Below are 57,671 nucleotides of genomic sequence, written 5' to 3' on the forward strand. Positions count from 1 at the left end.
CAGCTTCTCGCATATAAGGATAAGAAGCGTGTAGCAGTACAATAGGGGCATTGCGATATTGGGGTGATTCTAGGAGCGATCGCAAATACAAAGGATTCGCCAATCGTAAATCTAGATCGCGATCGCCATAACCAGTATGCAATTGCACTGGTAGGCGATATTTAGCCGCAATTAATAACGCTTGTTCTAAGAGAAAATCAATCAGCGGTTTGTTTACAAGCCGCAGAGGTTGTTTTTGTAGCTGTTGTTTGATGCGATAAAAGTTAGTAGCAGCGACATCCATAGCAACAGCTTGAATATCTAAACCAGTGCGGTAACAAACAATGCTTTTAAAAGCTACAACTTCATTGGGTGGCGGGTCAAGTTGGCTGTTAAATGTTTGGAGAAAAGTATCAAAATCTTCTATTTGAGGAATTAGCTGTTCTGCCAATACTTCCAAACGCAAAATCCTTTGCACTGAAATAAATCTTTCATGCCATGATATGGGCAAAATATTTTCTGGCTGCAATCCATCATCTAAATAAATTGCTTGCAAGTTGGCAGCCCTAAAATATAGTTGTGTTAAATTTTCTAGTCCTAAGCTTTCGCGACGTGCCAAAATTGCTGCTTCCTGGGCTTCACATTCTAATAAAGCAGCAATCTCTCGCAGGCTGCGCCGATAAAAGAAAGTTTGACGGGCATGATAATTGATAATCTCCGAATCATAACTTTCGGTAAAAGCAGCAGCATAAGGATAACGGGCAGCTACTTCAGGCCGTAACAGGTTGTGCGCGTGTTGGTCAATTAGGGGAATGTCAGTAAGATTCATAGCAGGGAACAGGCAATAGGCAATAGATTTAGTCTTTGGTGTCGCGCTTTTACGATCGCTTTATGTTCTAAACTATCGTTCAACTGCTATACATTAAGTTTCCTTTACTCAGAACCAGAGTACACCCCTCAGCAGTGATGAATACTAAGTATAATTTACTTATTCACAACTCAATACGGTTCAGTTAAGGTTAAAACTTTTGGTCAAATTCAATTTTTTTAACCAACCGCCAAGGACGCCTTCTCTACGAGAGGCTTCCGCCAACGCGCAGCGTCTCGTTAGAGAAGGACGCCAAGATAAGAAAGAAATGCTTAACTGAACTGTATTGATTTATAACTCAGCATTGCCTCAACGCCCCGCTATATTTAATTACGAATTACGAATTACGAATTAGTAATTATTTAGTTAGTTTCAGCAGTTTGATACGCTTGTAGGAGTCTGGCATGATCGAGAGTAAACCCTACTTGCATGGCTATCTGGGCAAATAAATCAATCTCAGGCTGTTGCCAGTCGCGGGGTGCAGAACACTGATGTCCAATCAATAAGCCAAATAACTGCTGATCTTTAATAATGGGTGCGACTAAGTTTGCTTTCACACCAAAGGATTCCAACAAGTTAATGTGGCAGTCAGTCAAGCCTGCCTGATAAATGTCCTTTATTGCTACAACCTGACCAGATTGGTACTTTTCCACATAGGTTTGAGTGAAACAGGGGTCATGGATTTTAGACCGCAAAACTTTGGGATAACCCGGAACCACTGATTCGGCAATTATAATTCCGAACCAATTGGCATAAAAGCTATAAATCAACACTCGGTCAATACTAAGTGCTTTACGAACTTCTTCTACAGTGGTTTTGAGAATATCCTCTTCTTTGAGCGATTGGCGAATGCTGCGGGTAATATTTATCAGTAAGTGACTTCGCATACTTTCAGCGTTGATTCGTTGCAGCAGCCTAGCATGGTCAAGAGCAAATCCTACTTGGATGGCTATTTGAGCAAATAAATCAATCTCAGACTGTTGCCAATTACGGGGTCTGGAACACTGATGTGCAATTAATAAGCCGAATAGCTGTTGATCTTTAATAATGGGTGCAACCAAGTTTGCTTTAACACCAAAGGATTCTAGCAGGCTAATCTCAGAACTATCTAAACCAATTTCGTAAATGTTGTTGATAGCCAAAACGCGACCAGATTGATAGTCTTCTACATAGGCTTGGCCAAAAGATAGGTCTTGGATTTCAGCTCGTAAAATTTTTGGGTAGGTGAGAACAACTGATTCGGCAATTACGGTTCCAGACCAATTAGCATTGAAGCTATAAACCAGCACTCGGTCAGCGCTAAGCAGTTTACGAACTTCTTCTACTGTGGTTTTGAGGACATCTTCTTCGTTGAGTGATTGGCGAATGCTGCGGATAATATCTGCCAATAGCTGACTTTGCACAGCTTCAGCTTCGATGCGTTGCAGTAGTCTAGCATGGTCAAGAGCAAATCCTACTTGCATGGCTATTTGAGAAAATAAATCAATCTCAGACTGTTGCCAATTACGGGGTCTGGAACACTGATGTGCAATTAATAAGCCGAATAGCTGTTGATCTTTAATAATAGGGGCGACTAAATTTGCTTTCACAGCAAAGGATTCCAGCAGGTTGATGTGACAATCAGTTAAACCAGCTTGGTAAATGTCGTTTGTGGCTTGAACGCGCCCAGACTGATACTTTTGTACATAACCTTTACTAAAACATGGGTCTTCAATTTCAGACCGCAAAACTTTTGGATAACCTGGAACCACTGATTCGGCAATTATAATTCCAGACCAATCTGCATTAAAGCTATAGACTAGCACGCGATCGCTACCGACTATTTTACGAACCTCTTCTACGGTGGTTTTGAGGACATCTTCTTCGTTAAGCGATTGGCGAATTCTGCGGGTAATTTCTATAAATAGTTGAGCTTTATTGGCTTTGGTATCTACCTGTTCTAGAACTGTGGCATAGTCAAGGGCAAACCCCACTTGCATAGCTATTTGAGCGAACAAATCAATTTCTGATTGCTGCCAAAAGCGAATTCTAGAACACTGATGTGCAATTAATAAAGCGAATAACTGTTTATCTTTAAAAATAGGTGCTACTAAACTAGATTTGACAGCAAATTGCTTCAATAACTCAATATCAGCATCTGTCAGATCGGATTTCTGGATATTATCAATGGTGCGGATAGTACCATTCTGGTATTTTTCTATGTAGCTTGTCTCGAACCCAGGATCGGAGACTGTAACCCCCAATATTTTTGGTAAACCTGGTGCTACTGATTCTGCAATAAAGCTGCCATTAGAGTTGGAATTGAAGGAAAAAATGGTTACGCGATCGAGGCTTAAAGCTCTACGAATTTCTTCTGAGGTAGTTTTAAGAACATCTTCCTCATTGAATGATTCTCGAACCCAGCGGGTAATTTTGAGCGATAGTTGGGAGTAATCAGTTTCGGCTTCTTTCTCCTGTTGCAAAATTGAAAGCAATTGTGTGAATAAGCTGATATTTCTTTCTAACATCACTAATTCATCATTGCTAGCGATGTAAACTTGAGTAAACTCGCTATCTGGACGCAATTTATTTTTGATGCTGTTAGTAGTTTCAGCAACGTTTTTGATTCTAGTAATAGTTCGATTAACTACAAAAGTTGCGATCGCACCTGCTAAAACTGCTGTTACTCCCGCACCAGTTAACAAAAGTGATAGTTGTTTTTCTAAAGCTAGTTCAGTTTCTTTTGAACTTTTCCCACTCTCTTGTCTGACTTGGGGGATTTTTTTGGTAATAACATCAATGCCGTAGTAGTAAGTAGCTGTTCCAATTGCAACTACAGGTAGGACACTGATGCTGAGTGCCCAAATTATTGCTTTAGTCTTTAAACTCCATTTTTGTTGCCACAGGTTTTGTTGACGATTTTGTCTTGCTTGGTTTTGAGAAAAAGACTTACTCATAAATGAAACCTGGATGCGTTGCAATTTAACAGGTCAAGTAAATAACTTCTTATTATCATTACCTAAAAAATAGTGTGAAAACCACTACAAGTTTAGTATTTATCTAATAAAAGTTTGACTTCTGCTTGCAATTCCCAATCTTTCATCGCTTCCCACTCAGCTTGACGCACTGCTAAAAAGGCTTTTGATAATTGTGGATTTAAAGCGCTTAAAAGCATGTTATCTTGCTTTAAAGATTCTAAAGCTTCCGCTAAGTTTTGTGGTAAAAGGTCAATACCATTGGCTTGACGTTCTTCAATTGGCAAATGTCCGGGGTCTTGTGTAACCGGATTCCCTGGTTTGAGGCTTCGTTGCACGCCGTCGAGTCCGGCTGCAATCACAGCACCTAAAGCGAGGTAAGGATTGGCTGATGCATCAACGGTTTTTAACTCGAAATGGGTGGAACCAGTGAATGCAGGATTGCTTGGTACTCTGACGGCGGCTTCCCGGTTGTCTAGTCCCCAACAACGAAAAGCACCACTCCAACAGTGAGGACGAATACGGCGGTAAGAATTAGTACTAGGGGTAGTCAAAGCCATCAGTGCAGGTAAACGATCTAGTATCCCAGCGATAAATGCTCCACCAATGTGGGAAACGCCGCAGACACCTTGGGGGTCTGGTAAGAGATTTTGACCGTTACGCCAAAGGCTAAGATGGATGTGGCAACCGCTACCAGCTGCATCGGCAAAAATTTTCGGTAAGAAAGAGGCTGTGAGGTTGTGTTGATGAGCGATCGCTCTGACGGTTTCTCTAAAATTAATCTGCCAGTCTGCTGCCCGTAAAGCATCAGTATACCGTATGGAGATTTCCTGTTGACCAGGGCCAGATTCTGGATAATACTGCTCTACAGGAATGCCTTGGTCAATGAGTGCTTGGGCAATTTCATCAATTACCACTCGATTTCTATTCATTGCTTGGGTAGAAGCAAAAACCGTAGGTGCGGCTACAATTCCCTGTGATGTTTGCTGTAAGAGGTAAAATTCATTTTCAAATGCAGCGCGAATTTCTAAACCCTCCCGTCTGGCCGCCTCAATCATTCGTACCAGAAAATTACGCGGACACAACGCCCAAGGACTCCCATCAAGTACCATGTTTCCCATGATGGAAGCATGTCCCGGAGCGTAGGGTAAAGGAGTAAAGCTAAACCAATCTGGTATTAAGCGGATTTCCCCTACCGGGCTAAGACCAGTTTCGGGAATAACAGCATCATACATTACAGGTACTCCCTGTTGTCCTGCGGAAATACCAACGCCATAGTCAAAGTAGTGAGATAACATTTCCACATGAACGGCTTTAGCGCGAATGATGTTGGCGTTATCGCACCAAAGGATGCGGACAAACTTGATTCCGGCTTGTTGAAGAGATTTTTTGACTTTCTTAAACGCTTTATTTGCTGCCATTGTTGCAGAGAACGCGGGGACTTGGTGAAAATTATCGTGTTTTTGAGTTGATTTGACAAATTTTTACTTTCAATTTCCTACTCAAGTTAAAATAACTAAAAATATGAGGGTAAAAAAAGTTTGCGGTGAACACATTCCATATGCCAAAATTACCCGTACCTCCACCGCTTGTAGGGTCAGAAATTGGTTCTTTTACTGAGTTTACAGTTACTGAACGAATGCCTGCGATCGCCCGCCGAGTTATCGCAGAAAATAATTTTTCCTCAGAGATTAATACTACTTTAGAAAATCTCGCTACAGAATTGCCAATTGGATATTTGCGGCCTCTTTTCAATGATACTGGTGTAGATATTTCTGCTTGGGAAAAATATTTAGAGCCTTACAAAAATCAGCGTTGGCTAGATGTTCCTTGGTTTTTCGCAGAAACTTATTTTTATCGGTTAATTTTGAATATTACCAATTATTTTCGCCCTGGGGAATGGCAAGAGATCGACCCCTTTAATTTACAAAAAAGTCAAGGTTTGGAAACATCTCTTAACTCAATTATTCTGTTAGGCGATCGCGTAAATAATTGGTTGGATAAATCACAACTAGATGAAAAATTAAAACAAACAGCTTTAATTGCACTTTTATATTTTTCTTTGTGGGGAAATCGAGTTGACTTGAGCTTATGGTCAGCATTCGACAATGACCGGAGTCGTTTTGATATTGAAAGCCAACTCGCTCACGTCTTAGTAGATGATACTCACAAAGCCGTAGAATTGTTAACTAGTTCTCAGGAAGGGCGGATTGATTTTGTAGTCGATAATGCTGGTTTTGAATTAGTCTGTGATTTATGTTTAGTAGATTTTTTGTTAAGTGGTGGAGTGGTCGAGCAGGTTTATCTTCATTTAAAACCACATCCAACTTTTGTATCTGATGCCATGATTAAAGATGTGCATTACACAACAAAATTTTTAGCCACTACTAGCAATCAACAAATGATATCCTTGGCCCAAAGATTACAAAAACATCTAGCATCAGGGCGTTTAATTCTAGCTGATAATTATTTTTGGACATCACCTTTAGCCTTTTGGGAAATACCCAACTCGCTCAAAAACGAGTTAGCCAAATCCAGTTTAATTATAATCAAAGGAGACGCAAATTATCGTCGATTATTAGGCGATCGCCATTGGGATTTTACCACCAATATTGCAGATATAGTCAGTTATTTACCAGTGCCAATGGTAGCTTTACGCACCCTAAAATCAGAAGTAGCAGTAGGTTTAAAACCAGAAGTTATAGAGAAACTAGCAAAATCTGACTCTTCTTGGTTGACAAATGGGCAATGGGGTGTTGTTCAGTTAGTAGCTTAGTACAGCATTTCATGAATTCATAGCAAATTCTGTGCGTGCGCTTACCTCTGTGGTACTTTGCGTTTAAATTTCAACCCTCAATTCGCCACAATTTTATACAAAGCTGTACTTAGGCAATGAAAAATTGAGATTTCAAAGTCACACCGAAGCTAATCTACTTCATACCTCTGTTTATGTCTAGCCATAAGCTGGAGATATTTCTCATTTGTTTTTGCTTCTATCCATTTGGTTTTAAATATTGCTGCCGATTCAGCTTTTATCGGGTCTACTTCATAAGGTAAAATCTCTTTGGGCGAATCTTTTTTGTATTTTCTGCCGCTTTTATGATTAGCATAACGGCGGGAGCGAGTATAACCCATTTGGATAAACTTTCGCGCCATATCTGCCCCGACAAAATCATCTTGTTCTAGATAATCAAGAAATATTTCATAGATTTTTTCGCTAGATTGTCTAGCAATTTCAGGAGTTTTGAATCGCCAGTAAGGAAGAATTTCCGATTTATATGGTTCTACCAAAAGTACACCCTGCTCGCCCTTCCCAACGCGATAGAGTTCGGGATGTTGCCGAAAATCGATATTTTGAAAATCTAAAGAATAATCAAAAGGCATGGTAAAAAAGAATTCAGAATTCAGGAGTCAGAATAAATGAGGGTATATTATATTAAACCCTTGTATTTATCGAGTAGTGGTACAAAATATCTTGTAACTTCTGACTCTTTTGTTGATAGATTCTTATTAGGAATAGTAAACTTTAAGAAAAAAGTTCGACTTCTATCTCTGTAGGTAAATTTTGTTTACTATGCTATCTAATACCCAATCTGGGAACAGCGTTCTTGCTCCAGGGAATTTGCGTAAAGTGCATCATATTGCGCTTAACGTCAAAGATATGCAAGCTTCCCGACATTTTTATGGGACTATTCTGGGTTTGCATGAACTTACAGGCGACGAAGTACCCGCAACCTTGGTGGAACTCGTCGCATCTGGAAAAGTAGCCAATTTTATCACGCCAGATGGTACGATACTAGATTTATTTGGGGAACCAGAATTATTACCACCAGATCCGAATCCAGAAAAGACATTCACTAGAGCCTATCATTTGGCTTTTGATATTGAGCCGGAGTTATTCGATCGCGCCGTGGCAGTAATCAGAGAAAATAAAATAGCGATCGCTCATGGCCCAGTCACTCGTCCTACTGGTAGAGGAGTGTACTTCTACGACCCAGATGGCTTTATGATTGAAATTCGTTGCGATCCAGAAGCAAGCTAACTTACAAACAATAGCAAAACTATCTCCTATGCCCGCGAACCTCACGCAAATATTTAAAGTAATTGAAGACACAATTACCAAACCGCCAATTCCCCACGAACCATACAAACAATCATTAAAAGCCTGGGCAATGTATTGTTTGCGAGATAAAGGCTTTAAAGTTGTTTACGCCCAAAACGCCGACTTTGCCATTGAAACAAAAGGCATAGAAAAACTCTATTTTAAAGTTTCCAATAGTCCCGATAATTTAGATAACTCTATTAACTGGATAGTTTGGGATACTACAACCAAAACCGGCACTCTCATTCCTCAAAAAATAGACTAGACTTCTTACAAAACTTCTTCTTTACCTTCTCTGCGCCTGTGCACCTCTGCGTGAAAAAAATATTTACGCAAGAACCCTACTAATACCAAATTTCCTAACTATTCTGACTCCTCAATTTTCACTCCAGAATTCTGCTGCACAAATAGTTGATGTTCCCGTGAATTTAACCCCAACTGCAACACAGCCAAAACTTGCTGCATATTCCCAGCAAGTAAATTAGATATTGACAACCACAAACCAGGAAATACTTGACTTTTAATAACTCCATTTGCATCGACTTCTAAAGACACATATTCTCCTTCTTGCAGCCGAAACCAATCTAATTTATTTTCAAATATTTGCCAAACAATATATTCTTTTACCCCATTGCGAGAATAGGCTTTTTTCTTATCATGCAAGTCAATAGCAACACTACTAGCTGCTATCTCTACTACAAGTTCTGGCGCACCTTCTATATAATCATCATCGCCCAAACGAGATTGTCCTTTAGCTGTCGGTGTAATTAATAAAACCCCATCTGGCTGAGGTTCATTATTTGCATCTAAACGGACTGTTGGCTCAATTCCCAATCTCACACCAGGGGTTGATGCTGCATAAACTCCCAACCAAGTGATTGTATAACCATGTGGTTCAGCATGACTTTCAAAACGTAATGGGGATGCCAAGTATACAACTCCTTCAATTAATTCTGCCTTTTGATGACGGGACATTGCTTGATAGCGTCGCTCAAATTCGTAGCGAGTGAGGCGATCGCCATTTTCTAAAAAAGGAATTCCCTGCTTAAGTCCTAACTTTACCATCATTTCTAACTCTGTAATGAGTTTTACTTTATTATGGCATGGCAGCTTAATTATGAATTACTGTAAGTCGGGTTTTTCAAATATCATTAAATGCTGTTGAGGTAACAAATTTTTAGTTTCACGCCAAACTAAACCAACAGCTTGCATTTCCTTCCGGACTTGTTTTTGAGTCATTTTATGCAGACGTTTTATCATAATAAAAGGATTTTCACCCCGATACTCAACTAGCATCACCCTACCACCAGGCTTCAGTGCTTTGACAATTTTTTGCATCACTTCTTGGGGATATTCTAGTTCGTGATAAGCATCTACCATCAATGCTAAATCAATACTTTCATTTGGTAAATTGGGGTCAGTAAGAGTTGCTAAAACAGGCTCAACATTAGTAATATTTTTCTCCTGTTTGAACAATTCAATAATTTCTAACATTTCTGGCTGAACATCTACAGCCAATACTTTACCCGTTGTTAATAGCGGTGCAATACGAAAACTTAAATAACCAGTACCAGCACCAATATCTGCTACTATATCGTTAGGTTTGAGGTTAAGAACGCTAACTATTTTACTTGGTTGTTCCTGTTCTTCTCGGTTTGGTCTTTCTAACCAGCCAGCGCCAGTGTATCCCATAACTTTGGCAATTTCTCGACCCATGTAATATTTGCCAATACCATCTGGACTATGGATTACACGTTGTTCGTAAACTCTTGTAGAAGGTGAATCTGCTTTTGCTATAGCAATTGGATTGAGCAGGAAGCACCCCAATATCACTATAAAAATGAGTATAAAAGGTAAAAAATTAGATTTAGAGCTATGACTCATATTAAGTGTAGTTAATTACTTCGTTGATAGGTTATCACTTTTTAAAATCAGTTTTGTTAATTATCGAGCGATCGCTAATCATAATCATGCCTTTAAGAATCACAAATTAATCTTCTAGAGCGATGTGGAAGTAAACAATAACATTATTTACTGAAAACGGCCCTTTCAAAATTCGTCATCCCACCTTTAGACGCTTATCATGGAAAACCTATCCCTAATGTTACTGCCCGTATTAGCTGCACAGAAAGGAGCAGGTGCTAGTCTAATTAAACCTCTCGGTCATCACGAACTGCTTTTGGTGCTGGTACAACTGTCGCTGTTGCTTTTAGTAGCGCGGGGATTAGGTGAGTTGATGCGCCGGATTAACCAACCTCCTGTTGTTGGAGAATTACTGGCAGGTGTACTACTTGGCCCTTCTTTATTTGGTTTGCTTCTTCCAGACTTACAGGCGCATATCTTTCCCAAAAGCCAAGAACAGTCCGATTTACTTTCAGTAATTTCTTGGTTAGGTGTGTTATTTTTGCTGATTGTGACTGGGTTGGAAACGGATCTTAAACTGATTCTGCGTAAAGGTAAAACTGCCCTACTGATTTCATTAGGTGGAATTATTGTCCCATTTATTACCGGATTTGGACTAGGCTGGCTATTGCCAGATAGTTTTTTAGCCGACCCACAAAAACGCTTGGTATTCAGTCTGTTTATCGCCACAGCGATGAGTATTTCAGCAGTACCAGTGATTGCTAAGGTGTTGATGGACTTGAACCTGATTCGCCGTGACATTGGTCAAGTTACCTTAGCAGCCGGCATGACCGACGACACCATTGGCTGGATTTTACTTTCTGTGGTTTCAGGTTTAGCTAGCAGCGGTAAATTTGACTTTGCAACAATTTTCCACTCGGTGAGTGCAGCGGTATTATTTCTCGCCATTGCCTTTACAATTGGGCGTACCATTGTAGACCAGATTTTGCGCTGGGTTGATGACTACGTTGGTGGCATCGCCGCTAGTATGTCGATTGTGTTGATTCTTTCACTCTCAGCAGCAGCACTTACCCACGCATTAGGTTTGGAAGCAGCCTTAGGTGCTTTTGTGTTGGGAATTCTAGCAGGTCAGTCACGCCGCTTTAGTAATGAAGCCGGACACATGCTAGAAGTATTCACAGCCAGCTTTTTAGCACCGATTTTCTTTGCAGCCGCCGGTTTGAAAGTGAACTTGCTAGCTTTGTTAGTTCCCCAGACCTTATTATTTGGTTTGATTGTGCTTGCTGTAGCCTGTATTGGTAAATTTACAGGTGCTTACCTGGGTTCTCGTGTAGGTGGCTTGAGCCATTGGGAAGCTTTAGCTATGGGTTCCGGGATGAATGCGCGTGGGGCAATGGAAATTGTCGTTGCCACAATTGGTTTATCTTTGGGAGTACTCAATCCCCAGATGTACTCAATTATAGTCATGGTGGCGATCGCTACGTCCTTGATGGCTCCACCCCTTTTGCGCTGGTGTTTGTCGAAAGTGGTTATGGGTGAAGAGGAAGCTCGACGTTTGGAACAAGAAGAACAGGACAGCCGTAGCTTTATCAAGCAGATACACCGTATTTTAGTACCCACTAGCGGGGGGCCGAACATCCAACTTGCAGCGCAGCTAGTTGGTTACATAGCTCATCAAAACCAAGTAGAAGTTACAGCTTTATACGCTCTGAGCGACAAGCAGCCCCAAAAAAAAGCACGTAGAACCGCAACCCAAGTTAAAGATAATGCTGCCGAACAAGCTCTTGCTGCTGTTACTGAGGAAATGCAGCTACCTACCGATACCACCCTGCAAACAAAAACCGAGTCTGGGCGTAGTAAAGCAGAGGTAATTCTAAATGAAGCGAACAAAAACTATGACTTAATTGTTCTGGGAGCCTCCGAACAGATACGCCCTCAGAAAGCATTGTTCAATTTGCTTGTTGACAGGGTAGTACAAGAAGCCCCTTGTGCAACGATGGTCGTTAAGTCGCACCTACCCCAACCCCAAGGTGACATATGTAAAATCGCCCAACAACAACTAAAAAACATTCTTGTGCCAACAGTGGGGACAGAATACAGCAAAAATGCCGTAGAAGTAGCAAGTGCGATCGCAGCTCAGACTGGTGCACTAGTAACTATTGTGAACGTGATTAACTTACCACAGGTTGAGTATATTCTTTACGAACAGCGATCGCTTACTCCAGTAAAGGAAATTGCTCAAGATCTGCTAGAACGGCAAGCTGCAATCGGTCGCAATCTCGGTGCTGATGTCAAAACCTATATTCTTCAAGGAAACAGCCCAGAAAGGGAAATCCTCAAGTTTGCCCAAACCAAGGAAGTTGACTTAATTATTCTAGGTAGCAATATCCGCATGGTTACCGGTCGCGTTTTCTTCGGTCACAGAGTGGATGCAATTCTCAATAAAGCACATTGCCCAGTAGCTGTTATTACTGCACCATAGTCTTTTAGCTGTTTAAATCACAAAAGGTTCAGGTTCGCTGTTATACCAGTCATCACCAATACGCTCAGTAACCAGTGGTTTGACAATAAACTTGGGTGGACTGCCATCTAAAACATCAATCCGCACGCATGAGTAAGGCAATCGCTTCTGGAAATTGTAGTCATGGCGACCGACAAAAAGCATAGAATCAGCAATTTTACGACTATGATTACCAGTAATTTCATCAAAAGTCTCCATCAATTCAGTCCCCTCTCGCCGTTGATACCGGGGACGATGACCGCTACCACCAGAGATAATGCAGTTAATGTGGGAATCAGCAAATCCGGTATCAGTAGTGCGGAGATATTCCAAACAGTGAGCGTGACCGTTTAAAATCAAATCCACTATGGGACGCTCTTTAATTAAAGAACCAAGAGTTTCAGCTACTTGTTCAAATACCCAACGCAAGCGATGGCGAACTGCCAAGGTTTGTGCCTGATGCCATTTAGTAGCCTCTGTTACATAAGGTGGATGGTGGAAAAAGATTACACGTCCGCGCACTTCGGAAGTATTCCAAGATTCGATGAGTCTGCGACGTAACCATTCAAGTTGTTCAAAATCGATCGCAGGCATTTTTTCAGATGCCAACTGTTTTTCAATATCGATTTTGATTTCATCAATTTGGTCTAATTTGGCACTCAGTTCATCAAGTTTTTCCGCTTCAGTGGGTTTATCTGGATTCAGCCCCTCGCATATTTTCAAAATTTGCAATTCTTCTCTATCTATCTCATGGCGACGCTTTTGCAACTCCCGGCGGTAAATTTCCCCCTCTTGAGTTGCAGGTAAAGGTGATGGTGTATTAAAGGTATTAGAATCCAGGGCGAAAAAGTCAATTCCCCCGTAACGAAACGTATAATACCGATTAGGTAAACGAGTGAATTGTCCGGGTTCGTAACGCAAACAGCGTCCTGTGTCGGTTTTCGCAGTATAGTGCCGATCTAAATGGCGTTCTAACTCTTGCGAAGACATCCGCGCCGTATAATCCATAAACGCCCGTGCATAGGCATTACCTTGATAGGAACCATGCCAGCCAATCTCGATATCTTTGTAGCCCAACAGCCGACGTAATGATGATGTTGTTCCAGTCAATAAACGGTACATCAACGGCACATCGTAGTAATCATGATTACCAAGTACTGGTAGGAACGGCAAATTAAACACCATACGGTCATAGGAAATACCTTTTGGGTTGTCGCCACCTACAAGAAATTCTCGGTAAGGCTCAATAAAGTTCGTTGAGTAATACTCTTGAGAACCCACCACATAAATTACATCTCCTGTGTGCAACACAAAACTGCAATCCTCTCGGTGAGGAAGCATCAGTTCGGCAACTTTTCGCTGGGGGTGGTGTAGAGAATGGGATTTAGTACCAGAATCACCGATAACCATAAAGGAAAATTCTGGACTATCATTTTTGCGATCGTCAATAACCAAGGAAGTTTGGTCAATTCCCCGTTGCACAAAACTCGGATGCATCCACCGCACCCGTTCCTTCATCTTTTGAATTTTCACAGGAATCGGTGGATCGGAAATCAAATTCATGGCTGATAACTCGTGAATGCCTAACGCACAAGCTGATTGTAACGAAATAATAACATTGGGCATTGGGCATTGGGCACTTGTACTGAGCGCAGCCGTTGGCGCAGCCTCTCGTAGAGAAGTATTGGGCATTGGGCATTGGGAGTGAGGAGTTAAGAATATTCCCTTGTCCTCTTGTCCTCTTGTCCCCTTCTCTCCCCATCTCCCTCATCCCCATGCCCCATGCCTAGTCACGGCAAATTTTCTCGCAATAATGCTCGAAACCCTGCTTGTTGAAAATGCTCGTCAGCAGTTAAGGCTTCAGTGATTCCGCTATATTCCATCACAATAAAAGATACGCAATCGACAAATCCCCATTCTTTCTCAGTTCGATCGCAATAAAGTTGAAAAGCACGTTTGTAAAGTTCTTGGGAAAGGGGGACAATTTCTACTTTGGAGTCTGCTACCAAAGAGTTCAATAATATAATTGCCGCTTGACGATAAGGTAGTTGGGATAAGGCGTTGCCAATTTCCAACATCACGGCCTGTGTTGTCACTAAACGAGTTTCTGCCGCTTGTAACATTTTAGCTAGATATAAAGCTCGGTGATGCAAGCGATCGCTTGGTGCAGATAAGGCAAGAGCAAATGATGTATCAAGAAAAACTTCAGAATGCATGAAAAATCTATTTTACGTATAAATACTTATCTATATTGGCAGACCAATCACTTGGCCCTTGCAGGCTGAGCGATCGCGCTGTTTGCAAAAATGATACTGTTTCATGTTCGCTAGGCGGTAAAATTTCAATACTGATTCGCACGCGGGTATTAGTTGGCAGTGCGATCGGTTCAGACGGATAGAACACTTTGCCATTAAATATGGCTGTAATTTTTTCTACCATTTCCCTCAAAAAATTCTTTTAGTCTATCCTAAGCTGGTTGTGGGAATACGGGTAGGTTAAATGGCGCGATCGCCAAATTTTAGATTTTGGATTGTTCATTGAAAAGTTAAAATCTTACAAACACAGAGCAATCGCCACAAGCTATTATCAATAACTGCTTCACAATCTAAAATCTCAAATCCAAAATAGTTAAGACTTCACAAACAGTAATTAAGATTGCATCTCTCAGAGGAAAGAGTTTGCACCCCTTAGGCTGTTGTAAAATAGACATAAGAAGGATTCGGGGGGCCATTAACTGGTCAGAAACGCCTATAGAGACTATCTTTGGAAATCTCCAAGGTCTAAAGACCAGCCAGCTGAAACAATTACAGCGGCTTTATCACCAGCGCATACCAGGCGATCGCATCACCACGCCTGAGTTTTCCCAGCGTCTGGCAGCAATCAGCACAGAACTTAATCAGCCTGTGTGTGCCTATCTCAACCGTCGCGGACAAGTGATTCGTGTGGGGGTAGGCACACCGCGTCAAACGCAAATTCCACCACTGGAATTGCCCCGTTACGGTGCGGAACGACTCAGCGGTATTCGTTGTATCGCCACTCATCTAAAGCCAGAACCGCCCAATGAAGCGGCACTCACGGCTATGGCACTACAACGTTTAGATGCTTTAGTTGTCCTAAATATTACAGGAACAGGATTTACACGGCGGGGAGGTGGTGCGACTGGGTACGTCAAAGAAGCTTATTTGGCTCATCTGACGCCCCAAGACTCTCGGAGTTTGATTACTACTCCTGCTGGCTTGAAGATAGAACACAAGCAAGTCCAATCTCCAAGTTGGAATATATCGCCACCTGTAGGACTGGAAGAACTGGCACAGCAGGATTTGATCGACTTGGTGGAAAATCTGGAAGCCGAATTCCAGCGGGAATTTATCGCCCAGGAAGTAGATGCTGACCACGATCGCGTGTTAATAGTGGGGTTAATGACCGATGAAATGACCCCCCTGCAATTCCAAGACACCCTAGCAGAATTGGCGCGTTTAGTTGATACGGCTGGGGGAGATGTATTGCAGACAATACAACAAAAGCGATCGCGGATTCATCCGCAGACAGTAGTGGGCGAAGGTAAGGTGCAAGAAATTGCCCTGACAGCGCAAACATTAGGAGTCAATCTCGTCGTCTTTGACCGCGACCTTTCACCCTCCCAAGTCCGCAACCTAGAAGCGCAAATTGGTGTCCGCGTCGTTGACCGCACCGAAGTAATTTTGGATATCTTCGCCCAACGCGCTCAGTCCCGTGCTGGTAAATTGCAAGTAGAACTAGCACAATTAGAATACATGCAGCCGCGACTGGCTGGTAGAGGTCGTGCCATGTCCCGACTAGGTGGTGGTATTGGGACTCGCGGCCCTGGTGAAACAAAACTAGAAACCGAACGACGTGCAATCGGGCAGCGTATTTCCCGACTGCAAAAAGAAGTCAACCAGTTACAAGCGCATCGTTCCCGCTTACGACAGCGACGACAACATCGAGAGGTTCCCTCAGTAGCTTTAGTTGGCTACACCAACGCTGGTAAATCAACTCTCTTAAATGCTCTGACAAACGCAGAAGTTTATACAGCTGACCAACTATTTGCCACTCTCGATCCTACTACCCGCCGCTTAGCAATTCCTCACGGCGAAACTGATGAACCTCAAGAAATTCTCATAACAGATACAGTAGGGTTCATACACGAACTGCCTCCATCCTTAATGGATGCCTTCCGCGCCACCTTAGAGGAAGTCACAGAAGCTGATGCACTGCTACATCTGGTAGATTTGTCTCATCCAGCTTGGTTGCGACATATTCGTTCAGTCCGGGAAATCCTCGCGCAAATGCCAGTGACTCCCGGCCCGGCGCTGGTTGTTTTTAATAAAATCGATCTAGCTAACAGTGAGACCCTAGCTCTAGCAAGAGAAGAATTTCCCCTAGCAGTGTTTATTTCTGCTAGCCAGAGGTTGGGATTAGAAACCCTACGTCAGCGCCTTGCTCAATTGATTGAATATGCTGTTGACTCTCGGTAAATACCGCAATAAATTTTGAATTTTCAGTAAAAAATGTCGTAGCTATATTAGCTACGGCATTTTTTACTGAAAATAATAAATATTTCTCGTTTACTTTACTGAAGCTTTATCGGATTATGTGGAATTTGCTGAATGACAATATAGGAAAATACGTGCTAAAACAATTTATTAATAGTATTTTTCTGTTTGTAACTAATACAGTAATTACATTTATTTTCTGAATAAAATCTAATAATATATAAGGCTTTAAATTCTGAACTCCTTATTAATTAATTTTACAAGTACTGTATTAGCCTTTCAGGATAACTTTTAAAATTTTCTCAGTTATCAACATCTATAGAAGGAAAAGTATATGCCATTGGCCTCACAGCAGTTTGAGTCCAAAGATGTCAAAGTTCAGCTTCTTCTAACTGGAGGATATCAATACACAGTTTATTTAAAATCAGATTCCCCTCTACTGCACAGTCTTTTAAGAAAAATTGTAGCTCGTGCATACAAACAAGACTCTGATTTAGAGAATTTATTTCAAATTCCTATTAATGAAGGTCACTCGGTTTTATGTTTTCCTAGCGAACATCTTATAGGCGTGGTTACAGAACCCCCAATCTTCATACAACAATCAGAGAACATACAACTTCAAAATAATTATATTGAGGCTTCTGATTATATCCATATAGATAATTTTCTTACGCCAGAAGAACACAAACGCTTACTCAAATATGTTCTAGAAAAAGAATCAGATTTTTTGCCAAGCAATACTTCTACAAACGATATTAATTATCGCCAATCATTGGTTCTTTACTCATTTCCTGAATTTTCTGAATTGATATTAAAGAAAATTCAAGCAATGATTCCTGATATTATAAGCAAATTAAACATACCATCTTTTTCTATATCACAGATTGAAAGTCAACTAACTGCACATAATCATGGTAACTATTACAAAGTTCATAATGATAATGGCAGCCCAGACACTGCTACCAGAGAACTAACATACGTTTATTACTTTTATCAAGAACCAAAATCATTCTCTGGTGGGGAATTGCTAATATACGACAGCAAAATTGAAAACAACATCTATGTAAATACTGAGACTTTCAAAACAGTCGAACCTCGCAATAACAGCATTGTATTCTTCCTCAGCCGCTATTTGCACGAAGTACTGCCTGTCAACTGTCCCTCTCAAGCTTTCAAAGATAGTCGATTTACTATCAATGGCTGGGTGCGTCGATAAACCAATTCAGTATCAATACTACTACAATAACTATCTAACTTTATAGAAGGCGATCGCCTTCTATAATTTATTGCATACTTATACTGAATCAATTTATGAAAAATATATATTCTTCAGTACATTATAAATAGTTTATCAAAATTACTTAAATATTTTATTTAAATTTTTATAATCAATATTATATCTGCTAATTAAAACTAGAAATATTACGTAAATTAACCAAAAATATTTTTCATGTAGTAAACACTTAGATCTCTGAAAATAATTACGTAACAGTCATTTATTTATACTCTATTAAATTTTGAATAAAGCTTAATAAAAACAGTAGTACATCTTATTTTTGTGTGCCAATGTGGATTAGTTAATGATGTCAATAATGCTTGGAGAAACGTCATTAATTAGGAAACTTTTCCACATCTTGTTTTAAGACAAAGAGGTTTGATTTACATGTCTCAAGCATATTCAAAAAAAATAATTGGGTATATAACGTGTGGTCTTTTATCATTCAGTTTAGCTGTAGGATCGCAAATGCCTCAAGCACAGGCAGGAAATGGTAATGGTAACGGTAACGGCAACGGCAACAGAACACCAACGCCAGCACCCGCACCTGCACCAGCACCAGCACCTGCACCAGCGCCAGCACCCGCACCAGCGCCAGCACCTGCACCTGCACCTGCACCAGCGCCAGCACCTGCACCTGCACCAGCGCCAGCACCCGCACCCGCACCCGCACCCACAATTTTGGGGTCTAAAAGTTTTTCTGCGACAGGAACCAATACCTATGACGGCTCTAACGATCCTCTGGGAGCGTCAGTCCTTTTTAATTACCTAAGCAATGGTTTATTGTCAGTGACCCTGACAAACAATTCTTCTGTAGGAATCTCAAATCCTTCTGATGTTCTAACCTCAGTCTTTTGGGACTATGCTGGTTCTGCCCTTAACTTATCGCTAGTTTCGGCTCTAGCTCCCACAGTAACCTCAAACGCAGGCTCTACTACTACAAACAATGTCAATCTTCTAGCTCTAGATGAATGGAAATTGCCAAACACTAGTAATACTGGAGGACTTCCTGGTATTGACCAACATTATGGTTTGGGTACAGCCGGCTTAGGTATTTTCCAAGGTGGTGGTGGACAGCAATTCAATTACGGAATCATAAGTGGTTACGCTAGTGATGCAAATCCAGCCGTAAGTTCAGGGACTTTTGTTAAAGGTTCAGCTACTTTCTTGCTATCAGGGCTAACCTCTGGCTTTGACATCACTAAGATTGGCAACATCCGTTTTCAGTACGGTACATCACTAGCCGAAACTAGTATAAAACCTGCACCCGCACCTGCACCAGCGCCTGCACCCGCACCAGCGCCTGCACCTGCACCTGCACCTGCACCCGCACCTGCACCCGCACCTGCACCCGCACCAGCGCCTGCACCCGCACCTGCACCAGCGCCCGCACCAGCGCCTGCACCAGCGCCTGCACCCGCACCAGCGCCTGCACCCGCACCAGCGCCTGCACCTACACCTGTCCCACCTTACGTCCCACCTTACTATCAACCTCCTGCACCTCAACCGCAAAAAGTACCTGAACCTAGCACAACCGCAGCGTTAGGATTATTAGGCTTAGGTGTTTTCAAACTTCAGAAGAAAAACAAAAAAAATACTTCTCAAACTTAAACTGCACTGCTGAGTTTTTGCATAAAGGAGCTTAAATATGGGTTTAGAGGAGCGTAAGCACTTCTAAACCACTTTTTGTTAGATGTAAGAAATGCCAAACTAGAAGTCACTTAGATAATTCCTGTTTTTTAACTAGCACTTAGTACTGAAAAAAAATTTGAGCAACAGGAAGAATGACAATAGTCTACAAATACACAGTCAGTGGCAAAGTTATAAAATTAAAAAGTATTAAATCAATTTGAGGACTTTATGGCTGCAAAAGTAGAAATTTACACTTGGAGGACTTGCCCTTTTTGCATCCGTGCCAAAAGTTTGTTGAAAAATAAAGGAGTTGAATTTATTGAATACAGCATTGACGGAGATGAGGCAGCCAGAAATAAAATGGCTCAAAGAGCAAATGGACGCCGTTCTTTACCGCAAATTTTCATCAACGAGCAACATGTTGGTGGTTGTGATGATATCCACGCTTTAGATAATCAAGGCAAGCTGGATGAACTACTAGCTTCTGGCAATAGCGTTTAAATTCAAAAGATATTGCTCCGACTGGCGACAAGCCGCTGGATACACACGGCAGTCGCTACAACTCTGCAAAAGCAACGTTCTGCAAAAGATTGTCTGTTAAGAAATTAGCTTCCAAACTATGCGTATACACCAATTGGTGAGAACATCAGGAGATAATGATTGAATAACCATTTAATTTACTGGTGATTGAGGCAGACAGCGTGAAACTGGCTTTTATCATTGATCCCATCCATCAGCTTGACCCGTGTCATGATACCAGCGTTGCCCTGATGGAAGCAGCGCAAATCCTGGGACACGAAGTTTGGGTGACTCAGGCAAATCTGCTGAGTGTGGTCGAGAGCAAAGCTTGGGCTGTTCTACAGCAAGTCGAACTAGTACCCGTGGAGTTGGTTGAGGGGCGCTGGGTAGCAGCTAATCCTTGGTATAACTTGAGCGAACGCTTTTTCGCTCCCCTAGAAACAATGGACGCCGTATTCATGCGGACAGATCCACCTGTTAATGATTCCTATCTCTACGCTACCTATATTCTCGATTACATTGACCAAAATAAAACTTTGGTGATTAATAGTCCTAGCGGTATTCGAGGGGCTAATGAAAAAATGTACGCCCTCCAGTTTACCAAAGCAATTCCAGAAACAATTGTTAGTGCTGATAAGCAGTTTATCCGACAATTTGTGGAAGCAAAGGGGACTGCGGTTCTTAAACCATTGGGTAACAAAGCTGGGGAAGGAATTTTGATTTTGCAATCAGGCGATCGCAATTTCAACTCTATTATCGAACTGAGTACTCTCCAAGGTAAAGTACCTGTAATGGTGCAGACCTATCTACCACAGGCAAAAGAAGGAGATAAGCGAATTATCTTACTCAATGGCGAACCCATAGCTGCCCTCAATCGTCTTTCTAGCGGCACTGATTTTCGTAATAATATGGCAACTGGTGGTACAGTCGCCCAAACCGAAATTACTCCAAGAGAACATGAAATCTGTACCCAAATAGCTGAACGTTTACGCCAAGATGGCTTAATTTTTGTGGGTATTGATGTTATCGGTGGCTACCTCACTGAAGTTAACGTCACCAGTCCCACTGGAATTCGTGAGATTGACCGCCTGGATGGTACTCGCCTCGCTCATCAGGTTATTCAATGGATTGAACAAATTTTACAAATTAAAAAATAATTTCTATTTACGTTTTTTTAGTTGTGTCCTATTCTGAGGAAATATACCTAGTTAGGACACTTGCGTAATTAATTTTTTGACGGCACTTACATTAAGTAAATATATTTACTGAGTTACATGGATCGCAGGGGTAGATGTAGCGATGTCTAGGAGGGGCTAGGCCTACGCATCCTGAGTTGAGCAGGTCTTACTGTTTTTTCTGACAAAAAGCGCAGCTAGACATCGGAATCAGCGGATTCCTGCCCAAGTTCCTTGTGTAAGTAGCGTTGAGAAGTTTCTCTACCAATTAGCAATATTAGGGATGGCAACGTCATTGCTTACCCCTACCTTTGGTAAAACCCTGAAACTAGCAGATTTTATACAAAACTCAGCTGGTCTAAATCCAAAATTTTTTAATTCCGTGGTGTCCGTCGGTTTTTCAGAAAATCAGGTATATCCAGCCCCTGTTTTTCTTTTGGCTCTGGAATTGGAGCCGGGGCTGGAGTTGGGGTTGGAGGATTAACTGTGGGTTGCTGTGTTGTTGGTCGTTTGGGAGTGTTGGGTGCTACCCGAACGTTAGCCACGCTTTGTTGTGGTGCTGTTTGTACTTCACCTGTAAACCCAGTAGCAATTACAGTAATTCTTACCTCACCTTGGAGTCTGTCATCAATTACGGCGCCAAAAATAATATTAGCGTTGGGATCGACTACTTCATAGATTGCTTCTGCGGCAGCATTTACTTCATGTAAAGTCAGGTCAGTACCGCCGGTAATATTAAAGACGACTCCTCTAGCGCCTTCAATGGAACATTCTAGTAAAGGCGAAGAAATAGCTGCGATCGCTGCTTCTCTTGCTCTAGATTTTCCAGAGCTAACGCCAATTCCCATCAATGCCGATCCTGCATCTGCCATCACAGCTCGGACATCGGCAAAATCAACGTTTACCAATCCGGGAATCGTGATGATATCGGAAATACCTTGCACCCCTTGACGCAGCACATCATCTGCATAACGAAAAGCTTCTTGCACGGGGGTTTGTTCGGGGATCACTTCCAGAAGTTTGTTATTGGGGATAATAATTAGCGTATCTACCCTACTTTTTAGTCCTTCAATACCTTGTTCTGCTTGACTGGTGCGGCGGCGTCCCTCAAAAACAAATGGACGTGTAACCACGCCAACAGTCAGAGCGCCCATTTCTTTAGCTACTTCTGCCACAATCGGAGCTGCGCCTGTCCCAGTACCGCCTCCCATACCAGCAGTGATAAACACTAGGTCTGCACCCTCTAAAGCCGTGGCAATTTCGTCTCGTGATTCCTCAGCTGCCTTTTGCCCAATGGCAGGATTACCACCTGCTCCTAAACCCCGTGTTAGCTTTTGTCCAATTTGTAATCGACTGGGAGCGCCAGCTAAAGTCAAGGCTTGGGCATCAGTGTTAATTGACCAAAACTCCACACCAGAGACATCAGATTCTATCATCCGGTTAACAGCATTGCCGCCACCGCCGCCGACACCAATTACTTTAATGTTGGCAACCCGACCTGGGACAATCTCACCAATGCGGCTATTTTCAGTAGAAATCTTCTTATTATCGTGATTTTGTCCGAAGTTCAATCCAGAGTTAAAGGGATTGGTCGAGTTAACTGCCATAGAGAAACCGGGCTGTCCGGTAGATTGGGAATCTTTATAGGTAAGTCCTTGGTTATTATCAAGTGTCATTGGATTTGTGAGAGGTAGATAAACGACTATTTGGGGTGTTATTCAACTAAGAGTCAACTATAGTTTGACGCTGCCATAACATTGTGGCAGTGTTTTTTATTGTTTTCACTACTGCCAAGCCTAACAGAATTCGCTGTGCGAAAATTTACTCTGGGGTAAGGTTTTAAGGTAAGCGATCGCGCAGCGAATTCTACAGAAGTATAATTCCATCTTACGTAGTCAAATATAGCCACACTACTACAGATATGTCTGAACAACAATAATTTCTGCATAATTACGTTGAATATATTTAAATACCTACATGTATCTAAAAACCTTCTGTATAACTTCAACCAGACATTAATCTGTTCATTTTCTTGGGCAGATGGCATAACTTGTAAGCACACACTAGAGTGGGTCTTATCATATTGTTAATAGATTTCACCATTGGGGATGATTGCAATTTAAGACACAAAATTTACATGATACTTACTTATCTTGGAGATGTAAGTAAGGAATAATTTGCTTGTCAGACTATACCTGATTAATTTGTTATTTGGGGAGTCTTAATGGACACTTTGTTGTAGCAATAGTCTAGTGCAAGAGACTATATCAGATGCACCGACAACAAAAGATTAAAATCTCTCTTGCGCCCTGTTTGGCCAGTTCCAAAATGTCCTAAAAACACCAAAGCCAGAGTATTTTCGGCTCTGCACTTGAATAGCGGCCTCAACTGTTCTTATCAGTGTCCTGTGCTTGTGAGTCAGATTTTAATGGAAAACTCCAACATTTTTCTCCTTTTTGCACTGGCTTGGGTCGAAGAATGTATGGGCAGAAAGTCTTTGGACACTATATTCCATGATTATATTGTCCAGCATCTTGCACCCCACTACATAGATATTAGGATCGCAACTGAGGACTTTTTACTCACAATGGAGATTTTATGGTCGATCTTCTCATTTTAATTAGAAGTTAATGCCGATTTTTCTGCGATTTGCCAGAAAGCTAATAATAATAAATATATTTATCAGCATAAAGCTTCTTAATTTACTAAGAGCGCTCAATACACGGAACACCCTAAATATTTCCAGGGATTTTGGGAGTTAATTTGGGATTTATTTGGTTCATTTGTACTAATGGAAAATCAGGATTTTTCAAATCAATATACTCTATTTCAGCAGAATTGAGTTTTGCTGTTAAATGGCGCATTTGGGCTAGTACCTTGATTTGTTCAGATAATTGCGGGCCTGGAGTGCCAAGATGCACATTTCCTAATTCTGTTTTCAAAATTAAATTTGTTGGATTTTGGCAATCAATTTCCATCACTTTTACCAGACTTTGACTGACAGCTTGATGAATTTGAGTCCAATAGAGGCAGTATTGTTTTGGTAATCCAATCACTCTGAGATTGGGTAATTTTCTGCTGGGATTGAGTGATGTGTATTTTTCTAAGGGTATCCAAACTCCACTTGCATCTAATAAGCCAATTGTTACTTTTTTGTTACTAGTGCCTTGATTTTGGATTGTTGGTGTTTGAGTCACCGCCACAGGTACTCGTTCTTGGATGTCGATGATTAACCCAGGAGGAAATAGGCGGCGCCTAACGCTCGCATTAGCAATAGTTGGCTGTTTCTTCAAGGAGTTGGCAATGGCCGACGGTTCAATTCGCCACAAGGATTGAGGGTAAGACAGCACCAACAGCGATCGAGTTGTCTCATCGGACAGTAATTTATTCCCTGATTTCATCACTATTTGTTTAGAAGCTTTGAGCATCCACATTGGTTGAACTGCCACCCACAGCAATCCACTTGCCAAACTGGTGATGGCAAAGGTTCGCCAAATAGCCTGAATAATTTTCATCTGCCGTTGCCGACGCAATTTTTTACGACGCTGGGCTAGATCCGTGCGGGAAACTGATATTATGCCAGCCATTCAAACCCCTTTTTCCTTGCAGTCCAAATTCCTTGATGTGTTTGTCTCATTATTAATTTCAGTAAACACTGTCGGCATCTGTTAGCCGCACTCCTCAAGACTTTTTTTATTTTTAGTAACACTTTACAGTAACTACACAAAAATCGTGGGGCTAACCATTGTTGTTATTAAAGTTTCCGGTGTCCATTTTTAACTGACTGTAGTCTTTTTGACAAGTTTTCATCGAACTTTCTTCTTTCCATGATTACAAAATATTAATTTAGATATTTATGATTTTGTTTTATTGACAAATACAATGTGAAATGATAAATAAATATTCCCTTAATCTCTGTATACCTTGCTATAATTCATACCAGTCCTATCTCATCAGCTATACAAAGTGACAATCATCCAGTCTAGTAGTTTTTTTAACTTCTAACTTAAGCATAAAGATTTGTGCCAAGTGAACCAAGAGGATAAAGGCATAAGGGAAAACCTCTGATCCCAAGCAGCTTTCGTTCCCCTTGTTTTCCTCTTAGTCAGGCCAAACTAGAGATTGTCAAAACCTCAATAGCAGGTGTAAAAAGGACAGATATGCTTAGCGTTATTAGGGTCAATTAAATCTCTACCATATACTCACAGTTACTCGTTGCAGCGTCGCTAGGAGTACTGTCTGTTGCAAGACACTACCAACTTGCAAACTAAGCGTTTGCCTAAATGTAGGCTAGAGATTACTTGTATAAAAATACGAATTAAACTGCATCTACACACACATTTACATACACCTCAACATACATGAGAATGACATTAAATTTGTCACGTTTTTATAAAGCATGTAATCCCAGCTACACATTAAATGTAAGTAACGTGTTAGACCGGCAGTATTACATAGATTTTGCTGATGTACGCGGTTGCAAGATAGTAGAAGAATTGCAACGGACAATCTGCCGTATTTCTCCGGATGAGCCAACCTGCCAATTATTTACGGGTCACATTGGCTGTGGCAAATCTACAGAATTGCAGCGCCTGAAAACAGAACTAGAATTGGCGGGATTTCATGTGGTTTATTTTGAGTCCAGCCAAGACTTAGACATGGCTGATATTGATGTCAGCGATATTTTGCTGAGTGTAGCCCGTCAAGTCAGTGTTAGTTTAGAAGCAATTGGCATCAAACTTAAACCTGGTTACTTTAGCAATTTGTTTAAAGAAGTAGGCGACTTTTTGCAAAGTCCCATAGAAATTTCCGCAGAAGCAGAGTTATCCCTAGGAATTGCCAAAATTACCGCCAAAACCAAAGATAGCAACCAGTTGCGTAATCAGCTGAGGCAATACTTAGAACCACGTACCAATAGTATTTTGCAAGCGATTAACGAAGAAATTTTAGAAAAAGCTGTCAATCAGCTGAAGCTACGGGGTCAAAAAGGGCTGGTAGTGATTGTAGATAACTTGGATCGAGTGGATATGCGTCCCTTAGCATCAGGGCGATCGCAGCCAGAGTACCTATTCATCGACCGAGGCGAACAGTTACGCCGACTCAAATGCCACCTAGTTTACACAATTCCTCTAGCTTTGATTTTTTCTAATGAGTACGAGACACTGAAAAATCGCTTGGGAGGAGGAATTGCACCTAAAGTATTACCGATGGTGTTGCTGCGACAAAGAGATGGTAGTGACTACGAACCAGGGATGTCACTGGTACGCCAGTTAGTCTTAGCAAGAGCTTTTCCAGAAGTTCCTCTAGACGCAAGACTGTCACTCGTTACAGAATTATTCGAGAACTCCCAAACCTTAGATCGTTTATGTCGCGTTAGTGGTGGTCACATTCGTAACTTATTGGGTTTACTTTATAGCTGTCTGCAACGACAAGATCCGCCTTTTTCTAGCGACTGCTTAGAAGCAGTGATTAAGGACTATCGCGACGATTTGCTATTAGCTATTGACGAATCTCAATGGGAATTATTGTTTGAAGTAGTGCAACAGCAAAGAGTTAAAGGCGAGTCTGACTATCAAAGCTTATTACGAAGCATGTATCTGTTTGAATATCGCGATCCTGTAGGCCGCTGGTTTGGTATCAGTCCAGCCTTAGCAGAAACAGAAAAAGTTTTGGCTTGGCAACAAAACAAATAACACTGTTGGGTAAGTTAAGTGTAATTAGTTATTAGTCATTAGTCCTTTGCAAATAGCAAAGGACTAATGCCCCATGCCCTGTTTGGCCAATGTCCCATACCCAATGACCAAAGAAAATCAACATACTTTGCAAAGACTGATTAGAGCGATCGCCCTTTCTGAAGGTCAATTTGCTCTGATTTTAGTACGGTGTAATTACGGGCAACTACGGGAGCAAATGTTAGCAAACATCCGCTCCATCACTCAAGACATCAATATAAAAGAAATCGTTCTTAATCCATCAACTACTTCGTTACACAACACAATAGTTTCAGAACTATTTCTAGATAATCCTGTTGTTGTCACAGACTCTTTGCCATCAGCTGTAATGATTTTCGGTATTGAGTCGATAATCGACTTGGAAAACTTACTTACAGGTATCAACCAAGCACGAGATCTTTATGCCGCAACTTTTCCATTTCCAGTGGTATTGTGGCTACAAGATGAAGTAGCATCATTGCTTTCGAGATTAGCTCCTGATTTCAAAAGCTGGGCTGCAACTACTATTAAATTTGAAATGGCAAAAGCAGATTTAATTGCTTTGATTAATCAAGAAGCAGAATCTTTATTTGCCAAAGTTTTAGAAGCAGGTGCCGAAACTTTTTTATCTAATGCTTCTCTAGATTTAGATCCTAAATCTCAACATCGCCACGAAATAGAATCAGCACGTAACGATTTGCTCCGCTTGTATGGCATTAACTTAACGCCAGGATTAGAAGCAAGTTTAGAGTTTGTTTTAGGGCGAGATAAATATGCTAACGATCAAATGAATGCTGCTTTAGCTAATTATCAAAGAAGCTTAGCATTGTGGCAGAAAGAAGCAAGAAGAGTAGCGGAATTGGAAAGTGGGAACGTGGGGAAAATCAGCGAACAATTACTTTTATCTCCTTCATCCTCCTCATCTCACACCTTACGAGAAGGTAAAAATACATCTCCCTCATCTTTAGTTAAACAAGCAATAGTACTATTCCATCTGGGGCTATGTTATCGGCGCATGGCAGACTTAAACCACAGTGCTAATAGTAGCTACTGCCAACATGCTCTTTTATGGTTTAAACAATGCCTGGAAATATTAGACCAAGTAGAAAGAGAAGATTTAGTTGCTAAATTTATTTCACCTGTTTGTGAAATGCTGCAACGTTTACAAGCTTGGAATGAATTAAAAGAATTAGCTCAAAAGTCATTAGGTCTACAGAAAACTTACGGAACCCCATTACAAATTGCTCAAAGTTATGGTTTTTTGGCAAATGTAGCGGCTTCTGAATCAAATTGGGTATTGGCTCATGAGCTAGCGAATACAGCACTTTCTATCTGTGAAGCAGCAACAGAAGTTTCCCAAAAACAAGAAAGTTGGTATCTTCTCTTACTAGCACGTACACAGCGGCATTTAGGTGAGTGGGAAGAAGCAATCAATAACTTGGAATGGGCGAAGGTAGTTTGTGAACTCCAACATCAGCCGTCACTTTACTTAGAGATTTTAGAGGAATTGCGATCGCTTTATTTTTTTGAACGTCACGACTACACAGAAGCCTTCAAGCTCAAACGAGAAAAAATTCAAATAGAACATCAGTATGGCTTTCGTGCCTTTATTGGTGCAAGTCAATTGCAGCCACAACGTTCTAAAATTAATCCAGTATTAGAAGCTGAAAAAATACCGTTTATTCCTGAGGAAGTTGCTCAAGAAATATCTGCTTCTGGACGACAGCAAGATGTCAATCGCTTAATTGAAAGAATTGCTCGCGCTGACTATAAACTGACAGTAATTTATGGGCAATCAGGTGTAGGAAAAAGTTCAATTCTCAAAGCTGGTTTAGTACCAGCGCTCAAGGGAAAAGCTATCGGCGAACGCATTCCTGTACCTATTGTTTTGTCTGTTTATACTGACTGGGTTACAGTTTTGCTAAGCAGTGTCAACCAAGCTCTAGCACACACAGAAATATCAGTTAATCTCGACCATACAACTACTGTACTGCTTGAAAATATTCGATTAGCAACTGAGCGTAATCATACAATAATTCTGATATTTGACCAGTTTGAAGAGTTTTTCTTTGTGAGTAATCCTAGTACGCAAAGAATAGAATTTTACAAATTTTTTAGCGAATGTTTAAATATTCCTTATGTAAAAATTATTCTTTCATTACGAGAAGATTATTTACATTATTTATTAGAATTTGAACGTTTAAGTCAGAAAAACATTACTGAAGTATATGATTTAAGAGTAATAAATCAAAATATTCTTGATAAAGATATTCGTTACTATTTAGGAAAATTTTCTAGCCAAGATGCTAAGGCAATAATTTACAGTTTGACTCAACGTTCGCATTATGAACTGAGTGATGAATTAATCAATCGATTAGTAGAAGATTTGACAGGAGAATTCGACGAAGTACATCCAATTGAATTACAAATAGTCGGCGCTCAATTGGAAATAGAAAACATTACCACACTCGGACAATATAAACTTTGCGGTGGGTGGACAAAATTAGTGGAACGCTGGCTGGGGGAAGTTATCAAAGACTGCGGTCAGGAAAACGAAAAGTTAACTTGGAAATTATTATTTGAGTTAACTGATGAAAAAGGCACGCGGCCATTAAAAACCAAAGCGGATTTAGTTGCTGCATTAGCTAATAATCACGATCTCGAAATGAGATTATCAGGTTTTAACAAAGTTTGCGAACTGATTTTAGAAATATTAGTAGGTTCGGGGTTGGTGTTGCGAGCCAGAGAAGAATTAGGCGATCGCTACCAGCTAGTTCACGATTATTTAGTTGAACCAATTCGCCAAAAGAACAATTATGGTATCGCAGCCGAATTAGAAAAAATTAAACTAGAAAAAAAGAAAGCAGAAGTAGCTCAAAAACTTAGTCAACAGCAACTCACTTTGATTTTGCAAAGGCGATTAAGAGAAGCACGTATAGCAGGCGTAGTGCTGTCAATCATGGGGGGAACAATAGCAGCATTATGGTGGCAAGCTGATTTACAGAAAAGAGCAGCAATTAGCCAAACTTTACGAGCTGAACGTAGTGAAACCAACTTAAAAATTAGTGCGATCGCTGCTGCTAGCGAAGCTTTATTTGCCTCTAATAAGGAATTTGATGCCTTATTAGAAAGTTTACGGGCTTGGAAACGACTTCAAAAGGCAGAGTTTGTGCAGCCAGACACCCGAATGCGGGTAGTTACAGCCCTACAACAAGCAGTTTATGGAGTAACGGAAGTTAACAGGTTAGAAGGGCACACCGATATTGTCTGGGGAGTAGCTTTCAGCCCAGATGGTCAGTTACTGGCATCAGGAAGTCGAGATCGGACAGTGAAACTTTGGCGTCCTAACGGAAAGTTACTCCAGACTCTCAAAGGGCATAATGATGCGATAACCGCCGTCAGTTTCAGCCCTGATGGTAAAACCCTAGCCTCCGCCAGTCTTGATAAAACAGTGCAAATCTGGCGTCAAAACCCCATTACAGAAGAATTTTATCCCCAGCCATATAAAACCTTAAAAGCTCATGGAGATTGGGTTTATAGCGTTAATTTCAGTCCTGATGGCGAGTTATTAGCTACCGCCAGTAAAGATGCAACCATAAAACTTTGGCACAAAGACGGTAGTTTAGTAAGAATACTCAGGGGACATCACGGCTGGGTTAATTGGGTAAGCTTTAGTCCTGATGGGCAATTCATTGTCTCAGGAAGTGACGACAAAACAGTAAAAATCTGGCGAAGGAATGGCAAGTTGGTTACAACTTTGCAGGGACATCAGCAGGGTGTAACGGTGGTTGCTTTCAGCCCTGACGGGAAACTGTTGGCGTCCGCAGGCCGAGACAAAACAGTAAGACTTTGGCAAAAAGAGGAAAACACCAGTACCGGCAGTTTTAAATTTCTTCCTTACAAAACTTTACAGCAGCATAGCAACACAGTGTGGAGTTTAAGCTTTAGTTTCGATGGTAAAAAATTAGCTTCTGGAAGTGAAGACAATACCATAAACCTCTGGAGTATTAATGGGAGCTTACTCAAAACCTTTAAAGGACACAATGATGCTGTTGCTAGCGTAGCTTTCAGTCCCAATAATAAATTGCTCGCTTCGGGAAGTTTTGACAAAAACATAAAACTGTGGAGTTTAGATGCGCCAAGACCGTCCATTCTCCAAGGCCATGAGAATCGAGTTTTGAGCGTTGCTTGGAGTCCCAATGGCCAGATGCTAGCTTCTGGTAGTAGCGATCGCACCGTCAAACTTTGGCAAAGAGACACCAGTAGTGGTGAACTCAGAACCCGACTCTACAAAACCTTGGTAGGGCACACAGATAAAGTTCCCAGCGTTAGTTTTGACCCCAAAGGTAAAATGCTAGCTTCAGGAAGTTATGACAAAACTGTAAGACTTTGGCGGCTTGACGGTACTTCAATCGTGACTCTCCAGGGACATACCGATAGTGTGATGAGCGTGAATTTCAGCCCAGATGGCGAGTTTTTGGCATCAGCTAGCAAAGATAAAACGATAAAGCTTTGGAATCGTCAAGGCAGGTTACTCAAAACATTAGTGGGGCATCATGGCTGGGTGAATAGCGTTAATTTCAGCCCTGATAGCCAGGTTTTAGCTTCTGCCAGTGATGACCAAACAGTAAAACTCTGGCGGCGAGATGGTACTTTACTCAAAACTTTTTCGCCCCATGACAGTTGGGTATTGAGTGTCAGCTTTAGTCCCACTGACGAATTGCTAGCTTCTGCCAGTTGGGACAACACTGTAAGACTTTGGCAACGGGATGGTACATTGCTAAAAACCTTGTTGAAGGGCTACAGCGATAGCGTCAATGCCGTCACTTTCAGTCCCAATGGAAAATTACTCGCCGCCGCTGGTTGGGACGGTACAGTGAAACTCTGGAGCCGTGAAGGCAAATTAATTAAAAGTCTCAATGGGCATCAGGCTCCAGTATTAAGTGTCAGCTTTAGCCCAGATGGTCAAACATTGGCATCAGCTAGTGATGACAACACGATAATTCTCTGGAATTTAAATCTTGATGACTTAGTTGTTCGTGGTTGCCAGTGGGTGGATGATTACCTCAAACATAATCGCAATCTCGAACAGCGCGATCGCCATCTTTGTGATGGCATACTCTAGGCATAGGGCATTGGTTTTTTACAAATGGCCAATGACTAATGATTGGTGAATTAACCAAAGGAGCGATCGCTCTCCAAAAGCTCAGGGCTATTTTCTTGGGGGTCTTCTTGGGGCAAATTCGCTAAAAAAGCTTGTAATTTCATTCGCTCAATATAAGGCCAGCCTCCCTCAGATTCAATATCTTTCAGCAGTGAGTAGAGTTGGCGACGGTTGACAGGCAAACTCTGTTGAAAAACTCCATCTCGGATTTCTCGGTGTAACTGCTCTAATTTTCGCAGCAAAGACAAAAGAGCTACAGTGTCACCTTGACAGCTATCAACTGTATCATTTACTACAGTTGCGATCGCTTCGAGTTTGGAAAGCAAATTTTCTGACTCAATAGTTTTGTTGTTGTTCATCCCACCCTTTCCGTGTAAATGAGGCCAACTCAAATTTACCGGAGATTTTTAATTTTCCCTAGTTTGCCAGTATTAATTCATTCACGTCACTTTACCGAACCAGGCCAACCGTCTGTACAATTTTTCAGAAATTTTTTTCAACTCTCCACGTCCCCACCCTCTCAATCACGCCTGACTATAACTAGATTTGTATCTTTATGAAAAGCTATTGCGATCGCCTGTAAAACAGCGTAGTACCGTTTAGCACAGCCTTCGCGTGAGCTAGAGGGGATCAGAAGATTCTTGCTTGAGACTAGAGTACTTTGATTTTGAGTTAAAAAAAATCGTATGATCTGGCTGATTTACCCATCAAACAATAGGCGTATGTAGTGGCGTCACATACATAACACAGTTCGATGCAGTTTTACAACTTAGATATTAATTTTTGAGATTGAGGTTGACCATGAGGTATCGCGCTTTAATTGTCGCATTCTTGGCTTTATGCCTGGGGCTAATAACTGCTTGTAGTGATGCTCCTACTGCTAGTAGTGGTAGGGATGTACTCACTTACGAACAAATTCGAGGCACTGGCTTAGCTAACAAATGCCCTCAACTATCAGAAACAAGCCGTGGTTCTATTCCCCTTGATTCTAGCCAGTCCTATGCCATCAAAGAACTTTGCTTGGAACCAACTAGTTTCTTCGTCAAAGAAGAACCTGCTAATAAACGGCAAGAAGCAGAATTTGTTGCTGGCAAATTGTTGACTAGATACACATCCACTATCGACCAGGTACAAGGCGATCTGAAATTCAACTCAGATAATAGCCTGACTTTTGCAGAAACTGATGGTCTTGACTTCCAAGCCATTACCGTGCAACTCCCTGGTGGTGAGCGAGTACCTTTCCTCTTCACCATCAAAAACTTGGTTGCTAAAACCCAACCCAAATTGACCAGCATTAATACCTCCACTGACTTTGAAGGTACTTTCAAAGTTCCTTCCTATCGTGGTGCCGCTTTCCTAGATCCCAAAGGTCGTGGTGTCGTTAGCGGCTATGATAACGCCGTGGCTCTACCTGCTCAAGCGGATGATGAAGAACTCACCCGCACTAACGTCAAGCGTGCAGAAATCCTCAACGGCAAGATTTCTCTGCAAGTAGCTAAGGTAGATAACAGCAGCGGTGAAATTGCTGGTACTTTCGAGAGCGAACAACCATCTGATACTGATTTAGGTGCTGGCGAACCTAAAGAAGTTAAGATTCGCGGTATATTCTACGGTCGGGTTGAATCCAAATCATAGCCAAATCCTTTTGAGTTACGTAACTGATTGGCATTCAGAACCACCATTCTGTCGGCATCAGCTTTCATTACAAGAGTTACCCCTTACCCCCTTTTATTTTGGGGGTAAGTAGGTTTTTGCGAAATGGCTATAAATTAACTACAACAAGGGGCAGTTTGCCCTTTTTTTATTATTTGCGTAAAAATACATACTATTTTTTAACTTTGTATTTAGGAATTTTTGAATACTAATAAATTTATTTAATTTTATATGTAATTTTACTGGAAATTTAATTGTCACTCATCTAATCCAATTTTAACTTTCATACTTTTGTTTATACAACTTAATTTCAGCATTAATTAATGAAATTAAGTACAATCTCGGTTTGATATTTAGTAACTAATTATATATTTTATTTCTATGTAGTTCTCAAATCCAAACTACAGATAATACCCAAATTAATTGAAGAATAAATCAGTAGTCAGAATTCAGGAGTGCTTTTGGCTCAACTCTGTATTCCTGAATTGTTTCTCGATAAAAAACTCAATTCTGTGGATTTCGCCCACTTAAATATCGCTCAATTGCCAAGTAAACTATGGAAAACTAAAGAAAAATTTTATTATTTTTCCTAAATTTACTAGAGCATAAAACACCAGATTTTCTTTTAAATTGTGTGCGATCGCAGCTGAATTTAAGCGCGAGTTATTAATTCTTTATTTGCTCAATAAACCCGGTGCCATGCCTACCACAGTCACCAATGAACTAAAACATGAAATTTGGCAGTTGTTACGAGAATATCAGCAATCTCGCTCCGAACATGTTCGTAATCAACTGGTAAAACTCAATTTTGGACTTGTGAGAAAAGAAGCTCACTACTGGACAAATCAATGTCATGAAACCTATGATGATTTGCTCCAAGTTGGATGTTTGGGTTTAATTAGAGCTATTGAAAGATTTGAACTTTCCAAGGGACACGCCTTTAGTTCCTATGCTCTTCCCTATATTCGAGGGGAAATTCAACACTATCTGCGAGATAAAGGCGTCACCGTGCGAATTCCTCGGAGATGGTTGGCACTGCAACAGCAAGCAATAGGAGTTTCACGTTCTTGGCGTGAAACACATAATCGCCAACCAACAGATTCGGAATTAGCAGCAGCACTGAAAATTTCTCCCACTGAATGGCAAGAAATTAAATTAGCATGGGTGAATCGCGCTCCCTTGAGTTTAGATGTGCCAATTCAGGATGGAGAAGAAGGTTCTACTTGTTTGGGAGAATTAGTTCCAGATCCTCACTACCGCAGCTTTCAGTTAGCACAAGAAGACCAACTTCGCTTACAACAAGCATTGGTTCAGCTAGAAAAGCGTACCCGCGATGTCTTGGAATGCGTGTTTTTGCAAGATTTGACCCAAAAACAAGTAGCAGAACATCTGGGCATCAGTGTAGTAACTGTTTCCCGCAGAGTTAAGAAAGGACTGGATCTGATGAAACAGCTTATGGGTGTAGCAGATGATTAACTGCAAACAAACTGAACCCGCAGTTATGCTGGGTTGATTGTGCGAAAAATAACCCTTGAAAATCAAAAAATTAGGTTATAACGGGAACAGACTTTGCCTTGAAGAGAAAATTCAGGCATGTTAATTTCGACTTTTCAATTCTCCAATGGCTTTTGAGAAAGACTCATGGGCAGAAATTTAACAATTACAATTGCAGCTATTTTAAGTTTGGCGATCGCTGGATGTGCTTCTGAAGAAACACCACAAGCCATAGAGCCGACACCAATTCCGAAAATAGCAAAAAAGTCGCCACCAGCGGCTCAATCCTTCAAAAATCCAGTTATACCTGCCAAACAGGTTTCACAAGTTTCTCCTGCTAGTCTGAGCTTAATTCAATCTACTAATCCTACAGAACGGGCACGAGTAGTTTTGGTATCAAAAAATCGCACTGACCCCTTTGCCGAAATTTTTGGACAGACCGTTGCTGGAGTGCCGAAAACCACAGGAAGACCTGTTCCTGTATTGCCTAAGCTACCTACTGCATCAACTCCAGGGCGAAAACTGCCAACAGGTATCGTAGCTTCAAATCAAAAGAAAAATAACATTGCTGCTGTACCAAAAAAAGCCAATGTTACTTTGACTTCAGTTTTGCCTAGAGTTTTGCCTCAAGTTGTGCCCAACCCAACTTTAGTATCTGTGTTGCCACCAGCACCACAACCCGACTTAGCAAGGGCAGTAGTTGTCACTGGTGTAGTTCTGATTACTAAGGAACCCCAAGCAATTATCAAGGTACCCGATGAACCCACAAGTCGCTATGTGCAGGCGGGACAGCGATTAGCCAATGGGGTGCTGATTAAGCGCATTGAAATGAATGGAGGTTCCAACCCGATTGTGATTTTGGAACAAAATGGCATCGAAGTTGCCAAAATGGTAGGGGAAGGGCCTGTCAACTCAACGCCATCAGCTTCAACGCCATCAGCGGCATCTGCTACTGGCAATTCTATTTTAGGGACAATGGCCCCCGAAAATGCAGTTAATGTGGGAGCTTCATAAAAGATGGAGACTAAGGAAAAAATTGAATTCCCTGGTTTGCCTTTAGCAGTTTATCGAGAAATCGCAGCGCATTTACGACAAGTGGAAGGGGTAGAAGTAGATTTAATTCCCCAGTCATCTCAACAGTTTGATTACAATCAAAGCCAAATTGGTGGCTTAGCACTTTCGTTGACAGCAAACTCTACTTTAGAAAGTCGGCAACGAGTTAACCAGATTTTGGCTTACTATCAAAATCGGTATATGAATCCTATTTGATTTGTGAAAATAGCAAGCCTCTGACTCCTGACTTCTTATAGAAGTCGGGAGTCTTGTTATTTGATTTAAGATTGCTATGGTGTATGGCGAGTTAAGGAGCTAACGATGGCCTATTGGCAGTTTTTTAGCTTAAGCACTCCGCTTTCTCTGGCTTTTTGGACGCATAAGAGCGATCGCAAAAAACTTGAATAACGCAGGGTCAAAAAGCAACGTTATGATTGTTAATGCATTAATCGAGCTTGAGTCTAACTTTAATTCAATTAATCGCCTCCTAGAGCAGTCAAAAACCATTGAACTACTTTGAGCTATGGACACTTGACTGTTATTTAGGTGCTGATAGAACCACGCATCAGCCGTTGTACAAATTTCCATAAGGATAATTGAAGTGACTAAGACTAATTCAGATTTTCTCACCTCCAGCGATCCGGCGATCGCGGAGTTAATCAACGACGAACTACAGCGTCAGCAAGACCATTTGGAGTTGATTGCTAGTGAAAACTTTACTTCGCCTGCGGTATTGGCGGCTCAAGGTTCAGTACTGACAAATAAATACGCCGAGGGGCTACCTGGTAAACGCTACTATGGCGGTTGCGAGTTTATCGACAAAATCGAACAACTGGCCATCGACCGGGCTAAACAACTGTTTGGTGCTGCTCATGCCAATGTCCAACCCCATTCTGGCGCACAGGCTAATTTTGCTGTGTTTCTGACTCTGCTGGAACCAGGGGACAAAATTATGGGGATGGATTTGTCTCATGGCGGACATCTCACCCACGGTTCCCCTGTAAATGTCTCAGGTAAGTGGTTCCAAGTTAGCCACTACGGTGTCAGCCAACAAACAGAACAACTTGACTATGACCAAATTCGGGAGCTGGCGCTAAGGGAGCGTCCTAAGCTGCTGATTTGTGGTTATTCTGCTTATCCTCGTATAATTGATTTTGAAAAATTCCGTAGTATTGCTGATGAAGTTGGCGCTTACTTACTTGCGGATATTGCCCATATAGCTGGTTTAGTTGCCAGTGGTCTTCATCCCGACCCAATTCCTCATTGTCATGTGGTAACAACAACTACCCATAAAACTCTACGCGGCCCTAGAGGTGGTTTAATTTTGACAGGGGATGCAGAACTGGGTAAAAAATTAGATAAATCCGTTTTTCCTGGCAACCAGGGTGGGCCATTGGAACATGTGATTGCTGGTAAGGCAGTAGCTTTTGGAGAAGCCCTCAAGCCAGAGTTTAAAACATATTCTGCCCAAGTGATTGAAAATGCTCGTGCCTTGGCACGACAATTACAAAACCGTGGCTTAAAGTTAGTGTCTGATGGCACTGACAATCATTTAATGCTCGTGGATTTACGTTCCATTGGCATGACTGGTAAGCAAGCAGATCAGTTAGTCAGCGGTGTCAATATTACTGCTAACAAAAATACTGTTCCCTTCGATCCGCAGTCACCATTTGTGACTAGCGGTCTGAGGTTAGGTTCCCCAGCAATGACAACGCGCGGCTTAGGAGTAGTAGAATTTACCGAGATTGCAAATATTATCGCCGATCGCCTGCTTTCTCCAAATTCCGAAGAAGTCGCTCAAGATTGTAAACGAAGGGTGGCCGCATTGTGCGATCGCTTCCCCTTATACCCTCACCTGGAAATTCCTGTAGCAGCACTAGTTTAAGGTATGGGGCATTGGGCATTGGGCATTGGGCATTGGCTGTGCTTAGTTAGGAGTTATTATTCTCCCCTGTGCCCCCTGCCTCCCCTGCTCCCCCATCTCCTCATCTCCCCCACTCCCCACTTCCCTACTCCCTTCCCAATTCAATGAGTGCAGAAATTATTTGTGTTGGTACAGAATTGCTACTAGGAGATATCCTCAATGGCAATGCTCAATTTTTGGCGCAACAATTAGCCCAGTTAGGTATTCCCCATTACTATCAAACCGTGGTTGGTGATAATCCAGAACGGTTGAAGCAAGTTATAGAAATTGCTATTTCCAGGGCGCAAATTCTCATTTTCACTGGTGGTCTTGGCCCCACCCCGGACGATCTCACTTGTGAAACCATTGCCGATTTTTTTCAAGCCCCCTTGGTAGAACACCCAGAAATCATCGAAGACATAACCCAGAAATTTGCCCAACGGGGTCGGGTGATGTCACCAAGTAACCGCAAGCAGGCTTTAATTCCCCAAGGTGCGGAAATTCTACCCAACCCCACTGGAACTGCACCCGGTATCATTTGGCAACCCCGTCCGGAAATCACGATTTTTACCTTTCCTGGCGTTCCGAGCGAAATGCACCCAATGTGGAAAGAAACAGCCGTTCCTTTTCTCAAAAGTCAAGGTTGGGGTAAGGAAATTATTTACAGCCGCAGTTTAAAGTTTTGGGGTATTGGCGAATCTGCTTTGGCGGAAAAGGTTGCTTCTTATTTAAAATTGCCAAACCCCACCGTAGCCCCTTATGCAGGCAAAGGGGAAGTCAGGTTGCGAGTTTCTGCAAAAGCAAATTCAGAAACAGCAGCAGAAGCTTTGATTGCACCTGTTGAAAAACAAATTAAAGAAATCGCTGGGCTGGATTTTTACGGTATCAATGATGATACCCCTGCTTCCGTTGTCGGTGAGTTGTTGCGTGCGTCGCGAGAAACGCTTTCGGTGGCAGAATCTTGCACTGGTGGTGGACTAGGGCAAATGTTAACAGAGATTTCTGGAAGTTCTGATTACTTTTGGGGTGGAGTCATTTCTTATGACAATTCAGTGAAGGTTAGGCTGCTTGGAGTTAACCAGGAAGATTTAGATAAATTTGGTGCGGTAAGTGCTACTGTTGCAGAACAAATGGCAATTGGAGTCAAAACCCGGCTTTCTACAACTTGGGGGTTGAGTATCACTGGTATTGCTGGGCCTACTGGGGGGACAGATACTAAACCAGTGGGTTTGGTTTATGTCGGTTTAGCTGGGCCAAAGGATGAAGTGGCAAGTTTTGAATATCATTTCGGTGCTGCACGAGGACGTTCTTTAATTCGCCATGTGAGTGCAAATGCAGCATTGGATAATTTGCGCCGGAGGTTATTGACGAGGTAGTAGATAATTTCTATTCATCATTTCTTTGCCTTCATTGTTGGGTGTAACTTGCGGCTCCAGGTTGCTACTTCGGCAAAGCCTAAACGATGCAAAATAGTTTAATCATATAATATGAGCAAAATTCCCATTCTCCAACCAAATCAGTCATATACTTTCAGAAGCTATTTTGAGATGTCATTCGAGCCAGAAGACATACTGGCTGAATTTGGTTATTCTTTAAAACGTTCTTCACTGAATCTACAAAAGTCCAACATTGAATTAGATAGACTTACAAATCTCAAATCTAGAATTGAGGAGAGTTTGCCATATATTAGTTTGACTAGTGAAGCAGCCCGCAGGGAGTTACTAATCGCACCAATTTTACTTGATGTTATTCACTACACCCGCGCTCAACTTAGAATTGAATATCCTTTAATTGTTACAGAACAATTAAAGGGTTCCCTGGACTATTATTTGCACGCAGAGCGTAAACTCTTAGTTGTAGAAGCCAAAAATGCTGATTTGGCGAGAGGTTTTACTCAGCTTGCTGTAGAATTGATTGCTATTGATGCGTGGACTGACTCTCAAGAGGCAAATTTACAGGGCGCTGTTTCTACAGGGGATATTTGGCAATTTGGGTTATTGAATCGAGAAGATAAACAAATAACTCAAGACCTAAATTTATATCGTGTCCCTGCTGATATAGAAGAGTTGCTGCGTATTTTAGTGGCGATACTAGGTTGCTGAGAAGATGGCAACTTTGAAGGATGAAGAATGAAAAACTATCAAACTATCATATCAATATTTCCTACAGTGAAAAAGAGCAGGGTTATATTGCTGATATTCCTGATTTGAAATACTGTTCAGTATTTGATTTAACAGAAGAAGAAGCAATTAGTGAAATTTTGCAAGCAAAAGCAGCATGGTTAGATGCAGCTAAAATCGAAGGTAAACCAATTGTTGAACCGAGATATCGTCCTGCAATTTACCAGATAGTTTTATGATTAGTGTATGTGGTGCGATCGCACTTTTTAATGAAGTTGCGATCGCATCGCCTTTGGTAATAAATTTCAACAGCAATATTTAGCTTATTTGATTCGAGCTAAATCAGGTTTTAGCTTTATCATACTTAGTAGTGGTGAGAATCTTACCGATAACTTAGTTAAATTATTCCCAATCACTAGGTAAAAAGTAATATCTGATACATTTGTGTTCTAATCATCAGCCATCCTACGCTTACCTATCAGCACAATCAATCATGGGATCGCTTGCTCTATTGTTCACAATTTGTTACAAAAGTACAAAGAACTTCTAGAGACTAAAAACCACATGTTCGGCGGACTTACTGGTCTACAAAATCCTAAGGGCACAGATTGGGGAGAGCAGATGCTCAACACGGTCGCTAGCCAAACGATTCGCCACTTGTTTACCCAAAGCGAGTCAGTAGAAGTCTTTGTGCGCTGCTATCCCTCCAGCAAACTGTTGCAAGGCAGCATTGATAGCTTCAAAATGAGCGGTCGTGGCTTGGTAATCCGCAGGGATTTTGCGGTGGAGGAGATGTCATTTGAAACTGATGCGGTGGCTATTGACTTTGGCTCGGTTTTAAGCGGCAAACTTACTCTCAAGCAACCTACTCAAGCAGTCGCTCAAGTAATTTTATCAGAAGCGGGCATCAACCAAGCCTTCAATGCCGAATTAGTGAAAAAGCGCCTGCTTAACCTATCTGTACCATCGTTGACGGCATTATCTGGCGGTGAACCAGTTTCCTTTACGGAAGTCAGGGTACAGCTATTGCCTGGAAATCAGTTGCAGCTTGAAGCCAAAGCAGATTTAAATAATGGCGAACTTGTGCCTTTAAGTATGGTCGTAACTATAGGGATTGAAAGGCGGCGGCGAGTTTCCTTTAAAGATCCGAAAATTGAGCTTGACCAAGTACCAGAAGCACAGCGGGAAATTTCCAAAACCTTGAGCGTGGCACTGGTGGAAATTTTAGATAATATGGTTGATTTGGATCGATTTGACCTTGATGGAGTAAAGATGCGACTCAACCGATTAGAAACTGAAGGTCAAAAATTAATTTTCAGTGGCTATGCTGAGATTGAGCGGATTCCACGTAACACTTAATTTCATCATTTAGATCCAAAAGTCCAAAATTCATATAGCAGAATTGAGAATTCAGAATTAAAAAAGACTAGGCCGAGGGCCTAGCTCTAATATTAAGTTCGCTTAATTACTTATAATTCAAAATTCTCCGCATCATCTCATTTCACCAGAATCCTGATGTATGGCAGGCAACAGTCTTACAAGTCTCTTAGTGTCGGGGTTTTACCCTCGGTTTATGTCCTACCTAGCTGGCAACTACTATATATGGACATATAGACTTCGCGTAAGGAACATTGCCGTGCCCCTACCAAGGTATTTGTCTCATAATTAAAGTGAACTAGTGGCACACCCTCAGCCCACTTTGTAGTAAATGCTTTTAATCCAAAATTGATATGAGATAAAACTCAAAGTAAATCTTGTTGGATGTAAAAAATAATAGGGTCATAACAATGTTATGACCCTACTTAATAAAAAAAGCTAGAAATTTGAAATTCAATCTTGTGAACTCAGAATTCTGAATTTTGCATTCTGAATTCTGGCTCCTAACAAAATCATCTATCTGCCAACGCCTACATATTGGAATCCAGCCCGCACCATTGCTTCAGGGTCGAGGAAGTTGCGACCATCAATGATTACGGGGTGAGCCATCAATTTTGCCATCTTCAGGTAATCGAGAGTGCTAAACTGTTTCCATTCGGTGACGAGTACCAAAGCATCGCAACCGTCAGCTAGTCTTTCAGCATCGGTTTCTACTAACACACCAGAAAGACCATGACGCATACCTGTTTGGGAAACAATGGGGTCGTAGGCTTTGACTTTAGCTCCCAGTCGGTTGAGTTGTTCAATTAAGTTGAGCGCTGGAGCATCACGCATATCATCGGTATCAGGCTTAAAGGTGAGACCGAGTAGCCCAACAGTCTTACCTTTGAGGATTTTCAGGACTTGTTGCAGTTTTTCTAGAGCAATTAGACGTTGGCGTTCGTTGACGTTGACTGCGGCTTTGAGCAATTCAGCTTCATAGCCATAGTCGTCAGCAGTGTGAATGAGGGCGGAGACATCTTTCGGGAAGCAAGAACCACCCCAACCAATGCCAGCTTGTAAAAATTTGTTACCAATACGGGAGTCTAGACCAATTCCTTTGGCTACTTGGGTAACATCAGCACCAACGCGATCGCAAATGTTAGCAACTTCATTGATAAAACTAATCTTAGTGGCCAAAAAGGCATTAGCGGCATATTTGATCATTTCCGCCGAACTGAGGTCTGTTGCCAGAATTGGTACTGGTGGTAAAGATGGATCGGCTGCGTACTTGCGTTCTACAATTGGGGCATACAGTTGTTGCATTAAAGCTACTGCCCTTTGACTGTTGCCTCCTAGTACAATGCGATCGGGGTTGAAGGTGTCGTAAACTGCTGAACCTTCGCGCAAAAATTCTGGATTGCTGACTACATCAAACTCGGCTACAAACTCAGGTAATTTCTCTTCAGATACGCCACCTGCGGCTACCAAACTTTTCTGGCGTTCAGCGATACCATCTAGAACAATCATCCGCACCCAGTCACCTGAACCAATGGGTACTGTTGATTTATTCACAATTACTTTATAACCATTGTTGAGGTTTGCCCCAATACCACGGGCTACGGCTTCAACGTAACGAGTATCACTCTCACCAGTTGGTAAAGGTGGTGTTCCTACGGCAATAAACAGAATTTCTCCGTGGGCAACTCCCGCAGCTAGGTCACTTGTGAAATGAATTTTTTCTGTTTGAATGGCAGACTGCATGATTTCTGAGAGTCCCGGTTCAAAAATCGGAGACTGTCCAGATTTCATTAATTTGACTTTTTCTTCGTTGTTGTCTACGCAAATGACATCATGCCCAATATGAGCTAAGCAAGCACCTGTAACTAAACCGACGTAACCAGTACCAATTACGCAAACACGCATTTTCAACTCCTCGCTTGATTGAGCGTTAGTTTAAAAAAAGAAATAGTCAATATGACACTTATACACCGAGAGGAAACACAGCCACTAAAGTACCGGCTACCAAATAAGATGAGCTTGCACGAAAGTTGAGAGCAGGGCTAAGCACTGCTCAAGAGGCTGAATTTTTGGCATCGCTGTTCATGCGATCGCGGAAATCTTCTATTGTTAGTTTTAACCCCTCTTGCAAAGGAATGGTAGGTTCCCAATTTAACCAAGTTTTGGCCTTTGTAATATCGGGTTGGCGACGCCGGGGATCGTCCGAAGGTAGTGGCTCGAATCTAATCTGTGCATCTGGGTTAATCATGTTTTGCACAGCTTGTGCCAATTGTAAAATTGTATACTCACCAGGATTACCCAGATTCACTGGCCCGATGTAATCGCCATTCATTAGGCGAATAAATCCATCTACCAAATCGGAAACGTAGCAGAAACTCCGGGTTTGCGAACCATCTCCGTAAACCGTCAAAGGATTACCCCGCAAGGCTTGAACTATGAAGTTACTCACTACCCGACCATCATTTTCTAACATTCTCGGCCCATATGTATTGAAGATCCGAGCAACTCGAATATCAACTTTATTTTGCCTGTAATAATCAAATGCCAGAGTTTCAGCGATTCTTTTGCCTTCGTCGTAGCACGAACGTATACCAATGGGATTAACGCTACCCCTGTACTCTTCAGTTTGGGGATGAACTTCTGGGTCACCGTATACTTCGCTAGTTGAAGCCAAGAAAAACCTAGCTTTCACGCGCTTGGCCAGCCCCAACATATTCAGTGTTCCCATCACGTTAGTTTTAACGGTTTTGACTGGGTTGTATTGATAATGTACGGGAGAAGCAGGACAAGCTAAATGATAGATTTGATCCACTTCTAATCGAATTGGTTCGGTAATATCGTGGCGGATTAATTCAAAGTACGGATGACCTAACCATTTAAGAATGTTACGTTTATGACCTGTGTAAAAATTATCCAAGCATATTATTTCATGCCCTTCGTTCATTAGTCGGTCGATGAGATGGGAACCAATAAACCCAGCACCGCCCGTCACCAAAATTCTCATAGTTTCCCAGTTACTTACAAATATTTTCAGTAGCTATCGCACTTATCTTTTAGGTTACCCAGCTTGGGCACAAAAATACAGAACTAAAAATGAACAACACTTAATCCAAAACTGTTTAAGGTTGTAGTTTTGTTATGTTTTTACCTGCTTTGTTAACAATTTAACTAGCAAAATAACAAACATTGTCTAAAGATTGTCAGTCTTTTACCTAAAGTTCATCAAATCTTCAACAATATAAAGTGTTTTTACTGTAAACATTAGAGGTAATTCATTTGTTGTCAATATTTTTTTTAATACGATGCCTCCCGCAGGCTAGGCTAACGCAGCCCAAATCTATCGAACTATATCATACAGCAGATGTGATGTTATTAGCTGTATTACAAATAACTATATTTGTTTGAGTGCGTTGTGGTTCTCCAAGCATGACAATGGAACAGGTGAGTTGTCTGGCTAACTCTGTGGTGACATCGCTAATGGCTAACCCACCGGGACTAGTGCGATTGCGTATAAAAGGTAAAACAACTAAATCGTATAACCGTGCTGCTTGCAAAATTGCTTGAGCTACATTTTCATGAGCGATAATTTGAATTTCTGGGGTATTGGGCAGAGCTAATTTAGATACTAAGAGTGAGAGGTGCGATCGCCTCCAAGCAATTTTACTAGAACTAGTGCGGCGATCGCACACATTCAGCACAGTAATGTGACTTTGATTTGCTTGTGCCAACATTTGGGCAAATTGTACGGGCTGCAATATCGGTGCTGTTAAATTTTCTATTGGCACTAGGATACGCTGAATTTTTTTTGGTGATTCCACTAAACGTGTTACTGCTACAGGACAATGTGCTGCCCAAAGCACGCCATCAACAACATTTCCAAATAATAATGCTCGCAACCCAGTACGTTTACCCCAACCCATAACAATTAAACTAGCTTTTTGTTCGCGGGCAGCTCTGCTAATTCCTTGAGCAAAAGCATCATCAATTCGTAGCACTGGTTCTGCGGCTACACCTAATACTCGACTTTGGGCGGTGGCTTTTGTTAATAAGCGCTCACTGCGTTCTAGAGTAGCTTCTAACTGGGGTGCATCCATGTGAGCAGCAGCATTGGCGATCGCTAGCGGTACAATTTTACCCTTTGACTGACGCGCTAATAACGCTGCCATCTCAATCAAATACTGCTGCGTCTGAGGATTATAGACAGGTACGACTATATTCAAAGCACCGTCTGTTTCTGGTGCATCGCCATCGGGTAGATTTGTTGGTGGTGGATCTACGGCTGCTGGCGAGGAGGTCAAACCAACGGCTATTCGACTGGTGATAAAGGGCCCCAAGGTTGAGGTCACGACCATTAAAATAATAATGCTGTGTAATATTTCTGATGAAAGTAATCCAGCCCGATGTCCTACTAAAGTTGCGGCTAAAGTTGTACCAACCTGGGGAATTGATAACGACCACATTGTCAGTATTTCTTGCCAGTTATAGCGGTAAACTAGTTTTGTCAACAAAGCTGCGATCAATTTACTGGCAATCAAACAGACTATAATTAACAGCGTTAACTTGATGGCGTTCAGGTTATTTAGATAGGTAGGTAAATCGATTAATAAACCAAGGTCAACAAAGAAAATCGGAATGAATAATACACTGCCAATAAATACCACCTTTTCTTTGACTGGGCCTTCACCTACAGCTTCATTTACTGCCAAACCCACTAAAAAAGCACCAACAATTTTGTCTACTTCAATTAATTGAGCGCCCACAGCAGCAAGAAACACAGAAAGCAACACAAACAAAAATTTGTTTCCTTCATCGTCTCCTGAACGGCGAAAAAACTCTTTACCTGCCCAGTCAAATCCTGCAACAACGGCAACAGAATAAATCGTTAACCAACCCGACAAAGTGAGTAGTTGAGCTAAGCTAAATACCTGATTACGACCCACAGCTACACAAACACCCAATATTAGTATTGCACCAATATCTGTAAAAATAGTGGCTCCAATAGTGACAGTAACCGCTTCATTATTTACTACTCCCAAACGAGTGATTATGGGATATGCCAAAAGGGTGTAGGAAGCGAATAAAGAGCCTATTAAAATTGCAGTAGTCCAGCTATAGCCTAAAATCAGACCTACTAAGGTTCCCATAAGTAGCGGCACACTGAAAGTCAAGCTAGCAAATCCAAAGGCGCGACTTTTCCTTTTGCGGAACTTTTCTAGATCGACTTCTAGCCCTGCGACAAATAGCAAGTATATTAACCCAATATCTGATAGTAGGTTAATCATCGGTGAGTTGGATTGAAATAGATGCCAGCCCGAAGGGCCAAGTACTAGTCCAGAGAAAACCAAACCCACTAATCCTGGTAATCTTAGTCGCTCAAACATAATAGGTATAACTAAGATGACCACGAGCAAAATAGCAAAGGAAACAATTGGTTCCTTGCTAAGAACTTGGGAAGTTGGTTCCAGAGCAAGAACTTGTGATATGAGTTCCATAGGTAGGAATTGATGAGGCTATGGTAAAACTGCGATCGCCTTGAAGACGAGCGCTCGATTGATATAAATGGATGTAGGAGCCGCCTGACGAAAAATCAAAAATCTTAACTTACACTAAACTAGACAATTGTCTAAGAACTAACTACCTACGGGTGGATTTGGCTCAAAATGAACCGCAAGCGATCGTAGTCGTCTTTAAGTAATACGCTCAGGTTCCGCCCAGCTTTAATTAGCCATTCTCGGTCAGCTTTACGTAACTGATATACATCTCGAATGGCAGCTGCGGTCAAGGCGTCCACTGGCGCACCATTGATACAAAGGAGTGTCCGCAAAAAATCTAGTTCTTCAGTAAATTTAACGATCGCTTCAGCTTCGCACCGATAAACAGCTTGATGAATTTGCGGGGGACGGGGTGGTAGATACTGATATACTCTTCGGTTATAACTTGGATTTTGTGAAGATAGTTCAAATCCAACGATGGCAGCTCTAAATTCTGTTCTAAGCATGGCAAATATCTGGGGTTGTTCTTCACGTAAGTCCTGCAATGACAGCCCCAAAGCTCTAGCTCGGTGTACGGAATCTATGGGCATAGTAGTAGCATGATATACCACAGCGTAAACGACATTGCCAGATTCTTCATCCACCGCACAAACCCAACTACCAAAAGGCGGCATAGAGGGAAAGCTTAAATCTTCTGGTTCCAAACACTGTGCCAAAAATTCAGTAGTACTAGTTTCAATCACCTCTGCAAAGTGATTGGGATGGCGATCGCTTCTATCAAACTGTGGTAATGGAAGGCGCATGGGAGTGCTCAGTTAAGAGTTAGGAGTTAGGAGTTGAACAATAATAACTCCTAACTCCTGTACAGATACGATTAATAGCGTGTCTTCTAACTTACAGACAAGGGTTAATCGCGTCTCTACTTCTAATTAATCTATTTTCCTTTTTTACGTCCAGCTGTGGTCTCTACGACTTCTAATTCCTTCAGGCGGAAGGTAATTAATTTATCCCAGTTACCACCTTCAAACAATACGGCTACCTTACCATCACTCACTCGTTGCACGAGTCCTTCAGAGCGATAGTAGGTATCTGCGGGATTCTTGACGCGAACAGTTGCTCCAGGCAGAATCATCTCTTTAGCCTCACTTGTTTCCTGTTAATAGCTTAATACTTGTTAATACTCATTGGTTATTTTTAAGAGGCAATAGGCAAGAAAGCAATAGGCAATAGGGGAATCCCCATAATTCAAATTAGGGATTTTAAAAAGTAGGTATTAAAAAATTGGGTAAGTCGGCTCGTTTCAAATGTTTAATTTTCTCCATAATTCAAATTAGAGGCAAAGATTCCGATTATTCAGGCAGGTTCTATTGCCTATTGCCTATTGCCTATTGCCTATTGCCTATTGCTTATCAATAATACTTCTGCCGTTGGCGAAAATTTGCTACCGATTCTACTATTCCCAAGGAAATGAAGTTAGTCAGCATGGCAGAACGTCCGTAACTCATCCAGGGTAAGGGAATTCCTGCTACAGGCGCTAAGCCGACAGTCATGCCAACGTTGACAATTAACTGAAACACAATCATGGACAAAACGCCAATAGCCAACAACGAACCAAAATTGTCTGTGGCGGTTTGAGCAACATGCAGTAAGCGGAAGCAAATTAAGCAAAAAACAAAGAGTACTATCAAACAACCAACAAAACCGAATTCTTCGCCGACTGCTGAGAAAATAAAGTCTGTATGCTGTTCTGGGACGAAATTCAGTTGCGTCATTGGGCCTTTGAACAGACCCCATCCCCAAATTTCACCGGCACCAATGGCAATGCGAGATTGAATCAAGTGATACCCAGCACCAAGGGGATCGTGATCTGGATCCATGAATACAGTAAGTCGGTCTTTTTGATAGGGTTTCAAAATATGATTCCAGGCAAAAACTCCTAATTCGCCACCAAATATATTGAGACTCCACGCACCGATAGCACCCAAACCAAATCGACGCCAGGGCAGAGTTCGCCAACCGATAATAGCCATAGCGATTGACCAAACTATCCCTAACGGGCCAAAAGATAGCTCTTTAAATAAAACTATCGGTTGTTCTAAAGGCCAAGATATGCTGAACAAAATGGCAGCAACTACAGGAGAAATCATCAGAATTAGCCAGCCTGGGTTAGCATTTGCCCAGTAGAGCATTCCCAAGACGATCGCCCCAAATACCATTGATGTTGCTAAATCTGGCTGTAAAAATACTAATCCCCAAGGTATAGCGGTGATTGCCAGTACGCGGAAAACACTTTCGAGTTTAGAAGCGGTGCGCTTGTGTAACAAGGCTGCTAAGGTAATAATCATGCCAACTTTGGCAAACTCTGAGGGTTGCACATTAAAGCCAGCGATACTGATCCATCGCTGTGCCCCTTTAGCGCTAGTACCGGCAATCATCACGGCGATTAAGCTGAAATTCGTAAGTGCGTAGGTTACCCAGTGGCACTGCATTAAGATTTCGTAACGGGTACGAGCTAAAAAAAGTGCTATCAGTACACCGATACCTGCCACCAACCAGTGCCACCACCAGTCGGTTACTGGCTGCTTTAGTTCCGTACTGAGGATGGCGATGCCGCCAAAAATACTGACAGCAACTGGTAAACAAAACAATAACCAATCTACATATTGCCAAGGCTTAACCCAAGACTTCCAGCGAACTTTGGGGAGCGATCGTTTTAATAACATTGTGTCAGTTTAGACTTTAGGTTTAATTGTTGGGCATTGGGCATTGGGCATGGGGCAAGCAGGAGGTGTGGGAGGATACGGAGGGGTGGGAAGAGAGGGAGGGGTGGGAAGTGTGGGGGGAGACGGAGGTGTGGGAGGAAAGGGAAGCATAAATTCTCTTTTTTCCCATCTCCCCACACTCCCCACACTTGCCACATTCCCCATCTCCCCACACTCCCCACACTTGCCACACTCCCCACACTCCCCATCTCCCCCAGTCCCCAATTCCCAATCTCCAGTCCCTAGTATTCCCAGGCTATAGCCCAAGGAACAGATAGAATTAAAATTTATTATGTCAAAGCTGCAACTGATACTTTACCAGCGATGTTGAGAGCGATCGCTTTTAGTGCTTTTGCGGAAGCTGAATCTGGGTCAGCAACAACTATTGGCACACCATTATCGCCGCCAACTCGCGTGGAAATTTCTAGTGGTACACAGCCTAAAAGTGGCACTTCCAATTCAGCAGCGGTTTTGGAACCACCACCGGAACCAAAAATGTCATACTGCTTATCTGGCATATCTGGTGGAATAAAATAACTCATATTTTCCACGATTCCTAATACCGGGACGTTCATTTGTTGGAACATCCGCAATCCCTTACGAGAATCTAACAGAGCGACATTTTGGGGTGTGGTGACAATTACTGCTCCTGCCATTGGTACTGCTTGGGTTAAAGTTAACTGAGCATCTCCAGTTCCTGGTGGCATATCTACAATCAAATAGTCCAATTCTCCCCATTGCACTTGATAGAGAAACTGGCGAATTACACCATTTAACATTGGCCCGCGCCAAATCACTGGTTGATCTCGGTCAATCAAAAAGCCCATTGAAACTAATTTGACACCGTGATTAAAAGCAGGTTCGAGGATTTCACCTTTGTCAGTCGAACGCACAGCAATTTCGGCATCTGCCAACCCCAACATTGTCGGGTCATTAGGCCCGTAAATATCGGCGTCTAGTAAACCGACTTTTGCTCCTGTTTGGGCTAAAGCCACTGCTACATTGACCGCCACAGTACTTTTACCAACACCACCTTTGCCGCTGGAAACAGCAATAATATTTTTGACTCCAGAAATACCAGTGCGGTCTGGCAAACTTTTTTGTTGGGGTGTTTCTGCCGTTACTTCTACACTTACATCTGTAACGCCTGGTAATTTTTTAACAGCTTTTTGGCAATCTTCAACAATAAATTCACGTAAAGGACAGGCTGGAGTAGTTAACACCAAAGTGAAACTAACCTTACCACCATCAATTTTGACATTGCGAATCATATTCAGTTCTACCAGACTTTTGCGAAGTTCTGGGTCTTGCACTGGTCGCAATACTTCTAAGACAGAGCTCGAATCAAGGACATCGTACATAAAAAATTCAAAATTCAAAATTTACCGAAGTTCTGATTTAAGGAAGGCTGAAGCTCCTGACTTCTGTTGCAATTGATGAAATACAATCCTAGTCAGCATCTTAGCTATTAACTGGATGTAAATAAAAGCAAGAGCAGATTGGTATTTTCGCGATCGCTGCCGTAATAAAACTTAGGAAACTGGATTATTACCTAAATAGAATCTTAACGTTATTGGGTATAGGGAATGGGGCATAGGGCACGGGGTATGGGGAGATGGGGAAGTGTGGGGAGATGGGGGAGTGTGGGGAGATGGGGAAAAAGAGAATTTATGCTTCCCTTTCCTCCCACACCTCCGTCTCCCCCCACACTTCCCACCCCTCCCACACTTCCTGCTTGCCCAATACCCAATGCCCAATGCCCCATGCTCCATGCCCCATACCTAAAAATCAAAACAACTGTCATTAATAGATTTTTTAGTACCTGATACTGCTGGTAATGGCGCTTTTTCTACTGCTTCGACTAAAGAGCGTGCAACGCGGTCTGCGTAAGGACGAGATAAAGACCAAATTAGGGGTGACAACCAACCGCGTAGTGTTACAGAATAAGATAAACAAGTACCACAAACTGTTGATTCTACTTGGTAGGTGACCCGTTCTTCTATTCCAGGAATTGCCATAACTCGGATACTCAGCATTTCTCTGGGATTGACGCGTTCCACAAAAATCCGGATGGGAATTGGCGAAAAGCGTGTTACAGCCTGAAAAATTAATCCTGGTTTGGGTACTAATCCGTAGGGTACGTTAGTACTTTTAAGTAGTGGATGCCAAGAAACATCCGTTAAGTCAACGACTTTTTGCCACAGTTCATCTACAGAAGCAGAACTAATCTCTCGATACGTTCGCACCAGAGAAGCGCAAAACCGACGACGTTTGCGGTGGATGAATTTGGATAACCAACCCTGCATTTTCCTAATCCTCCTCCTCGCTAGACACTTTCTGGTAACTCTGGTATTTTAGGCAACTAGGCTTAACCTCTAGACCAAAACTTTCTTAAAATTGCTCTGGCCATAGCAATGGTATATTCGGTGCACATGCCAACCGCCAACATCATAAATAAATATGGTGCAGAAGTTTTGAGTAGACGAGTCAAACCCTTGATACCTCAAGGTTAAGACTAAATTTTAGTGTTTATACCAGAATATTCCAATTAAAAATTTCAAAAAAAACTCAATCAATATACAAGCCTATACGCATTTGAGGGAAAATAACTCTAGTGATGCCCATCAATTCTATAAAATGCTTGACCGATAAGAAAAAAGCAGGTTGGGCAAATAGAGCTTGATTGTTGGCGCGGTTTTCCTCAAATTTTAAGATGAGAAATTTGTGGCTTTCTGGAAATTGTAATTTAGGTTCGGGAATCTATGTTGACCAACTCGCAAACACCAACTGTAGCAGCGGAATCATCCAAGTTTTTGCCACCAGCTGACGCTAAGGAAAGAGTCAGCCAGTTTATGAAACAGCTGCAAGACGAGATTACGCAAGCTTTAACAGAACTGGATGGTGTGGGTAAGTTTCATGAAGATAGTTGGGAACGCCCAGAAGGAGGTGGCGGGCGATCGCGCGTCCTACGGGATGGTGCAATATTTGAACAAGGTGGTGTCAATTTTTCTGAAGTTTGGGGTTCCCATTTACCGCCCTCAATCTTAGCTCAACGTCCTGAAGGCGCAGGACACGGCTTTTATGCCACTGGTACTTCAATGGTGCTACACCCCCGTAATCCTTATGTGCCTACAGTTCACCTCAACTATCGCTACTTTGAAGCTGGGCCTGTGTGGTGGTTTGGCGGTGGTCTGGACTTGACTCCTTATTACCCTTTTGCTGAAGATGTAACACATTTACATAAAACTTTAAAACAAGCTTGTGACCAACACCACCCAGAATATTACCCAGTGTTTAAACGTTGGTGTGACGAATATTTCTACCTCAAGCATCGTGGTGAAACAAGGGGTGTGGGCGGTCTATTTTTTGATTACCAAGATGGTCGGGGTACTTTATATCGCGGCCCCGATCCCAACGGGCAAGCAGCTATTTATAGCAATAAAGTGGGAGAACCAGCGCCACGTAATTGGGAAGATTTGTTTGCGTTTGTACAAGACTGTGGCAGAGCATTTTTACCAGCCTATGTGCCAATTGTAGAACGGCGACATGGGATTGAGTATGGCGATCGCCAACGCAATTTTCAACTCTATCGCCGGGGACGATATGTAGAATTTAACTTGGTTTACGACCGAGGTACTATTTTTGGCCTGCAAACCAACGGACGCACCGAATCAATTCTCATGTCCCTACCACCTCTAGTGCGTTGGGAATACGGCTATCAGCCAGAACCCAATTCCCCCGAAGCCGAGTTGTATGAAACCTTCTTGAAACCTCAAGATTGGATCAATTGGAAGTAGTAGGGCATGGGGCATGGGGCATGGGGCATAGGAAGAAGACAAGCAGACAAAGGAAAGATTTGATTTAAATTCTGCTCATCTCACTCATCCCCCTATATCCAATGCCCAATGCCCAATGCCCCATTCCATTTTAAATTGCTACTCAGCACTGTTTTGGTGAGTTAAACTACTAAAGATAACCACTTAGCATAAAAAAGTGACAATTTTAGCTGTAGCTTGCTAATCTCAAGTGGCAGCATTATAACGGTTCTGTAGCTAGTCAATTTAAAAGGAATCCCACGGGGAGGGTTTGAGTGATTCATATAGACCAAAAAAGTTATACAACCCAAGACGGAAATACCGTGATTGTCTTGACACCAGCAGGTCGCCTAGACATCACTACTGCTTGGCAATTTCGCTTAAAGTTACAGGAGTGTATTTCTAAACTCAGTCGCCATGTAGTTGTCAATCTGGGTCAGGTCAATTTTATTGATAGTTCTGGTCTCACATCTTTGGTAGCTGGAATGCGTGATGCAGATAAAGTCAAGGGTAGTTTCCGCATCTGTAATGTACATCCAGAGGCCAAACTCGTGTTTGAAGTGACGATGATGGATACTGTGTTTGAAATTTTTGAAACTGAAGAGGAAGCTTTAGAAGGTGTACCTCGTAGTATCGCCAGCTAAGAGAAGAGTTAGGAGTAGAGACGCGATTAATCGCGTCTGTACAAGAGTCAGGAGTTTATTGAAAATTCATAACTCATACTCATAACTTGATGTTACTCAATACTGATTTCGCTTTGTGTAGCGATAAGGGCCCATAAGTGCTCCCCAAGTTGCTTGTCGAGTTTGTGGGTTAATTCCTTTGTCGTAGCTGTAAAATTCTGCTTGTGTAGCTTCAAAGCCCAAGGAAACTTCGACGGTATTTCCAAGATAACTAAAAGTGCAACGAGTTTCCGGTAATGGGGTAGCGGTAAACTTATAGCGATCGCCAGCTAGCTTTTCGTAATTAACTGTGAGGATACAACCTGGTAGTAAATCTAATTCATCGGGTGAGAGTGTATTTAGTAGAGCAGAATTATCACCCCCGCCTTTTAATGCTTCTGGATTTTTAAGCATATAATATTGCACTTTCAGAGGCGCATGAAATTCGCTTCCCTGATGCAAGCGCATAATTCGTTGGCGGTAGGGTCGATCTAGGTTAATAATATTAGCCTGTTCAGCAAACAGCGTGATGCTATCTTCTATGAACAGATTAACTGGTCTTTGCCACAGGCGCAGGTGGACATACCAAACTGGTTCTGCTATGGCTTGTTCCCGATTATCAAATTCACCAGCTAGGTACTCACCTAAAGCAATTAACTGTGGCGAGAAGTTCATAAGTGGGATTGATGAATTTTTAAAGGTGATTATTTTTGGTTAGTTCTTTAGGCCAGAGTTGCTAGCCTCTGTGGCTACCAAGTTACAAAGTAATTTTGATTTGTCTCTATTGTAAATGAAAGTGTCAGTAGACCGAAAATTTTTGGCGATCGCGGTATCAAATTGAAAAATTGGTGGTCTACAATTAGCACAAAGTTAAGAGCGCCGGAAACCGACACTCTTAATGTTTGCAAATGAATGAAAGTTTGCGAAATCATCAGCATCCGATGTGTCATTTTAGTAGCTAGGGATCGCGTCTAAAAAGCGATCGCTTTATTCGTCTAGTTAGAACAAAGGTACTTGAAAGGCAGATTAAAAGCTGATTTTGGCTGATTAGATCGATCGTTTAAACTCAAGCGCTGGCAAGCCTTCTGGAAAAGTTTTCGGTCTACAAGACCGTCGCTAGCCAAAACCTCAACTTGGCAAAGTAGCCTTTAAGCGGGAAAATAAGAATACGTCGCCCTTCCTTAAGATTTTCTTTGTGAATAACGTCCGTACTGTCTCTGATACAAAGCGAACTTTCTACAATCTGCATACCCGTCCGATCAACACTATTTATCGTCGGGTAGTAGAAGAGTTGATGGTGGAAATGCATCTACTGTCAGTAAATATTGATTTTAGCTACAATCCAATTTACGCCTTGGGTGTCGTCACTACTTTTGACCGTTTCATGGAAGGCTATCAACCAGAACGGGATCGAGAATCTATTTTTAATGCCTTATGTCAGGCTATAGAACAAGACCCGCAACGCTATCGACAGGATGCCGAAAGATTGCGATCTGTAGCTAAAGGTTTGCCAGTTCAAGATTTAATTGCGTGGCTGAGTCAAACCAGTAACTTAGATGGAGATGCTGACTTGCAAGCACAATTGCAAGCGATCGCCAACAATCCTAACTTTAAATACAACCGTTTGTTTGCAATTGGTGTATTTTCTTTATTGGAATTGGCAGATGCTGAACTAGTCAAAGACGAAAAACGACTGACTGAAGCACTCAAAGCGATCGCTGCCGGTTTACACCTGTCTGATGACAAATTTAGCAAGGATTTGGAACTATACCGTTCTAACCTCGACAAAATGGCCCAAGCGCTAGTAGTGATGGCAGATATGCTCTCAGCCGATCGCAAAAAACGCGAACAACGCAAACAACAATCAACTACTCAAGTTGCTCCTCCAACTTCCAATGAATAGTTATGAGTTAAAAATAGTTAGGAGTTAAGAGTTAGGAGTTAAAAGTTGTCAATAACTCCTAAACTCCTAACTTTTAACTTTCAACTCTATAACTTTATAGACCCAATCTTTTAATGAATAGTTAGGAGTCAAAAGTTGTCAATAACTCCTAATTCCTAACTTTCAACTCTATAACTTTATACACCCAATATTTTGTAGATTAAGCTGTTAATTAAAGTCAGCGCAAATGCTCCAATAACAGCACTCCAAACACCATAGCGTAAACGAAAGCCTTCGACTAACCAAGCCGCAATACTAAAACAAACTACAGCAATCATAAATGTAAAAATGCTGGATAGCAAGTCTAATGTGAGTAAATTTGGTACTGCAAAGACGAGGCTTAAAATCGGTCGGACTATTGCTGTCACAATACCGAGTACTGCTGCTGAAAGGAAGGCTTTAGCTGGAGTATCAATTTCAACTCCCAAAGGCAATTTACTAATTATTAACAAGCTGATAGCTGTTACTATCCAAACAATTAAAAGCGTCACAATATTCATGCCACAACCCCTGAAACGTGAATGGCAATTGGTGATAAGCTAGTCAACCTACCTATGAAAAAATCTTTCAAACTCAACCAATTATTTGTAAATTAACAGAAATTTTTTCTCTAGCCGAATTTTATTCTGGATATCTTTAGGTTTGACAAAAAGCTTCAGGAGATTGGGAATTGGGGACACTTCCACAAGCTCAGTGCATCGCTGGGAAATGAGCAGGGGAGCAGGGGGGAACGACAGTAACCTCTCCTCTGCCCCTCTGCCTCTTCTGGTGCCCCATGCCCTATGCCCATTTCACCTTTTCGGAGCAGATTGGCTTTGTCCTGGTGCTACAGGCGCTGGAGGTGCTGGTGGGTTGGAAATATCAGGATTAATCGGACTGATGTTTTGTCCGGGCGCGGAGGGAAATCTGGGGGCAAGATTGCCTTCAGGGTTAATGCCTGGAACTGGTGCTTCACCAGGATTAATTGGAAAAGAAGGTACAGAAGGCTGGTTGAGTGAGTTTGTCGGTGGTTGAGATGGGCCAGGAATAATTCCTAAAGAAACGCGATCGCCCCCTACTTGCCGCAGTAAATCTAATGTTTCAATTACATCATTATAAGTTGCTGTGCGGGAAGCATTCAGCACCACAACGCCATTGGGAT

At 41.8% G+C, this 57,671-nt stretch carries 48 protein-coding genes (2 of these 48 cut by a window edge); 24 read left to right on the forward strand and 24 right to left on the reverse strand.

The window, feature by feature from the left end:
• From H6H03_RS19910 to H6H03_RS19920, 3 genes are all read right to left on the reverse strand, one after another.
• A protein-coding gene (locus H6H03_RS19910) for an amidohydrolase family protein (protein WP_190956821.1) crosses the window boundary here: on the reverse strand, positions 1–808 show its 5' portion. Its footprint begins 305 nt before the window's first position; only the first 808 of its 1,113 coding nucleotides appear in the window; the start codon lies at positions 806–808; its stop codon lies off the left edge, out of view.
• Between the two features lie 401 nt (positions 809–1,209).
• Positions 1,210–3,783 carry a GAF domain-containing protein gene (locus tag H6H03_RS19915; RefSeq protein WP_190956822.1) on the reverse strand — a complete coding sequence of 858 codons (2,574 nt, stop codon included), beginning with the start codon at positions 3,781–3,783 and terminating at the stop codon, positions 1,210–1,212.
• 92 nt (positions 3,784–3,875) lie between these two features.
• A complete protein-coding gene (locus tag H6H03_RS19920) occupies positions 3,876–5,222 on the reverse strand; it encodes a glutamine synthetase family protein (RefSeq protein WP_190956823.1) in 1,347 nt (448 codons plus the stop codon).
• A 140-nt stretch (positions 5,223–5,362) separates the two neighbouring features.
• Here H6H03_RS19920 and H6H03_RS19925 point away from each other — a divergent pair, with 140 nt between their 5' ends.
• Positions 5,363–6,577 (forward strand): damage-control phosphatase ARMT1 family protein, encoded by a 1,215-nt coding sequence (locus H6H03_RS19925; protein ID WP_190956824.1) that lies wholly within the window; start codon positions 5,363–5,365, stop codon positions 6,575–6,577.
• A gap of 149 nt (positions 6,578–6,726) precedes the next feature.
• Here the strand turns inward: H6H03_RS19925 and H6H03_RS19930 are convergent, their stop codons facing one another.
• Positions 6,727–7,185 carry a DUF4385 domain-containing protein gene (locus H6H03_RS19930; RefSeq protein ID WP_190956825.1) on the reverse strand — a complete coding sequence of 153 codons (459 nt, stop codon included), beginning with the start codon at positions 7,183–7,185 and terminating at the stop codon, positions 6,727–6,729.
• 190 nt (positions 7,186–7,375) lie between these two features.
• On the opposite strand from H6H03_RS19930, the gene H6H03_RS19935 reads away from it, so the two are divergent.
• Both H6H03_RS19935 and H6H03_RS19940 read left to right on the forward strand, forming a co-directional pair.
• A complete protein-coding gene (locus H6H03_RS19935) occupies positions 7,376–7,843 on the forward strand; it encodes a VOC family protein (protein ID WP_190956826.1) in 468 nt (155 codons plus the stop codon).
• A gap of 28 nt (positions 7,844–7,871) precedes the next feature.
• Positions 7,872–8,168, forward strand: a complete 297-nt coding sequence (locus H6H03_RS19940) for a hypothetical protein (RefSeq protein ID WP_190956827.1) — start codon at positions 7,872–7,874, stop codon at positions 8,166–8,168.
• 98 nt (positions 8,169–8,266) lie between these two features.
• On the opposite strand, the gene H6H03_RS19945 is transcribed toward H6H03_RS19940, so the two are convergent.
• Together H6H03_RS19945 and H6H03_RS19950 are read right to left on the reverse strand one after the other, a co-directional pair.
• A complete protein-coding gene (locus tag H6H03_RS19945; protein WP_199339003.1) occupies positions 8,267–8,971 on the reverse strand; it encodes a Uma2 family endonuclease in 705 nt (234 codons plus the stop codon).
• Positions 8,972–9,025: 54 nt separating this feature from the next.
• On the reverse strand, positions 9,026–9,787 hold the full coding sequence (locus H6H03_RS19950) for a class I SAM-dependent methyltransferase (RefSeq protein ID WP_190956828.1): 762 nt from the start codon (positions 9,785–9,787) through the stop codon (positions 9,026–9,028).
• 217 nt (positions 9,788–10,004) lie between these two features.
• Here H6H03_RS19950 and H6H03_RS19955 point away from each other — a divergent pair, with 217 nt between their 5' ends.
• A complete protein-coding gene (locus H6H03_RS19955) occupies positions 10,005–12,248 on the forward strand; it encodes a cation:proton antiporter domain-containing protein (RefSeq protein ID WP_242057926.1) in 2,244 nt (747 codons plus the stop codon).
• Between the two features lie 12 nt (positions 12,249–12,260).
• Here the strand turns inward: H6H03_RS19955 and H6H03_RS19960 are convergent, their stop codons facing one another.
• From H6H03_RS19960 to H6H03_RS19970, 3 genes are all read right to left on the reverse strand, one after another.
• Complete coding sequence (locus H6H03_RS19960) at positions 12,261–13,829, reverse strand: metallophosphoesterase family protein (protein ID WP_190956894.1); 1,569 nt, start codon at positions 13,827–13,829, stop codon at positions 12,261–12,263.
• A gap of 227 nt (positions 13,830–14,056) precedes the next feature.
• Positions 14,057–14,482, reverse strand: a complete 426-nt coding sequence (locus tag H6H03_RS19965) for a type II toxin-antitoxin system VapC family toxin (protein WP_190956830.1) — start codon at positions 14,480–14,482, stop codon at positions 14,057–14,059.
• A gap of 7 nt (positions 14,483–14,489) precedes the next feature.
• Positions 14,490–14,705: an antitoxin family protein gene (locus H6H03_RS19970; RefSeq protein ID WP_190956831.1), complete on the reverse strand. Its 216-nt coding sequence runs from the start codon at positions 14,703–14,705 to the stop codon at positions 14,490–14,492.
• Between the two features lie 311 nt (positions 14,706–15,016).
• On the opposite strand from H6H03_RS19970, the gene hflX reads away from it, so the two are divergent.
• From hflX to gshB, 5 genes are all read left to right on the forward strand, one after another.
• Positions 15,017–16,762 (forward strand): GTPase HflX, encoded by a 1,746-nt coding sequence (gene hflX, locus H6H03_RS19975; protein WP_190956895.1) that lies wholly within the window; start codon positions 15,017–15,019, stop codon positions 16,760–16,762.
• Between the two features lie 352 nt (positions 16,763–17,114).
• The gene (locus H6H03_RS19980) at positions 17,115–17,996 is read left to right on the forward strand and encodes a 2OG-Fe(II) oxygenase (protein WP_190956832.1); all 882 of its coding nucleotides are present in this window, start codon (positions 17,115–17,117) and stop codon (positions 17,994–17,996) included.
• Between the two features lie 528 nt (positions 17,997–18,524).
• Positions 18,525–19,667 (forward strand): XDD4 family exosortase-dependent surface protein, encoded by a 1,143-nt coding sequence (locus H6H03_RS19985; RefSeq protein WP_242057927.1) that lies wholly within the window; start codon positions 18,525–18,527, stop codon positions 19,665–19,667.
• A 249-nt stretch (positions 19,668–19,916) separates the two neighbouring features.
• A complete protein-coding gene (gene grxC / locus H6H03_RS19990) occupies positions 19,917–20,189 on the forward strand; it encodes a glutaredoxin 3 (protein WP_190956834.1) in 273 nt (90 codons plus the stop codon).
• A gap of 200 nt (positions 20,190–20,389) precedes the next feature.
• The gene (gshB, locus tag H6H03_RS19995) at positions 20,390–21,364 is read left to right on the forward strand and encodes a glutathione synthase (RefSeq protein WP_190956835.1); all 975 of its coding nucleotides are present in this window, start codon (positions 20,390–20,392) and stop codon (positions 21,362–21,364) included.
• 392 nt (positions 21,365–21,756) lie between these two features.
• On the opposite strand, the gene ftsZ is transcribed toward gshB, so the two are convergent.
• Positions 21,757–23,058: a cell division protein FtsZ gene (ftsZ, locus tag H6H03_RS20000; protein ID WP_190956836.1), complete on the reverse strand. Its 1,302-nt coding sequence runs from the start codon at positions 23,056–23,058 to the stop codon at positions 21,757–21,759.
• 1,056 nt (positions 23,059–24,114) lie between these two features.
• Complete coding sequence (locus H6H03_RS20005; RefSeq protein WP_190956837.1) at positions 24,115–24,969, reverse strand: cell division protein FtsQ/DivIB; 855 nt, start codon at positions 24,967–24,969, stop codon at positions 24,115–24,117.
• 774 nt (positions 24,970–25,743) lie between these two features.
• On the opposite strand from H6H03_RS20005, the gene H6H03_RS20010 reads away from it, so the two are divergent.
• Both H6H03_RS20010 and H6H03_RS20015 read left to right on the forward strand, forming a co-directional pair.
• On the forward strand, positions 25,744–27,075 hold the full coding sequence (locus H6H03_RS20010; RefSeq protein ID WP_190956838.1) for a P-loop NTPase fold protein: 1,332 nt from the start codon (positions 25,744–25,746) through the stop codon (positions 27,073–27,075).
• A 103-nt stretch (positions 27,076–27,178) separates the two neighbouring features.
• Positions 27,179–32,218 carry a WD40 domain-containing protein gene (locus H6H03_RS20015; RefSeq protein WP_190956839.1) on the forward strand — a complete coding sequence of 1,680 codons (5,040 nt, stop codon included), beginning with the start codon at positions 27,179–27,181 and terminating at the stop codon, positions 32,216–32,218.
• A 50-nt stretch (positions 32,219–32,268) separates the two neighbouring features.
• Here H6H03_RS20015 and H6H03_RS20020 read toward each other — a convergent pair whose 3' ends face one another.
• Positions 32,269–32,616 (reverse strand): hypothetical protein, encoded by a 348-nt coding sequence (locus tag H6H03_RS20020; protein WP_190956840.1) that lies wholly within the window; start codon positions 32,614–32,616, stop codon positions 32,269–32,271.
• Between the two features lie 442 nt (positions 32,617–33,058).
• Between H6H03_RS20020 and psbO the strand changes: the two genes are divergently transcribed.
• The 9 genes from psbO to H6H03_RS20065 all read left to right on the forward strand — a co-directional run bounded on the left by psbO (position 33,059) and on the right by H6H03_RS20065 (position 41,839).
• Positions 33,059–33,892, forward strand: a complete 834-nt coding sequence (gene psbO, locus H6H03_RS20025; protein WP_190956841.1) for a photosystem II manganese-stabilizing polypeptide — start codon at positions 33,059–33,061, stop codon at positions 33,890–33,892.
• Between the two features lie 717 nt (positions 33,893–34,609).
• Positions 34,610–35,386 (forward strand): RNA polymerase sigma factor SigF, encoded by a 777-nt coding sequence (locus tag H6H03_RS20030; RefSeq protein ID WP_190956842.1) that lies wholly within the window; start codon positions 34,610–34,612, stop codon positions 35,384–35,386.
• 165 nt (positions 35,387–35,551) lie between these two features.
• Positions 35,552–36,418: a hypothetical protein gene (locus H6H03_RS20035; RefSeq protein ID WP_190956843.1), complete on the forward strand. Its 867-nt coding sequence runs from the start codon at positions 35,552–35,554 to the stop codon at positions 36,416–36,418.
• A gap of 3 nt (positions 36,419–36,421) precedes the next feature.
• Positions 36,422–36,673, forward strand: a complete 252-nt coding sequence (locus H6H03_RS20040) for a hypothetical protein (RefSeq protein ID WP_190956844.1) — start codon at positions 36,422–36,424, stop codon at positions 36,671–36,673.
• Between the two features lie 385 nt (positions 36,674–37,058).
• Positions 37,059–38,342, forward strand: a complete 1,284-nt coding sequence (glyA, locus tag H6H03_RS20045; protein WP_190956845.1) for a serine hydroxymethyltransferase — start codon at positions 37,059–37,061, stop codon at positions 38,340–38,342.
• A 143-nt stretch (positions 38,343–38,485) separates the two neighbouring features.
• Positions 38,486–39,736 carry a competence/damage-inducible protein A gene (locus tag H6H03_RS20050; RefSeq protein ID WP_190956896.1) on the forward strand — a complete coding sequence of 417 codons (1,251 nt, stop codon included), beginning with the start codon at positions 38,486–38,488 and terminating at the stop codon, positions 39,734–39,736.
• 111 nt (positions 39,737–39,847) lie between these two features.
• On the forward strand, positions 39,848–40,462 hold the full coding sequence (locus tag H6H03_RS20055) for a hypothetical protein (protein WP_190956846.1): 615 nt from the start codon (positions 39,848–39,850) through the stop codon (positions 40,460–40,462).
• A 20-nt stretch (positions 40,463–40,482) separates the two neighbouring features.
• Positions 40,483–40,719 carry a type II toxin-antitoxin system HicB family antitoxin gene (locus H6H03_RS20060; RefSeq protein ID WP_190956847.1) on the forward strand — a complete coding sequence of 79 codons (237 nt, stop codon included), beginning with the start codon at positions 40,483–40,485 and terminating at the stop codon, positions 40,717–40,719.
• 325 nt (positions 40,720–41,044) lie between these two features.
• The gene (locus H6H03_RS20065) at positions 41,045–41,839 is read left to right on the forward strand and encodes an LmeA family phospholipid-binding protein (protein WP_190956848.1); all 795 of its coding nucleotides are present in this window, start codon (positions 41,045–41,047) and stop codon (positions 41,837–41,839) included.
• A gap of 534 nt (positions 41,840–42,373) precedes the next feature.
• Here the strand turns inward: H6H03_RS20065 and H6H03_RS20070 are convergent.
• The 6 genes from H6H03_RS20070 to rodA form a co-directional block, all read right to left on the reverse strand.
• On the reverse strand, positions 42,374–43,762 hold the full coding sequence (locus H6H03_RS20070) for a UDP-glucose dehydrogenase family protein (protein ID WP_190956849.1): 1,389 nt from the start codon (positions 43,760–43,762) through the stop codon (positions 42,374–42,376).
• Positions 43,763–43,910: 148 nt separating this feature from the next.
• Positions 43,911–44,861, reverse strand: coding sequence for a UDP-glucuronic acid decarboxylase family protein (locus H6H03_RS20075; RefSeq protein ID WP_190956850.1), 951 nt, complete (start codon positions 44,859–44,861; stop codon positions 43,911–43,913).
• Between the two features lie 346 nt (positions 44,862–45,207).
• Entirely contained in the window at positions 45,208–47,349 is a 2,142-nt protein-coding gene (locus tag H6H03_RS20080) for a cation:proton antiporter domain-containing protein (protein WP_190956851.1), read from the reverse strand.
• A gap of 146 nt (positions 47,350–47,495) precedes the next feature.
• On the reverse strand, positions 47,496–48,152 hold the full coding sequence (locus tag H6H03_RS20085; protein ID WP_190956852.1) for an HAS-barrel domain-containing protein: 657 nt from the start codon (positions 48,150–48,152) through the stop codon (positions 47,496–47,498).
• A gap of 131 nt (positions 48,153–48,283) precedes the next feature.
• Positions 48,284–48,481, reverse strand: a complete 198-nt coding sequence (locus tag H6H03_RS20090) for an NAD(P)H dehydrogenase subunit NdhS (RefSeq protein ID WP_190956853.1) — start codon at positions 48,479–48,481, stop codon at positions 48,284–48,286.
• 277 nt (positions 48,482–48,758) lie between these two features.
• A complete protein-coding gene (gene rodA, locus H6H03_RS20095) occupies positions 48,759–50,072 on the reverse strand; it encodes a rod shape-determining protein RodA (protein WP_190956854.1) in 1,314 nt (437 codons plus the stop codon).
• 49 nt (positions 50,073–50,121) lie between these two features.
• Here rodA and H6H03_RS20100 point away from each other — a divergent pair, with 49 nt between their 5' ends.
• Entirely contained in the window at positions 50,122–50,373 is a 252-nt protein-coding gene (locus H6H03_RS20100; RefSeq protein WP_190956855.1) for a hypothetical protein, read from the forward strand.
• Positions 50,374–50,401: 28 nt separating this feature from the next.
• On the opposite strand, the gene H6H03_RS20105 is transcribed toward H6H03_RS20100, so the two are convergent.
• The 3 genes from H6H03_RS20105 to H6H03_RS20115 form a co-directional block, all read right to left on the reverse strand.
• The gene (locus H6H03_RS20105; RefSeq protein WP_190956856.1) at positions 50,402–51,472 is read right to left on the reverse strand and encodes an Mrp/NBP35 family ATP-binding protein; all 1,071 of its coding nucleotides are present in this window, start codon (positions 51,470–51,472) and stop codon (positions 50,402–50,404) included.
• Between the two features lie 209 nt (positions 51,473–51,681).
• On the reverse strand, positions 51,682–51,876 hold the full coding sequence (locus H6H03_RS20110) for a hypothetical protein (RefSeq protein WP_190956857.1): 195 nt from the start codon (positions 51,874–51,876) through the stop codon (positions 51,682–51,684).
• Between the two features lie 16 nt (positions 51,877–51,892).
• Positions 51,893–52,417 carry an SRPBCC family protein gene (locus H6H03_RS20115; protein ID WP_190956858.1) on the reverse strand — a complete coding sequence of 175 codons (525 nt, stop codon included), beginning with the start codon at positions 52,415–52,417 and terminating at the stop codon, positions 51,893–51,895.
• Positions 52,418–52,873: 456 nt separating this feature from the next.
• Here H6H03_RS20115 and hemF point away from each other — a divergent pair, with 456 nt between their 5' ends.
• Together hemF and H6H03_RS20125 are read left to right on the forward strand one after the other, a co-directional pair.
• Entirely contained in the window at positions 52,874–53,908 is a 1,035-nt protein-coding gene (gene hemF / locus H6H03_RS20120) for an oxygen-dependent coproporphyrinogen oxidase (protein WP_190956859.1), read from the forward strand.
• A gap of 293 nt (positions 53,909–54,201) precedes the next feature.
• The gene (locus H6H03_RS20125) at positions 54,202–54,570 is read left to right on the forward strand and encodes an STAS domain-containing protein (protein ID WP_096535210.1); all 369 of its coding nucleotides are present in this window, start codon (positions 54,202–54,204) and stop codon (positions 54,568–54,570) included.
• A 96-nt stretch (positions 54,571–54,666) separates the two neighbouring features.
• On the opposite strand, the gene H6H03_RS20130 is transcribed toward H6H03_RS20125, so the two are convergent.
• Complete coding sequence (locus tag H6H03_RS20130) at positions 54,667–55,263, reverse strand: chromophore lyase CpcT/CpeT (RefSeq protein ID WP_190956860.1); 597 nt, start codon at positions 55,261–55,263, stop codon at positions 54,667–54,669.
• Positions 55,264–55,783: 520 nt separating this feature from the next.
• Between H6H03_RS20130 and psb29 the strand changes: the two genes are divergently transcribed.
• On the forward strand, positions 55,784–56,491 hold the full coding sequence (gene psb29 / locus H6H03_RS20135; protein WP_190956861.1) for a photosystem II biogenesis protein Psp29: 708 nt from the start codon (positions 55,784–55,786) through the stop codon (positions 56,489–56,491).
• 176 nt (positions 56,492–56,667) lie between these two features.
• Here the strand turns inward: psb29 and H6H03_RS20140 are convergent, their stop codons facing one another.
• Positions 56,668–57,030, reverse strand: a complete 363-nt coding sequence (locus tag H6H03_RS20140) for a phage holin family protein (protein WP_190956862.1) — start codon at positions 57,028–57,030, stop codon at positions 56,668–56,670.
• Positions 57,031–57,321: 291 nt separating this feature from the next.
• On the reverse strand, positions 57,322–57,671 hold the 3' portion of the coding sequence (locus H6H03_RS20145; protein WP_190956863.1) for an ExbD/TolR family protein. It continues 292 nt past the right edge of the window; only the last 350 of its 642 coding nucleotides appear in the window; the start codon falls outside the window, past its right edge; the stop codon is at positions 57,322–57,324.

The organism is Nostoc paludosum FACHB-159 (genome assembly GCF_014698835.1).
In the GTDB taxonomy this organism is placed as follows: domain Bacteria; phylum Cyanobacteriota; class Cyanobacteriia; order Cyanobacteriales; family Nostocaceae; genus Nostoc; species Nostoc paludosum.

What these genes read in the sequence shown, in the direction of transcription:
- H6H03_RS19915 (WP_190956822.1), bottom strand. Translation starts at nt 3,783, where the DNA reads ATGAGTAAGTCTTTTTCTCAAAACCAAGCAAGACAAAATCGTCAACAA.
- H6H03_RS19920 (WP_190956823.1), bottom strand. Translation starts at nt 5,222, where the DNA reads ATGGCAGCAAATAAAGCGTTTAAGAAAGTCAAAAAATCTCTTCAACAA.
- H6H03_RS19925 (WP_190956824.1), top strand. Translation starts at nt 5,363, where the DNA reads ATGCCAAAATTACCCGTACCTCCACCGCTTGTAGGGTCAGAAATTGGT.
- H6H03_RS19930 (WP_190956825.1), bottom strand. Translation starts at nt 7,185, where the DNA reads ATGCCTTTTGATTATTCTTTAGATTTTCAAAATATCGATTTTCGGCAA.
- H6H03_RS19935 (WP_190956826.1), top strand. Translation starts at nt 7,376, where the DNA reads ATGCTATCTAATACCCAATCTGGGAACAGCGTTCTTGCTCCAGGGAAT.
- H6H03_RS19940 (WP_190956827.1), top strand. Translation starts at nt 7,872, where the DNA reads ATGCCCGCGAACCTCACGCAAATATTTAAAGTAATTGAAGACACAATT.
- H6H03_RS19945 (WP_199339003.1), bottom strand. Translation starts at nt 8,971, where the DNA reads ATGATGGTAAAGTTAGGACTTAAGCAGGGAATTCCTTTTTTAGAAAAT.
- H6H03_RS19950 (WP_190956828.1), bottom strand. Translation starts at nt 9,787, where the DNA reads ATGAGTCATAGCTCTAAATCTAATTTTTTACCTTTTATACTCATTTTT.
- H6H03_RS19955 (WP_242057926.1), top strand. Translation starts at nt 10,005, where the DNA reads ATGTTACTGCCCGTATTAGCTGCACAGAAAGGAGCAGGTGCTAGTCTA.
- H6H03_RS19960 (WP_190956894.1), bottom strand. Translation starts at nt 13,829, where the DNA reads ATGAATTTGATTTCCGATCCACCGATTCCTGTGAAAATTCAAAAGATG.
- H6H03_RS19965 (WP_190956830.1), bottom strand. Translation starts at nt 14,482, where the DNA reads ATGCATTCTGAAGTTTTTCTTGATACATCATTTGCTCTTGCCTTATCT.
- H6H03_RS19970 (WP_190956831.1), bottom strand. Translation starts at nt 14,705, where the DNA reads ATGGTAGAAAAAATTACAGCCATATTTAATGGCAAAGTGTTCTATCCG.
- H6H03_RS19980 (WP_190956832.1), top strand. Translation starts at nt 17,115, where the DNA reads ATGCCATTGGCCTCACAGCAGTTTGAGTCCAAAGATGTCAAAGTTCAG.
- H6H03_RS19985 (WP_242057927.1), top strand. Translation starts at nt 18,525, where the DNA reads ATGCCTCAAGCACAGGCAGGAAATGGTAATGGTAACGGTAACGGCAAC.
- grxC (WP_190956834.1), top strand. Translation starts at nt 19,917, where the DNA reads ATGGCTGCAAAAGTAGAAATTTACACTTGGAGGACTTGCCCTTTTTGC.
- ftsZ (WP_190956836.1), bottom strand. Translation starts at nt 23,058, where the DNA reads ATGACACTTGATAATAACCAAGGACTTACCTATAAAGATTCCCAATCT.
- H6H03_RS20005 (WP_190956837.1), bottom strand. Translation starts at nt 24,969, where the DNA reads ATGGCTGGCATAATATCAGTTTCCCGCACGGATCTAGCCCAGCGTCGT.
- H6H03_RS20010 (WP_190956838.1), top strand. Translation starts at nt 25,744, where the DNA reads ATGAGAATGACATTAAATTTGTCACGTTTTTATAAAGCATGTAATCCC.
- H6H03_RS20015 (WP_190956839.1), top strand. Translation starts at nt 27,179, where the DNA reads ATGACCAAAGAAAATCAACATACTTTGCAAAGACTGATTAGAGCGATC.
- H6H03_RS20020 (WP_190956840.1), bottom strand. Translation starts at nt 32,616, where the DNA reads ATGAACAACAACAAAACTATTGAGTCAGAAAATTTGCTTTCCAAACTC.
- psbO (WP_190956841.1), top strand. Translation starts at nt 33,059, where the DNA reads ATGAGGTATCGCGCTTTAATTGTCGCATTCTTGGCTTTATGCCTGGGG.
- H6H03_RS20030 (WP_190956842.1), top strand. Translation starts at nt 34,610, where the DNA reads ATGCCTACCACAGTCACCAATGAACTAAAACATGAAATTTGGCAGTTG.
- H6H03_RS20035 (WP_190956843.1), top strand. Translation starts at nt 35,552, where the DNA reads ATGGGCAGAAATTTAACAATTACAATTGCAGCTATTTTAAGTTTGGCG.
- H6H03_RS20040 (WP_190956844.1), top strand. Translation starts at nt 36,422, where the DNA reads ATGGAGACTAAGGAAAAAATTGAATTCCCTGGTTTGCCTTTAGCAGTT.
- H6H03_RS20050 (WP_190956896.1), top strand. Translation starts at nt 38,486, where the DNA reads ATGAGTGCAGAAATTATTTGTGTTGGTACAGAATTGCTACTAGGAGAT.
- H6H03_RS20055 (WP_190956846.1), top strand. Translation starts at nt 39,848, where the DNA reads ATGAGCAAAATTCCCATTCTCCAACCAAATCAGTCATATACTTTCAGA.
- H6H03_RS20060 (WP_190956847.1), top strand. Translation starts at nt 40,483, where the DNA reads ATGAAGAATGAAAAACTATCAAACTATCATATCAATATTTCCTACAGT.
- H6H03_RS20065 (WP_190956848.1), top strand. Translation starts at nt 41,045, where the DNA reads ATGTTCGGCGGACTTACTGGTCTACAAAATCCTAAGGGCACAGATTGG.
- H6H03_RS20070 (WP_190956849.1), bottom strand. Translation starts at nt 43,762, where the DNA reads ATGCGTGTTTGCGTAATTGGTACTGGTTACGTCGGTTTAGTTACAGGT.
- H6H03_RS20075 (WP_190956850.1), bottom strand. Translation starts at nt 44,861, where the DNA reads ATGAGAATTTTGGTGACGGGCGGTGCTGGGTTTATTGGTTCCCATCTC.
- H6H03_RS20080 (WP_190956851.1), bottom strand. Translation starts at nt 47,349, where the DNA reads ATGGAACTCATATCACAAGTTCTTGCTCTGGAACCAACTTCCCAAGTT.
- H6H03_RS20085 (WP_190956852.1), bottom strand. Translation starts at nt 48,152, where the DNA reads ATGCGCCTTCCATTACCACAGTTTGATAGAAGCGATCGCCATCCCAAT.
- H6H03_RS20090 (WP_190956853.1), bottom strand. Translation starts at nt 48,481, where the DNA reads ATGATTCTGCCTGGAGCAACTGTTCGCGTCAAGAATCCCGCAGATACC.
- rodA (WP_190956854.1), bottom strand. Translation starts at nt 50,072, where the DNA reads ATGTTATTAAAACGATCGCTCCCCAAAGTTCGCTGGAAGTCTTGGGTT.
- H6H03_RS20100 (WP_190956855.1), top strand. Translation starts at nt 50,122, where the DNA reads ATGGGGCAAGCAGGAGGTGTGGGAGGATACGGAGGGGTGGGAAGAGAG.
- H6H03_RS20105 (WP_190956856.1), bottom strand. Translation starts at nt 51,472, where the DNA reads ATGTACGATGTCCTTGATTCGAGCTCTGTCTTAGAAGTATTGCGACCA.
- H6H03_RS20110 (WP_190956857.1), bottom strand. Translation starts at nt 51,876, where the DNA reads ATGGGGCATTGGGCATTGGGTATTGGGCAAGCAGGAAGTGTGGGAGGG.
- H6H03_RS20115 (WP_190956858.1), bottom strand. Translation starts at nt 52,417, where the DNA reads ATGCAGGGTTGGTTATCCAAATTCATCCACCGCAAACGTCGTCGGTTT.
- hemF (WP_190956859.1), top strand. Translation starts at nt 52,874, where the DNA reads ATGTTGACCAACTCGCAAACACCAACTGTAGCAGCGGAATCATCCAAG.
- H6H03_RS20130 (WP_190956860.1), bottom strand. Translation starts at nt 55,263, where the DNA reads ATGAACTTCTCGCCACAGTTAATTGCTTTAGGTGAGTACCTAGCTGGT.
- H6H03_RS20140 (WP_190956862.1), bottom strand. Translation starts at nt 57,030, where the DNA reads ATGAATATTGTGACGCTTTTAATTGTTTGGATAGTAACAGCTATCAGC.